Here is a 57,671-nt window from a genome sequence, read left to right as displayed (position 1 = left end):
ACACCCCAGGCGATGGTTGTAAGCAGACCGTTGTTCGACGCAACCGCTTTGTCACCAGTGTTCATCAGCATGAAGCAGCCGGTGCCATACGTGTTCTTGGCCATGCCCGGCTCGAAGCACGCCTGGCCGAACAGCGCCGCCTGCTGGTCGCCAGCGACGCCGGCGATCGGTACTTCGTGGCCGAAGAAATGCTGGCTGAGCGTCGTACCGTAGATTTCGCTACACGAGCGCACTTCGGGCAGCATGGCGCGCGGCACGTCCAGCATCTGCAGCAACTCGTCATCCCAGCGCTTCGCGTGGATGTCGTACATCAGTGTGCGCGAGGCATTGGTGTAATCGGTGACGTGCGCCTTGCCGCCGGTGAGATTCCAGATTAGCCAGGTGTCGATGGTGCCGAACAGCAGCTCACCTCGCTTGGCGCGTTCGCGTGCACCTTCAACGCGATCGAGGATCCACTTCACCTTGGTGCCGGAGAAATACGCATCGATCAGTAGGCCGGTCTTCGCGCGCACCATTTTGTCGTAACCAGCCGCGATGAGTTCATCACAAATCTCGCGCGTCTGCCGCGATTGCCAGACGATGGCGTTGTAGATGGGCTGACCGGTGGCCTTGTCCCACACCACCGCGGTTTCGCGCTGGTTGGTGATGCCGATGCCGGCGATCGCGCGTGCATCCACCTGGGTGTTGTTCATCACCTCGGTGATGGTGGTGAGCACGCTGGTCATGATCTCGCGGGGGTTGTGTTCTACCCAGCCCGGTTGCGGAAAAATCTGCCCGAATTCGCGCTGTGCGATGCCCGCGATAGTGCCGGCGCGATCGAACAGGATCGCGCGGGAGCTGGTCGTGCCCTGGTCGATCGCCAAGATGTATGACTTGTCCATGAAACGACTCCGGTTCAACGAGTTGAGTCAACCACCACGCGCTCCGGCGCATCGGCCGGTTGCAGCGCACGGATGCGTGCAGGCAGGAACGGATACACCAACCATTGATAGGCAGCGGCGCCGATCACGCCGCCGATCAGCGGGCCAACGATGGGTATCCACCAGTAGTTGTCTGGTGCCGGCAACGCGGAAGAACCCCAGCCGGCGAAATAAGCAAACAAGCGTGGCCCGAAATCACGTGCGGGATTGATGGCCCAGGCTTCGAGATAACCCATCGATGCGCCGATGGTCGCCACCAACAAACCAATGATCAGCGCGCCCGAATTGGCGCCTGGCGCCATCTCATTGTGTTGCTCGGTGATGGCGAAGATGCCCAACAGCAGAAACGCGGTGAGCACGATCTGATCGAGCAGCGCATGCATCGGCGTAATCGCCAGTCCGGGATGGGTGAAGAACACGCCCGCCGCACCGCCTGCTTCGCGCGTGAGTTGATGGGTCGCGTTGTAGTGATCGATCACCGGCGAAAACAGCATGTATACGACGGCCGCACCGAGGAACGCACCGATCACTTGCGCGATGCTGTAAGGAATTACTTTCTTCCACGGAAACCCACGAAACAGCGCAAGCGACAACGTCACGGCCGGATTGGCGTGCGTACCGGAAACCGATCCGGTTACGTAGATGGCAAGGGTCACCGCCAGCCCCCAGGCAATACACACGCCCCAATATGCATTCGCGTAAGGACTCGGGTCATACAACACATACATGCATGCGACCGAGTCACCCAAGGCGAGGATGATGAAGGTGGCGAGTGCTTCTGAAATCAGCTCACCGATGCTTTGCCGGTTCATGGCTGCACCTCCTGCGTTCGCCACGAAGCTGACATTGCGATGGCCGGGCTGACTGCGTGGCTCGACATGACTCTCCTCCCACGGTGATGTTGGTTTGCGCCTTCGCTCTCCAAAGGCGCGCGTTTTTTATCAAGCGAATGAAGCGCGGCGTGGCGGAGCGTCGGCAAGATAGGTGGTCAGGCGCGCCACCTGCTCCGCAGTGAGACGCAGGCCGAGCTTGCTGCGCCGCCAGAGCACGTCGGTGGCATCCACAGCCCATTCCAGCGCGCGCAAGTAATCCACTTCGGCCTGATAGAGATCGGCACCGAAGTGTTCACCCAGGTCTTGCAGCGAACGGGCTTGTCCGAGAATGCGCATGGTACGGCCGCCGTAGCTGTGCACCAGGCGCCACGCCATCGACTCCGGCAACCACGGGTGCGCCGACTGCAACTCCCGCTGTAAGGTGCTCACATCCTGCCGCTCGCCACCGGGAAGCGGATGGCCTTTGGACGTCCATGCTTCCGACGCATGTGGAAACAACGGCGTCAGTCGGTCCAGTGCTTCCTCTGCGAGCTTGCGATAGGTGGTGAGCTTGCCGCCGAACACGTTGAGCAGCGGCGCGGCGTGCTGATCGAGTTCGAGCAGGTAATCGCGCGTGACTTCCGACGCGCTACCTGCTTCATCATCCAGCAACGGACGCACGCCGCTATAGCTCCACACTACGTCGGCTGGCGCAATGCTGCGCTTGAAGTAACGATTCGCCGCGTCGCACAGATAGCGCGTTTCTTCGTCGCTGATGTGTGGCGCGGACGGATCATCGTGGTAGTCCATGTCGGTCGTGCCGATCAAGGTGAAGTCGTGTTCGTAGGGAATCGCAAAGACGATGCGGCGATCGGGTTGCTGGAAGATGTACGCGTAGGGATGCTCGAACAGCCGTGGCACCACGATATGGCTGCCTTTGACCAGACGCAGCGCATGATCGTGCCCTACCTTGGCAACGTCATCGAGGAACTGCACTGCCCACGGACCGGTCGCGTTGACCAGCGCCTTGGCGCGGATGGTCGACAACTCGCCACGCGCCGATTCCAGTTGCGCGGTCCAGCCATCGGCATCGCGGCTCGCACTCACGCAGCGCGTGCGCGTGAAGATGGTCGCCCCGCGCTCCATCGCATCCATCGCGTTGAGCACGACCAGCCGCGCATCCTGCACCCAGGCATCGGAATAGACGAAGCCGATATGGAACTCGTCGCGCAGCGGCAAGCCCGATTTATGGCGTTTCAAAGAGACGCGCCGCGATTTCGGCAACGTGCGTCGACCGCGCCCCAGGTTGTCGTAGAGGAGCAGGCCGAGCCGGATCATCCAGGCCGGCCGCAGATGCGATTGATGCGGCAGCACGAAGCGCAGCGGCCAGATGATGTGCGGCGCCGCGCGTAGCAGCACCTCGCGCTCGGCCAGCGCCTTGCCCACCAGGGCGAACTCGTACTGCTCCAGGTAGCGCAGGCCGCCATGGATGAGCTTGGTGCTGGCGCTGGAGGTATGCGCGGCCAGGTCGTCGCGTTCGCACAGGCATACCGACAGGCCCCGCCCTGCTGCGTCCCGCGCGATGCCGACGCCGTTGATGCCGCCGCCGACCACCAGTAGATCGAACTGCTCAATCATCGCTCATCCCGTGAACTGGCTCTGCAACAAAATGTTCGTTTTCGCTCACATGAAGTTCAAAAGCGCGTGAACGAACATTTTTTTGAGATATAAATGTACAAATTTGCTCGATATGCGATCGTATTCGAACATTTCCGAAGGATGCACGCTGCAGCGCAGCGAGGCTCAAGGCGCATCGGCAACGTGCACTTGCGTGCCTGCCTCGGTCAGCACCGCCTCCAGCTCGGGCGGTGGGGCGCGGTCGGTAAACCACGCATGCACCAGGGAAATCGGCCCCAAGCGGACCAGGGCGTTGCGTCCCACCTTGCTGTGGTCTGCCGCCAGAAACACCTGCCGCGAGTGTTCGATGATGGCCTGCGCCACCCGCACCTCGTGCAGATCGAAATCGAGCAGGGTGCCGTCCGGATCGATGCCGGAAATGCCGATCACGCCGAAGTCGACCTTGAACTGGCGGATTAGCTCGATGGCCGGCTGCCCCGTCACGCCGTGGTCGCGCCCGCGCACCACGCCGCCGGCCACGATCACCTCAAAGCTGGGGTTTTCGCTGAGCATGATCGCCACGTTGAGGTTGTTGGTGATCACGCGCAAGCCTTTGTGGTTCATCAGCGCACGCGCGACGTCCTCGTTGGTGGTGCCGAGGTTGATGAACAGCGAGGCGTCGTCGGGGATGTGCTGGGCCAGCAGCGTGGCGATACGCAGCTTTTCTTCCTGCCAGAGGCTTTGCCGCTTGGCATAGGCGAGGTTTTCGACACTGGAGGGCAGGCTGACGCCGCCGTGGTAGCGACGCAAAAAGCCCGCATCACACAGGGCAGTCAGATCGCGGCGGATGGTCTGCTGGGTTACGTCGAAATGCCCGGCCAGATCCTCTACGGTGGCAAAGCCCTGCTCGCGCACGCGTGCCACCAGCTGCTCCTGCCTGCGGTTGAGTACCAGATCGCTCATCGTTGTTCCGTCCGGACAGCTTTCGCCATGGTAGCGTGAGTGCAAGCCGGCCTAAGAGCCTGTTCCCGATGTCTGCGCAGCCCGCGTGGCGCTTGAGCGATGCCAAAAAACCGCCCGGCATGTCTTCTGGACGGCCAACCTTCGGGCAGAATCACACGTAGCGCGGCCGCCGCCTCTATAATCGAGGTTCTATGTCCAGCCCCAGCCGCATGAACACCTCCGTTCTCCAGACCATCGACCCGGCACGCGATTTTGCTGGGGTACGCGCCCTTGCCGAGGGCGATATGCAACGCATCGATGCCCTGGTCCGGCAGCGACTGGCTTCCGACGTAGTGCTGATCAACCAAATCGCCGACCACATTATCGCTGGCGGCGGCAAGCGCCTTCGCCCGATGCTGCACACCCTGGCCGCCCGCGCCGCTGGCTATGCCGGCGACAAGCACATCAAGCTGGCGGCTGTGATCGAGTTCATCCACACCTCCACCCTGCTGCATGACGACGTGGTGGACGAATCGGATCTGCGCCGTGGCCGCAAGACTGCCAACGCCCTGTGGGGCAATGCGGCCAGCGTACTGGTGGGTGACTTCCTGTATTCGCGTTCGTTCCAGCTGATGGTGGAACTGGACGACATGCGCATCATGCGCATCCTGGCCGACACCACCAACACCATCGCCGAGGGCGAGGTGTTGCAACTGCTCAACATCGGCAATGCGGACGTGGACGAGGCGGCCTATCTGGCGGTGATCGAACGCAAGACCGCGGTGCTGTTCGCCGCTGCCACGCAACTCGGCGGCCTGTTAGGCGGCTTACCGGAGGCGCAAGTCGCATCGCTCCGCCGTTACGGTATGCAGCTTGGCTACGCCTTCCAAATCGCCGACGATCTGCTCGACTACATCAGCGATGCCGACACGCTGGGGAAGAACATCGGCGACGACTTGGCCGAGGGCAAGCCGACGCTGCCGCTGATCTACGCACTACAACGCGTCGGCACCGAGCAGGCGCGCGAGATGCGCCACGCCATCGAACACGGCGGCCTGGGTTCGCTCGACCATATCCTCACCGCCATCCGCGAATCCGGTGCGATCGAGCGCACTCGCGAATGCGCTTTACGGCACGCCCGCGCTGCGCGCGAGGCCTTGTCTTCGTTGGCGCCTTCGCCCTATCGAGATGCGCTGGCGACGCTGGCGGATTATTCGGTGCAGCGGACGTTCTGATGTTTACCTCCCGCTCCCCGCAGGGAAGCGGGAGGTAAAAGCTTCACTCAAGGTGTACCGCTGAACGCCGCATGCAACCAATCGTGCATCAGACGATAGCTGCGCGCTGCCGCACGCGGATCGTACTTGCAGCCCGGCGAGTTCTCGTCCACCTCGGTGAAGCAATGCACGGCGTTGCCCAGCACTACGAACTGCCAGTCGGCAGGGCTTGAACGCATCTCGTCCATGAACTTGTCGGCGTCGGGCATGGTGCCTTTGTCATCGGCGCCGTTCATCACTAACACGCGTGCCTTGATGTTCTTGGCCAAGGACGGATCATCGGTAGTCAAGCCGCCATGGAACGACACAATGGCCGCCACGTCCGCGCCGCTGCGCGCCAGATCGAGCACCGCGGTGCCGCCGAAACAGAAGCCGATTGCCGCAAGCTTGCTGGTATCGATCGGCGCGTTCGTGGCTTGCGCTTTCAGTTGTGCGAGCGCCTCGTCGATGCGTTTGCGCATCACTGCACGATCACCGTACAGGGCCGCGGTAGCCGCCTTGGCCTGATCGGCATGCCCCGGCTGCGGCCGGACATTTTCGCCGTACATGTCGGTCAGCAGGATGACGTAATCCTTGCCGGCGATCATGTCCGCCTTCTTGATGGCGCCATCGTTTATGCCATACCAGTTTGGCACCATCACTAGACCTGGACGCTTGGCGTGGCTGGCGTCGTCATAAACCAGCACGCTCTTGAAGTGCGTGCCATCCAGCGTCCATTCCACCGGACGATGCACCATCTTGGCCTGCGCGGCAAAGCTCAGGCCGGCGAGTAAAGCGAGGCTGACTGCTCGAACGAAACGCATGACGAGATTTCCTTTGTGAGTAAGAGTCAAAGTCGCACAACTTTCGAACAACTAGACCGGAGCCTCGAACAAGCCCCTCCCCCTGCTTGCAAGGGGAGGTCGGGAGGGGGTGAACACTTGCGGGAAGTCTCAAGGCAAGTACTCACCCCACCCCACCCTCCCCTGCAAGCAGGGGAGGGTGCCCTGTTTTCGCATGGATGAAAACAAAACGCTAAAGCCCTGCCGCGTGCATCCCAAGGCGTCGCTTCAACGGTAACAAGTGATCGACAACGCGTACGCCGAGGCCGCGCATAGCCACCCACGGCGCGCTCTGCCACGCATAAATACGCGCCAGCGCGTCGAAGCCGTAAGCATCGAGCGTATCGGCACTGCGACGACGGCGCGCATAGCGGCGCAGCACGTTCGACGAAGCGAAGTCACGCCCCGCATCGCGAGCGGCGACCAGGGTGTCGCGCAATTCGGCTACATCGCGCAGGCCAAGATTCACACCTTGCCCGGCCAGCGGGTGCACCACGTGCGCGGCATCGCCGAGCAGCACGAAGCGTTCGGCTTGATAGGTGTCGGCCAGTTGCAGCTTCAGCGGAAATGCCGCGCGCGGCGTGGTGGCCGTGATGCGTCCCAGACGGAAATCGCTGGCAATACCGATTTCTTTCGCGAACGCCTCGTCGTCCAGCGCCAACACGCGTTGCGCTTCGCTTTCCGGCAGCGACCACACGATGGAACTGCGGCCGTCCGCCAGCGGCAGGAAAGCCAGCGGGCCGGAGGGAAGAAAGCGTTGCCAGCAGGCCTGCGCATGCGCGCGCTCAGTGGTCACGTGCGCGACCACGGCGCGTTGCGTGTAATCGCGGCCGCGCGTACTGATGCCGGCGCGCTCACGCAAGGGCGAACTGCCGCCGTCGGCCGCGACCAGCAGGCGCACAGCCACGCTTTCGCCGTCGGCCAATTCGAGCATCACGCGATCGGTGCGCGTTTCGAAATCCTTGACGGTCGCCGGGCACAGGCGCTGCACACCGGCCGCGTCAAGCGCTTGCCAAAGCATCCACTGCACTAGGTTGTTCTCGACGATGTAGCCGAGCTGATCGCGCCCTTCATCGGCGGCGTCGAAATCGATGGCAGCGCCATTCTCCGCATCCCACACGTACATGTGCGCGTAAGGACAGGCGCGCGCGTCACGAATGGACGTCCAGACGTCCAGCTCATCGAGCAGCTTGATCGATGAAGGTGCGAGGCCGACCACGCGCAGATCCACGTCGTCCTGCGGCTGCCATGGCGATGGCGGACGCGCTTCCAGCAAGGCTGTGCTGAAGCCGGCCCGACTCAATGCGAGCGCCGCCGCGGCACCCACCATGCCGCCGCCAACCACGGCGATATCCAGCGCCGGAGCGCGACGCTGCGTTGCGGGAATGGTTCTCATGGCACGCGCTCCAGCACGGCACGCGGCGGCGTGCCGCGAAAACCCATGCCGCGCCGGGCCAAGGCCTGCTGCAGCGGCGGCACGCGATCGTAGGCCAGCAAGGCGAGCGAACGGAACGGCGCCAGCCACGGCTGCGGCATGCAGGCGAAACGCACCAGATCGTGACTCATCGCCATGGTGCCTTCGCGATCGGGAGCGCGGCGCGCAGCGTAACGTTCCAGCAGATCCTGCTCGCCGGGATCGTCAGCCGCAGTGATCAACTCCGACAGCGTCAAGGCATCACGCAGCCCGAGGTTGAAGCCTTGCGCGCCGATCGGATGCACGGTCTGCGCGGCGTTACCCACCAACACGGCACGCGGTGCGATTAGGCTGCGCGCGGCAACACGTCGGATTGCATACGGATGACGTTTGCCTGGTCGGCCCAACCGTCCAAGTCGCCAGCCGAAGCGCCTTTGCGCGAGTGCGATGAAATCCGCGTCATTCAAGGCCACCACGTCGTCGGCCGTATCCGCGTCAACCGTGAGCACCAATCCGCAGCGTCGCTCTGCCAGCGGCAACATGGCGATTGGGCCTTCGTCAGCGAAGCGCTCCCAGGCGCGATTCGCCGGATCGCGTTCCGGCGTCACCGTGCAGACGAAAAGGGTCTGCTGGTAATCATGCACATCGGCTTCAATGCCGAGCTGCGCGCGCACGAAAGATTCGGTACCGTCCGCGCCGACCAACAAGGCGGCGTCGACGTGCTGCGTTCCTTTCGGTGTCTTGACCTCGGCGCGCCAACCATCCTCAAACTTCGTCAGGCCGATGAGACTGGCCGGCGCAAGGCGTATCAGCTGCTTGCAGGTGTCCAATCGGCGCAGCAGCGCAGCGCCCAGTTCACGCGCAGGCAGGGTCCAGCCCAGCGCATCGACGCCATGCTTTGCGGCGTCCAGGCGCGCACTGCCGAATTCGCCCGCTCGACTGACATGGATGTGTCGGATCGGCGTGGCCTGCGCGGCGGCAAGTGGCCACACGCCGATGGCATCCAATCCGTTGACGGTGGCGCGCGCCAGCGCCAGATTGCGCTCGTCATAGCTGGGCTGCGCGTCGGTGCGCGGTGCGGCGGCTTCGACCAGGGTGACGCGGCAACCGGCCGCATCCAGCGCGATCGCCAAGCTGGCACCGACCAGGCCGCCGCCGACGATCAGCACATTGCCTGCGGGAGCAAAGGGGGGAGTAGAGCCTGCCTTCATATTCCAAGCGCTCCGCATTGCGTCTGAGTGGTCGTCAGGTGGTAGTGCGTGGCGCAGCGCCAGACTGGCCGTCTGGTCAAGCCGCGCGCTGCCGCATGGCGGCGACTCAGACGCAATGCGGGGCACTTGGAGTACGAAGGCAGGCTCTTAGTCATGCGCGGATGATACGCGCTGCCAACCCATTCTTTGCATGGGATACACTGGGCGTCTTCTTAAATGCCGTCTGCTTTTCTAGGGAGTTCTTCATGGCTACGACACAGACCCAGCGTCTTGGCATCTTTGCCGCGCTCGCCCTAGTGATGGCGGCGACACGTGTGCATCTGTCGCTGTTTCATCACGACATCTGGGACGCGTCGTGGGGCGTGTTCTTCCTGGCCGGCTTCTGGCTGCGCGGCACCGGCCGCTGGGCATTCCCGCTGCTGATGGCCGAGGCGGTGCTGGTGGACTACCTGGTGATCAGCCGCATGGGGATCAGCTTCTGGGATCACTACTGCGTGTCGCTGGGCTATTGGTTCCTGATTCCCGCCTACGGCTCGCTGTGGATCGGCGGCAGTTGGTTAGCCAAACATCAGCGCGGTCTCACGCTTTCCACCCTGGGCCTGGCGGTTGCCGTGCTGCTGGTGAGCGAAGCTGCGTGCTATACGATTTCCAACGGCAGCTTCTACTGGCTGAGTGCCCATGTGCCGGCACCGAAGAGCTTTGCCGCGTGGTCCGTAAATTTTGGCGACTGGTACCTTCCGTTCCTCGCTACTACGGCGACGTACGTCGGCCTGGGCGCCCTGCTGCATGTGCTTGCCACGCAGCTCGCTCGCCTGTCGCATGGCAGCCAAGTGCAGCATTGAGCCGTGGGCAATCGTCTTTCCAAGATCTATACCCGTACGGGTGACGATGGCAGCACCGGCCTGGGCGACGGTTCGCGTGTGCCGAAGGATTCGGCGCGCGTCAACGCCTACGGTACCGTCGACGAACTCAACAGCACTATCGGCATGGTGCTCGCCTGCGAAGGCATGGATGAGGACATGCGCGAAACGCTTACCCAGGTGCAGCATGAGCTGTTCGATCTGGGCGGCGAGCTGTGCATTCCCGGCATGGCGATGATCGAGGACGCCGACATCGACCGGCTGGAGCAGGTGCTGGATCGCTTCAACGATCCGCTGCCGCCGCTGAAGGATTTCATCCTGCCGGGCGGTGGGATGGCCGCTTCCTGCTGCCACTTGGCACGCACGGTGTGCCGCCGGGCCGAGCGCGAAGTGATCGCGCTGGGACGCATGGAAACGGTGCGACCACAAGCGCAGCGCTATCTCAACCGGCTGTCGGACCTGCTGTTCGTGTTGTGCCGCGTGCTGGCCCGCAGCAGCGGCCATGGCGAGGTGTTGTGGCAGCACGAGCGCCGCCGCAAGCCTGCTGCTCCCTGAGTTCCGCATGCTGCAACTGTTCACCCATAGCGTCTGCCTACAGCACGATCCCGGCCCCGGACATGCCGAATCGCCGGCGCGCCTGCGCGCTGTGCTGGAAGCGTTGGACCAGGATCGCTTTGCCACCGTGGACCGCGTCGAGGCGCCGCGCGCCACTCGCGAACAGCTGCTGCGGGTGCATACGCAGGCCCATGTCGACCGAATCCTGGCCATTACGCCCGAATCGGACACGGTGCGGCTGGACGAGGACACCCTGATGTCGCCCGCTTCGGCCGAAGCCGGCCTACGGGCAGCGGGCGCGGTGGTGGCCGCGGTCGATGCCGTGATGGCGGGCCACGCCACCCGTGCCTTCTGCGCGGTGCGGCCGCCCGGTCATCACGCCACGCCCGATGCAGCGATGGGCTTCTGCCTATTCAACAACATCGCCGTGGGCGCCGCGCATGCGCTGACCGCACATGGCCTGAAACGAGTGGCGATCGCCGATTTCGACGTGCACCACGGCAACGGCACGCAGGACATCTTCCAGCGCGAACCGCGCGTGTTGTTCATCTCCAGCCATCAATGGCCGCTGTATCCCGGCACCGGCAGCGCGGACGAACAGGGCATGGGCAACGTCATCAACGCCCCGCTCTCGCCAGGCGAAGGCTCTTACGAATTCCGCGCACTGTGGAGCGATGCGCTGCTGCCGCGCCTGCACGCGTTTAAGCCGCAGCTGCTGCTGGTGTCGGCCGGCTTCGATGCCCATCAGCGCGATCCGCTGGCGAACCTTGAGCTGCAGTCCGAGGACTACGCCTGGATTACCGAGCGGCTGGTCGACTTGGCCCAGGCGCATGCCGGCGGCAGGCTGGTGTCCACGCTGGAAGGCGGCTACGACCTGTCCGCGTTGGCAGCCAGTGCCAGCGCACATGTCAGTGCGCTGATGGACTGAAGCGCAAGTTCGGCGAGTACGTTATGCCCTCTCTACCCTAGGGCGAGAGGGAGTGCCCATCCGGCTCGAAATCGAGCGCAACGGAATTGATGCAATACCGCAAGCCAGTCGGCTTAGGCCCATCCGGAAACACATGCCCCAGGTGCGATTCGCATGACGCGCAGCGCACTTCCGTGCGATGCATGCCATGGGTTTCATCAGGCGCCAGGGTCACCGCCGTACGCTTGATCGGCTGGAAGAAACTCGGCCAGCCCGAGCCGGAATCGTATTTGGCTTCCGACGCGAACACCGGGCTGCGGCAGGCCACGCACACGTAGGTTCCCGCTTCCTTATGCCGATACCACTTGCCGCTAAACGGCGGCTCGGTGGCCGAGCAGCGGCAGACCGCGTACTGCTCCGAATTCAGGCTTGCGCGCCATTGCTCGTCCGTCTTGTAAGGCTTGTGCTGATTCATGCGCTTCCTCGTTGCCAACGTATGCCGTACGAAGGGCCTTTCTGTTAGCTTAACGCCCCTTCGTCGCCGATTGATCGCCTCCGTGAAGCCCAAGAGCCTGCCGACCTCGCGTCCTCTGCCTCCACGCCGCCTGCTAGCAATCGCTGCTGCCGCTGCCCTGTTAAGCAGTCAGGGCGCGCATGCTTCTTCCCAGACCAAGCACCCCAAGGCCACGCTGAATGGCACCGAGGTGGTCTGCGCGCTGGGCAGCTTCATCTGCCCGCCCCGTCCGGACAACTTCGCGCTGTGCCGGCCCAACGGCATGCTGGAGTTCTACGACCCGTTCCTGAGCAAGGATTCGGCGCTGCGCGCCTCGGCCAGCACTCAGGTGTGGGCCGAGCACGTGGAAAGCCCGGACCAGATCACCTACCACCTGAGCGGCCACGTGAAAACCGTGCGCGCCGACCAGGAGCTGCACGCGGATTTCGCCGACTACAACAGCGACACCACCGATTACGACGCGCGCGGCGGCGTTCACTACCAGGAATCCGCGCACCTGCTGTCGGCCGATCACATCACCGGCAACACCGACAACAGCACGGGCCTGGCCACCGGCAATGTGCGCTACCAAATACTCGACTCGCATGGCAACGGCACCGCCGTGCGCGCGGAAATGCTGGATGCGGATCGCAACCGCTACACCATGGCCACCTATTCCACCTGCGACATCGGGCGGCACATCTGGGAGCTACGCGCCAAGCAGATCGAGACCGACGACACCACCGGCCGTGGCGTGGCGCGCAACGCCACGATGAGCATGTACGGCGTGCCGTTTTTCTATTTCCCGTGGATGACGTTCCCGCTCAACAATGATCGCCAGAGCGGCTTCCTGTATCCGTATTTCGAGCATACCGGCAACGCTGGCTACCAGTTCCGCATTCCGTATTACTTCAATCTGGCGCCCAACTACGACGCCACGCTCACGCCACGCTACTACAGCAAGCGCGGCGCGATGCTGTCCGGCGAAGTACGCTACATGTTCCCGAGGACCAGCGGCATATTCCAGATCGAATTCTTGCCGCACGACAACTATAACGACCAGAAGCTCACGTCGACCTCAATCGACACCCAGAACCAGCAGCGCTACCTGTACCACTTCGTCAACAGCACCAGCCTGTGGCCGGGATGGTCGCTGAGCACGAACCTCAATCGCGCTTCTGACCAGAATTACCTGCGCGACTTCGGCAACGACCTCTTTACCATCTCCACCGCGCTGCTGTATTCGAGCGTCTATCTGAACGGTGCGGGCAACTGGTGGAGCGCCTCGGTCGGCGGCGACGTGTGGCAGAACGTGGATCCGTCGCAAGCAAACAGCGTGGAACCTTACAAGCGGCTGCCGCGTGCCACGTTCAACATGGATATCCCGTTTGCGCGCTGGTACGACGTCGGCTTGACCAGCGAGGCGGTGAAGTTCCACAAGTTCGACGAGGTGGAAGGCTCGCGCATCGATCTGAATCCATATATCGACGCGGACTTCCAGGGGCCGGCCTGGTTCATCCGACCCAAGCTGGCCTACCGTTACACCGGTTATTCACTGGACAGCGGCTATCAGCGCTATAGCTATTACACCCCGCTGACCAGCGGCACCACCCCGTTCACGGAGAGCAACCCGAGCCGCGCGCTGCCCATTGTCAGCCTGGACCAGGGCCTGATCTTCGAACGCAGCACCTCGCTGTTCGACACGCACTACACGCAAACGCTGGAGCCGCGGCTGTATTACCTCTACGTGCCGTATCGCAACCAGAACAACCTGCCGCTGTTCGATACCGCGCCGATGGCGTTCGACGACTGGATGCTGTTCGCGCCGAACCAGTTCTCGGGTGCGGATCGCCAGATGAACGCGAACAACCTCACCGCTGCGGTCACCACGCGCCTGCTCGACGACGGCGGCGTGGAACGTCTGTCGGCCACGTTTGGTCAGATCCGCTACTTCACGCCGCAGCGCGTGCAGACGCCTTGCACCACCACATCCGGCACCACTGTCTCCGGCTGCACCGCCGCCACCAACTGGAGTGGCTCAGATTACGTAGCTGAGCTCAGCACGCAGCTCAACGACCAGTGGTCGGCCAACACCGAGTACCTGTGGAACCCGAACACCCGCCTGACCGATCTCGGCACCTTTACGCTGCAGCGGCGCCTGGGCTTCGACGGCATCCTCAACTTCTCCTACCGGTTCCGGCGGGGTTTGCTGGAACAATATGAAGCCTCGGCGGTCTATCCGATCTCGGAACGCTGGCGCCTGATCGGTGAGTGGACCTACTCGATGATGGACAAGCGCACCGTGGAAGCCCTGGCCGGCGTGCAGTACGAAGGATGCTGCGTGAAGGTCAGTTTGGTGGCCCGCCACTACGTAACCGGCTACTACGGCGTGGTCACCGCCCTGCCGCCGGGACAGACCGCGCCGGGGAGCGACACCGCCGTGATGTTCCAGTTGGAATTCAAGGGCATGGGCACTTTCAGCGGCCAGACGGAGAGCGTGCTGCGGCGTGATATCCTTGGCTATCAATAAGCGCGTCCAGGCTGGCTCGGACGCCCTCGAAAAAACGGCCGCCCCGGTCGTTTTTTGAGCAACACCTGTTACTAATCCTTCGCCACCGGGCGACAGAAGGCTGTTCACTGATGAAGCAGATTTTTGCGTTGTTCCTGCTGACGATCGTCACGGCGATCCCGTCGTTGGCCCAGGCCCAGCTCCTGGCGCCGCAGGATTCGAACTCCGGGCAGCAGCCGATCGACCGCATCGTGGCCGTTGTGGAAGACGAGGTGATCCTGCAGAGCGAGCTCAACGACGCCGTCGCCGCCATCCAGCAGCAGTACGCCAACCAGCCGGGGCAGTTGCCACCCATCGACGTGTTGCGTCGCCAGGTGCTCGACCGCCTGGTGCTGATGAAGCTGCAGTTGCAGCGCGCCGACGACCAGGGCATCCGCGTGTCCGATGCCGACGTCGATCAGGCCGCACAAGCGGTGGCTGCGCAGAACAAGATGAGCCCCGACCAGCTACGCGCCGCGGTGGAGCAGAGCGGCATGAGCTTCGCCGCCTACCGCCAGCAGTTGCACGACCAACTGGTGGTGCAGAAGCTGCACGAGAACGTGGTGCGCAGTTCGGTATCGGTGACCGAGAGCGAAATCAACAACCTGCTCAACAGCCCGAACTACAAGGCCGGTGAGGTGCATCTGGCGCACATCCAGATCAGCATCCCCGGTGGCGCTACCGCCGCCGACATCCAGTCCACGCAGACCAAGGCCGAGCAGGCGTTGGCCGCCGTCAAGGGTGGCATGCCGTTCAAGGCCGCGGCCATCCGCTTCTCCGATGCGCCGGACGCGCTGGACGGCGGCGACCTCGGCTGGCGCCGCGTGGACGAAATTCCGCCGGCCTTCGTCGACACCATCAGCAGCCTCAAGCCCGGCGACATCAGCGGCATCCTGCACGGCCCCACCGGCTTTCATATCATCCAGTTGGTGGACCAGCGCGCGCAGTCCAAGCAGATGGTCACCGAGTACCACGCCCGCCAGATCCTGATCCGTCCCAGCGAGCTGCTGTCGGCGACCCAAGCTCAACAGAAGGCGCAGGATCTCTACAACCGCATCGTCAACAAGCACGAAGACTTCACCAAGCTGGCGAAGGACAACTCCAACGACGACACCACCGCCAACGCCGGTGGCGACATGGGTTGGTTCCAGCAGGGCGATTGGGGCACGCTGATCGGCCAGAAGCTGGCGGACCTGAAGGATGGCGAGATCTCGCAGCCGTTCCAGAGCGAAGCCGGCTGGCACATCCTGCAGCGCTTGGGTACGCGTAACAGCGACATGACCAATCAGATCGCGCGCGAGCAGGCGCGCCAGGCCATCGGCAACCGCAAGGCGGACCAGGCCTACGACGACTTCCTGCGCGACCTGCGCTCCAGCTCGTACGTGAAGATTCTTGCGCCCGAACTGGAAGAGCCCGTTGCCGACAACGGCAAGGCATCGTCGTAATGACGGCGCTGCGCGGGTAAGTCATGACTACGCTCGCGCTCCCGCGGCTCGCCCTCACTGCTGGCGAGCCAGCGGGCATCGGCCCCGAGTTGCTTGTCCGATTGGCCGCCACCTCGTTGGCGGCCAATTTCATTGCGATCACCGATCGAGGCTTACTCGAACGCGCCGCTGCGCGTTGCGGCACCAGGCTTCAACTGATCGACGATGACGGCGAATCCACCGACCACCGCCCGACCGGCACGCTGCGCGTACGGCACATTCCGCTCGGCTCCACTGAAATTCCCGGCCAACCCGATCCCCGCAATGCCCGACATGTGCTGGCGACGCTGAGCGAAGCTGCAGACGGATGCATGGCGAGACGTTACGCGGCCATCGTCACAGCGCCGCTGCAGAAATCCTCGATCAACGACGCGGGCATTCCCTTCAGCGGCCATACCGAATTCTTCGCCGAACACAGCCACGCCGACGTGGTGATGATGCTGGCCAGCCCTGAATTACGCGTAGCACTGGCCACCACGCATCTGCCGCTGCGCGCGGTGTCGGCCGCCATCGATGCGACATCGCTGGAACGCACGCTGCGCATCGTGCACACGGAGCTGCGCAGCAAGTTCGGTTTCGATACGCCACGCATCGCCGTGCTCGGTCTTAATCCGCATGCCGGCGAGAACGGCCACATCGGCCGCGAGGAAATCGACACCATCATCCCGGTGGTGAACAAGCTGCGCCAGGAAGGGATGCGATTGCTCGGCCCCGTGCCTGCCGATACCGCCTTCGTGCCTGCGCAACGCGAACGTTACGACGCAGTGCTCGCGATGTATCACGACCAGGCACTACCCGTGCTCAAGAGCGAAGCCTTCGACCGCACCGTGAACATCACGCTCGGCCTGCCCTTCATCCGCACCTCGGTCGATCACGGCACGGCACTGGATCTTGCCGGCACCGGCAAGGCCGATCCTTCCAGCCTGATCGCTGCGGCGCGCTTAGCGCTGGATCTGGTGGCACGCAGAACAACATGAACATTCCTGCCCGCCCAAAGAAAAGTTTCGGCCAGCACTTCCTGCACGAACGCCGCTACATCGAACGCATCGTCGCCGCCATCGCACCACGCCCGAATGATTTCCTGGTGGAGATCGGCCCCGGCGAAGGCGCGCTGACCTTTCCGCTACTGGCTGTCGCAGGCAAGCTCACGGCAATCGAGCTGGATACCGATTTGATTCCGCGTCTGCAAGCAGAAGCGGCAAGTATCGGCGAGCTGTCGATCGTGCATGCCGATGTGCTGAAAGTGGATTTCACAGCCATGGCGCAACGCGCGGGCGTGGCACGGCTGCGCATCGCAGGCAATCTGCCTTACTACATTTCCAGCCCGATTCTGTTCCACTGCGTCGAACACGCAGCGGCCATCGCCGACATGCACTTCATGCTGCAGAAGGAAGTGGTCGATCGTATGGCAGCGGAGCCGGGTAGCAAAGTGTATGGACGGCTATCCGTCATGCTGCAGCTAGCGTGTCGCGTGGAACCGTTGTTTGACGTGCCGCCAGGTGCATTCCGTCCGCCACCGAAAGTGGATTCCTCCGTCGTACGACTGGTGCCACTGCCTGCCGAAGAGCGTCACGACGCCGATCCGGCGCGAGTGTATGCCATCGTGAAAGCGGCCTTCGCGCAGCGCCGCAAGACGCTCGGCAATGCATTGCGTCAGCTCATGGACGCTCAGGCCATACAGGCTGCGGATGTTGATCCCAAGGCACGTGCCGAGACACTGGCGCCCGGGGATTTTGTAAGGCTCGCCAAGATTTCCTAGGGTCGGGTTCGGCGGCATTCCGCCCTGACCTACGCGGCGTTCCGACTCCCGCTACAATGCGCCCATGAGCAAGAAATCTCCCTACACGATCGACGTGCAGGTGCAAACCCGCTTCGTTCCCGATCAGTCCGCCCCCAACGAAAACCGCTACGTCTTTGCCTACACGATCAAGCTGCACAACAAAGGGATCGTGCCCGCGCGCCTGCTTACCCGTCACTGGGTGATCACGGACGCCAATGGCAAAGTTGAAGAGGTGTTCGGTGAGGGCGTGGTGGGCGAACAACCATGGATGCGCCCGGGCGATGATTACGAATACACCTCCGGCGCGGTGCTGGAAACGGCTGTCGGCACCATGCAGGGTAGTTACCAAATGATGGCCGACGACGGTACGCGTTTCGAAACGCCGATTCCGGCTTTCACGTTGTCTATTCCCCGCACGCTGCATTGACCGAGGATTCGCTCATGACAAGCGCGCGGCAGGTCTTCGAGGTGATTCGCTGATGGCCATCTACGCGATCGGCGACATTCAGGGCTGCTATCCGGAGCTGCAACGCCTGCTGGAGAAACTGCGTTTCGATCCAGCGAGCGACAAGCTGTGGTTCTGCGGCGATCTCGTCAATCGCGGCGGGCAATCGCTGGAGACGCTTCGCCTGGTGCATTCGCTACGGGATAGCTCGGTGGTCACGCTCGGCAATCACGATCTCAGCCTGCTTGCCATCGGGCAGCGCAAGCAGGATGCGCAAGCGCGGGTCAATCCGGAATTACGCGAAGTGCTGTTCGCCGAGGATGCGCCGACATTGCTCGATTGGCTGCGCACTCAGAAGCTGCTGCATCACGACGAATCGATCGGCTGGACCATGGTGCACGCTGGCCTTGCACCGAGCTGGACACTGAAGCAAGCGCAACGCTGCGCGCTGGAGATCGAGCGCGAACTGGACAGCCCGCGTCATCCTCGCTTGCTGAAGAATCTGTTCGGCAACCGGCCGGCGGCATGGACCAGCCGACTGCAAGGCATCGAGCGCATGCGCGCATCGATCAACACGCTTACCCGCATGCGCTTCTGCGACGTCAACGGCCGCATCGATTTCGAAGGCAAGGGCGCGCCCGGTACGCAAAAACCCGGCATGTATCCGTGGTTCGAAGTGCCCGGTGTGCGCAAGCGCGATACACGCATTGTGTGCGGCCACTGGTCGGCGCTAGATCGTTTCGCCGGCATAGGCGTGTACGGCATCGACACCGGCTGCGTGTGGGGTGGAAAGCTCACGGCGCTGCGTCTGGATTGCGAAGAGTCGCAGTACATCACGGTGAATGCGGAGCCGCATCGCAAGCGGTTGCCGGGCGGGGATTGATCGCTACCTGCCCCCTCTCCCCAAAAGGGAGAGGGAACTAGGCGTGCTCAGTTCAATTGCCCGTGGCAGTGCTTGTACTTCTTGCCGGAACCACACGGACATGGATCGTTACGCCCTACCTTCGGCCCCGCCACCACCGGTTCGGTAGCCACGGTTGCCTGTGTGGCAGGCGCAACATCCATACCCAGCGCACCACCGACAGGTGCACCGCCGCCGGTGGCCTGCATCTGGCGCGCCATGCGCTCGGCCAAGCGTTGCTGCTCAGCTTCCATCGCGGCGACTTCTTCTTCGCTGCGAATGCGGATGCGCGCGAGCATCTGGATCACTTCGGTCTTGATACGCGCCAGCATCTGCGAGAACAGCTCGAAGGATTCGCGCTTGAACGCCTGCTTGGGATCCTGCTGCGCATAGCCTCGCAGATAGATGCCCTGGCGCATGTAATCCATGCTGGAAAGATGTTCCTTCCACGCGTTGTCCAGCACGCTCAGCATGATGTGCTTCTCGAGCTGACGCATGGTTTCCGTGCCGATCTGCTTTTCCTTGGCCTGGAACATTTCCTCGACCAACGTGCGCGCGTGTTCCGACACGGTGTTGGCATCAGCTTCGGATTGCTGTTCCAGCCACGGTTTTAGCTGGGCGGAGATGCCGAAATCGCTCTCCAGCTCACGCTCCAGGCCCGCGATGTCCCACTGCTCGTCAATGCTGTCAGCGGGCACGTAGCGGCGTACCAGGTCGGTGGCCACATCTTCGCGGATGTCGGCGATGGTGGCGGAGACTTCTTCTTCCTCCAGCAACTCGTCGCGCTGGCGATAGATCACCTTGCGCTGATCGTTGGCAACGTCGTCGTATTCGAGCAGGTTTTTGCGGATGTCGAAGTTGTGTTGCTCGACCTTGCGCTGCGCCTTTTCGATCTGGCGACTGATCATGCGATCTTCCAGCGCCTCGTCTTCCTTCATGCCGAAGCGCTTCATCCAGCGCACCAGGCCTTCACCGCCGAAGATGCGCAGCAGGTTGTCCTGCAGCGACAGATAGAAACGCGAGGAACCCGGGTCGCCCTGACGACCGGAACGGCCGCGCAGCTGGTTGTCGATACGGCGGGATTCGTGACGCTCGGTGCCTACGATGTGCAGGCCGCCGGCGGCGATCACTTGCTCATGGCGCTTCTGCCAATCCGTCTTCACGCGTGCGCGATCGGCGTCGGTGGCCTCCGGCGGGAGTGCCGCCAGCGCGGCTTCCAGGCTGCCGCCGAGCACGATGTCGGTACCGCGGCCGGCCATGTTGGTGGCGATGGTAACGGCGCCGGGCATGCCGGCATTCGCCACGATGTGCGCTTCGCGTTCGTGCTGCTTGGCGTTGAGCACTTCGTGCGGGATTTTTTCCTTGCTTAGCAGGTTGGACAGGAGCTCGGACACGTCGATCGACGCCGTGCCGACCAGCACCGGCTGGCCGCGCTTGTGGCAGTCCCTGATGTCCTCGATCACCGCCTTGTACTTCACGTCCTGGCCGAGGAACACCATGTCCGCGTTGTCCACGCGAATCATCGGCTTGTGGGTGGGAATCACCACCACTTCCAGGCCGTAGATGGTCTGGAACTCGTACGCTTCGGTGTCGGCCGTACCGGTCATGCCGGCCAGCTTTTTGTACATGCGGAACAGGTTCTGGAAGGTGACCGTGGCCAGGGTCTGGTTCTCGCGCTGGATCGGCACACCTTCCTTCGCTTCCACCGCCTGGTGCAGACCGTCGGACCAGCGACGGCCCTGCAGCGTACGGCCGGTGAATTCGTCGACGATGATCACTTCGCCGTCGCGCACGATGTAATCGACGTCACGCTGGTAGATCGCGTTCGCACGCAGCGCGGCGTTGAGGTGATGCACGATGGCGAGATTGCGCGCGTCGTACAGGCTGCTTTCCGAATCGATCACTTTCGCCTGCTGCAGCAATTCTTCCGCATGCTGCATGCCCTCTTCGGAGAGATGCACCTGCTTCTGCTTTTCGTCGACCCAGTAATCGCCCGGACCGTCTTCTACCGACTGGCGGGTCATGCGCGGCACGAGTTTGTTCACCGCGATGTAGAGCTGCGGCGAATCTTCGGCCGGGCCGGAGATGATCAGCGGCGTGCGCGCTTCGTCGATAAGAATGGAGTCCACTTCGTCGACGATGGCGTAGTGCAGGCCGCGCTGCACGCGCTGCTCCTTGGACAACGCCATGTTGTCGCGCAGGTAGTCGAAGCCGAATTCGTTGTTGGTGCCGTAGGTGATGTCCGCAGCGTAAGCGGAGAACTTGTCGGCGTGATCCATACCCGGATACACCACACCCACGCTCATGCCAAGGAAGTTGTACAGCTTGCCCATCTGGGCGGCATCGCGCCTGGCGAGGTAGTCATTGACGGTGACGACGTGGGTGCCCTTGCCTTCGAGCGCGTTGAGGTACACCGACGCGGTAGCTACCAGGGTCTTGCCTTCACCGGTGCGCATTTCGGCGATCTTGCCCATGTGCAGCACCATGCCGCCGATCAGCTGCACGTCATAGTGGCGCATGCCGAGTACGCGCTTGGCGCCCTCGCGTACCACGGCGAAGGCTTCCGGCAGCAGCTTGTCCAGCGTCTCGCCGCTGGCTAGGCGTTGCTTGAACTCCTCGGTTTTGCCGCGCAGGGCCTCGTCGCTGAGCTTTTCGAACTCAGGCTCCAACGCGTTGATACGCGCGACGTTTTTGGAGAGCTGGCGCAGTACTCGGTCGTTACGGCTGCCAAAGAGGCTCGTCAGGGCACGATTAAGCATCGATCTTCCGGATCTGGAAACTGAGGGAGCCCATCGGAGTCAATCCGGGCGGGCAAAGGTTTGATGATACTAGGGTCCGCCGGGTATCCCAAACGCGGAAGTCACGGCGTATCCACGCCAGGGGTGGCGGTACGGCGGCCCGCTTTCAAGGGTGCCGCCGACGGGTGCGTTGCGTTCGGTCAGCGATGGTTCTTGACGTACGCCAGCGGATTGACCACGCGGCCGTTGTACCAAACCTCGAAATGCACGTGCGCGCCAGTGGAGCGGCCGGTCGAACCAATTTCCGCGATTTCTTCGCCCACGCGGACATGCTGGCCCGGACGCACCAGCAGCTTGCTGGCATGCGCGTAGCGGGTCATGTAGCCGTTGCCGTGATCGATTTCCACCACGTTGCCGTAGCCGCTGCGCACGCCTGTGAAAGTCACCATGCCCTCGGCGACAGTACGTATCGTGCTACCGAACGGCGCCGCGATATCCAGGCCGGTATGACGTGCCGCGAGGCCATCAAAAGGATCCGCGCGTACACCGAAATACGAAGAGATGTAACCGTCTGCCGGCATGCCGGTGGGTTTCAGGTTCGAATCGATGCGCGCATTCAGCAGCAGGCTCTGCATCGCGTTCAATTGGGCCTGTTGCGTCTCGAACTGGGTGGCCAGTTGGCTGATACCGGTATCCAGCGTTTGCGGCAGCGCGTAGGAGCTGCTGCCGTCCGTCACTTCGACGCCGCCGACCGGGGGCGGCTGGTCGAAATTGAATTCGTTGCTGTCTAGCTTGCCCACCTGCACCAGGCGTTCGCCCAGTGCATTGATGCGGGTCGCCTGGGCTTGCAGCTGGCCGAGCTTGATGGCCAGCGCATCGAGCTGCCGGTGCGCGTCTTCGCGCAGGTCGCCCAGCTGCTGGTCCTGGATTTTCACTTGCTGATGCAGCGCATCGATTTCGGCCAGCGCACGATCGCGGGGGCTGGCCACCGCCAGCGCCATGCCGGCTCCCACGCTTGCCAACGCCAGCACGATGACCGCTCCGATACCGCATACACGCCAGCGCAGGCGAGGGTTGGCGAGATCCAAGGTTTTGGGCACCTTCCCTGCGCGTGAGACGAGTATGATTTGCATGTCTTTACCAGTTCTAGGTTTTTTTACTGATGCAGCGCGATGTACCTACTTCCCACCGCACCGGTCAGGGCCCCCGGCCCATCACCGATGTCGGTCCTGTCGCTGCGCTGGCCAAACAAGCCGGCAAGCTGGAAGCATTGGACCGCGCGCTACGCCAGACGTTGCCATCGCCCCTGCGTGAGCAGGTCAGATTCGCCAATTTCCGCGACGACCGTCTTGTATTCCTGGCTTCCTCGCCGGCCTGGGCATCGCGCCTGCGTCTTCAACAGACGCAGATCCTCGCTGCCGCACGCGCCATCGGCGCAAATGCCAGCTCAGTGACCGTGAAAGTGGCCCCCCTTCCTCCGCCTGACCCGCAGCCGGAGCAATCAAAACCGCTTTCGACCGCCGCGGCGCTTCATCTGAAGGCCGCTGCGGGTTCCATCCACGATCCCGAATTACGGGCAATGTTCCTGGAACTGGCGTCCGTCGCCGAAACCGCGGATTCCAAACCTTCCGCAACACCCTGAGCTGCGGGCGTCATACCGTGGAAAGGCGAACAGCCGCCTACCTCGATGCGGAAGACGGTTTTATACCACGGCGTGCACCACCCAGGTCTCTATGCCCCGTGGTCATAACGTGAACGCGGGGACGATAAAAGTGTGATGAAGATCACAAAATTGAACAGACCGGCTCCGGGGGGCCGGTCTGCAGGGTGACGCAGGCAATTTTCAGATCGCCTGGGCGGGATGGGCGTAGGAGATCGGGGCGGTGGCCGGATCGTCCTGATAGCTGACTTCTTCCCACGCCGTGGCGTCGGCCATCAGCGCGCGTAGCAGCTTGTTGTTCAACTCGTGACCAGACTTGTGCGCGTAGTACGCGCCGATCAGGCTGTGGCCGAGCAGATAGAGATCACCGATCGCGTCGAGGATCTTGTGTTTGACGAATTCGTCTTCGTAGCGAAGGCCGTCTTCGTTGAGCACGCGGTAGTCGTCGAGCACCACGGCGTTATCCATCGAACCGCCGAGCGCAAGATTGTGTTCGCGCAACATCTCGATATCGCGCATGAAGCCGAAGGTACGTGCGCGGCTCACTTCCTTGACGAACGAGGTGGTCGAGAAGTCGATTTCTGCGCGCGAGGTGCGCTTGGAGATGATCGGGTGATTGAACTCGATCGAGAAACCGACTTTGAAGCCTTCAAACGGCTCGAAACTGGCCCATTTGTCGCCTTCCTGCACCTTCACCGGCTTCTTGATGCGGATGAAGCGCTTCGCCGCCGACTGCTCTTCAATGCCGGCCGACTGCAGTAGGAAGACGAACGGACCGGCGCTGCCGTCCATGATCGGCACCTCTGGCGCGGAAAGATCGACATACGCATTGTCGATCCCTAAACCTGCCATCGCCGACAACAAGTGTTCCACGGTTGAAACACGCACGTCACCGTTGACCAACGTAGTGGACAAACGCGTGTCACCTACGTGATCGGGACGAGCATGAATCTCTACCGGAGGATTGAGATCGGTGCGACGGAAAATGATGCCGGTATTCGCTGCTGCCGGACGCAATGTCATGTAGACCTTGTCGCCGGTATGCAGACCGACGCCGGTAGCACGGATGATATTTTTGAGCGTACGCTGCTTAATCATTTATTGGGTACCTGTAGGGGCAGCAGCCAATTCGAGCTGGGATGCTAACACAGTCTTAACCTGCGGAAAAACAAACCGTACCGTACCGTCCGGTCAAGCCTTCATTTCCCTTTCATCAAATAATGCGATTCATTCGCATCCCGATGCTGCAAGCACTACAGGTAAATCAAGTACTTGCGATTCGACACAGAATCCCTTGCCGGGGACGGGAAGATCCGGCAACGGGATTCCGGACCGGCGGCGCGAATCCTCCACGCCAGCCAATCGTGCGCCATCCTCAAGATCGCACTGTCTATCGCATTCAACGCACGAACGCGACGCCAGCCGACATCAGTGATGTCCCCTGTCACAGCCAATGACCCGGCGGCGAAAGGTGGCGGAAAGGAAGAATACCCTCCTTGCCCGGCACAGGGAACACTGACAAGTTAATGCGTCGTTAGTTCATGCTCCACCTACTTCTTCACATTTTCTTAGTGCCCTTTAGTCGGCCTGACGGCGCAAGAAGGCCGGAATATCCAGGTAATCGAAGCTCGGATCGGCGCTCTTGGCCGGACCTTCGCCCCCGCGCGGGTTGCTCGCCACGATTTCCGGCTGGGCGTAATCCACCACTTCGTTGCCGGTACCGGTACGCAGGACCATCGGACGCGGACGTGCGCGCATTTCCACCTGCTGGGTCGCCTGGCGAATCGGCTGGCGGGCGGTGGCACGGTTGAGACCAGTGGCCACCACCGTCACGCGTACGTCATCCTGCATTTCCGGATCCAACGAGGTACCGATCACCACCGTGGCGTCTTCGCTGGCGAAGTCGTGGATGATGCGGCCGATCTCGTCGAACTCGCGCATGGTGAGGTTCGGACCGGCGGTGACGTTCACCAGGATGCCGCACGCGCCGTTGAGATTGACGTCTTCCAGCAGCGGATTGTTGATCGCCGCTTCCGCCGCCGCCTGCGCGCGGTCGTCGCCACGGGCGGTACCCGAGCCCATCATCGACAGACCCATTTCACTCATTACCGTGCGCACGTCGGCAAAGTCGACGTTGATCAGGCCCGGGCTGGTGATGAGATCAGCGATGCCCTGCACCGCGCCCTGCAGCACGTCGTTGGCGGCCTTGAACGCATTGAGCAGCGTGACCTCGCGACCCAGCACCGACAGCAACTTCTCGTTCGGCACGGTGATCAGCGAATCGACGTGCTGCGACAGGTCTTCGATGCCCTTGAGCGCAACCTGCATGCGGCGACGGCCTTCGAACGGAAATGGCTTCGTAACCACTGCAACCGTCAGAATGCCTTTTTCTTTGGCGAGCTGAGCAACGACCGGAGCCGCGCCCGTACCCGTGCCACCGCCCATGCCGGCGGTGATGAACACCATGTCCGCACCGTTGAGCATTTCCTCGATGCGCTCGCGATCTTCCAGCGCGGCCTGGCGGCCCACTTCCGGATTAGCGCCCGCGCCCAGGCCCTTGGTGACATTGGCGCCCAGCTGCAGGTGCGTGCGGCCACCGCAGCCTTTCATGGCTTGTGCGTCGGTGTTGCAAACCACGAAATCGACGCCGTCGATGTTGGAGTTGAGCATGTGCGCCACGGCGTTACCGCCGCCGCCGCCCACGCCGATGACTTTGATCACCGCATTCGGTGCCAGTTTTTCGACCAGTTCAAACATTTCCCGTCCTCCGTAGAGCTTTCGTTGTCGTTGTAACCAAGGTTCGACTCCTGTCTTGCCGTGGTGGTGAGCGAACCTCCATTCGCCCTGGCTGCGCCTCCTGCGCCACCTAACTCATTCGTTTCTAAAAATTCTTGGTGATCCACGTGCGCAGCTTGTCGACCAAGCCGCCCACGCTGCCACCGGCCGGACCGCTCGCGCGCATACCGCCGGAACGCGCGCCATGCAGCAACAGGCCCACGCCGGTGGAATGCAGCGGATTGGCGATCACTTCGCCCAAGCCCACTACGTGCTGCGGCACGCCGATGCGCACCATCTTGTGGAAAATCTCTTCCGCCAACTCCAGCGCTCCTTCCATACGCGAAGCGCCGCCAGTGAGCACCACACCAGCAGCGACTAGGCTGTCGTAGCCGGAACGGCGCAGCTCGTCCTGCACCATCTCGAAGATTTCTTCGTAGCGCGCCTGCACGCTCTGCGCGAGCGACTGCCGCGCCAGCCGACGCGGCGGACGATCGCCCACGCTCGGCACTTGAATGGTTTCTTCCGCGTGCGCGAGTTGCGCCAGCGCGCAGGCGTATTTGATCTTGATCTCTTCGGCATGCGCAGTCGGTGTGTGCACGCCGTAGGCGATATCGTTGGTGACCTGGTCGCCGCCCACCGGCAGCGACCTGGTGTAGCGGATAGCTCCTTGCGTGAAGATCGCGATATCCGTGGTACCCGCGCCGATATCGACCAGGCACACGCCCAGCTCACGCTCGTCATCCGTAAGCACCGACTTCGCGCTCGCCACCGCCGACGGCACCAGCTCGTCGACAGAAAGTCCGCAACGCTGGATGCACTTGCTGATGTTCTGCACCGCCGCTGCCGCACCGGTCACCAAGTGCACCGACGCTTCCAGTCGCACGCCGCTCATGCCGACAGGCGAGCGGATGCCGTCCTGGCCGTCGATGCGGTACTCCTGAGACTCCTTATATAAGACCTTCCGATCGGCTGGGATCGCCACCGCGCTCGCCGCTTCCAGCACCTGGTCGAGATCACCGGGCGCCACTTCGCGATCGCGGATCGCCGCCGTGCCGTGCGAGTTGCGTGTTTCCAAGTGGCTGCCGGAAATGGAGGCATACACCGAACGAATATCGCAACCGGCCATCAGCTCGGCTTCTTCCACCGCGCGCTGGATCGAATGCACGGTGGATTCGATATCCACCACCGAACCGCGCTTCATGCCGCGCGACACATGCGAACCGATACCAATCACCTCGATCGGTTCGCCCGGCTCGTACTCGCCCACGATCGCCACCACTTTCGAGGTGCCGATGTCGAGGCCGACGACCAATTGCTTTTCGTTTTTGCCTTTCATGTGCGTGGCGTGCCTCCGGCATCAGGAGCGGTCGGGGCGGCCGTCGCTTGCGGCCATTTCACGGCGAAACCATTGGTGTAACGAAGATCGGCATACTCGAAACCTTGCGAGTGACCCGCGGCCACCTGTGGATACACATCGAGGAAACGGCGCAGACGCCGACCGGCCTGGCCGCGATCGCCGATCACGATCTGCGCGCCGGTATCCGTGGCGACGCTCCAGCTGCCGCGTTCGGTCAACGTGACGCCGGTGATCTTTAGATGCGTACCGACAAACGCCTTCTGCACGTCGGCGAAGAAGCTCACCACTTCGGCCAGGTGATCGTCGGGACCGCGCAAGTCGGGCAGTTGGTTGTAATCGGCCGCATCCGGCACGTTGAATACCTTGCCTTCGCGACTGATCAGCGCATTGGTGTTCCAACGCGCGAACGGCTGACGTTCATACACGCGCAACAGCAAGGTATCGGGCCAGCGCTTGCTCGCTTCCACCGATTCCACCCATGGCAACGCGGCCACCGCTTTCTGCACAGCATCGAGATTCAGCGCAAAGAAGCCTTTGCCCAGGCGCGGTTGCACGGCGGCGCGGATCTGCTCCGCGCTTACGTGCTTGAACTCGGCCTGCACCGTCAACTGGGTGACCGGCCAGCGGTCGGCGGCAAACCAGCCGCTCAACACGCCGACGATCGGCAAGACCACCAAGGCGATGGCCAGGCACCAGGCGACGAGGCGAATGCTTCCCCTCATTGCGTCTCCCTGAAACTGGTTTCGAGTACCCGCCAGCACAGTTCCTGGTAATCGATGCCAGCGACGGCCGCCGCCTTCGGCACCAACGAATGCGAAGTCATGCCCGGCGCGGTGTTCACTTCCAGCAGCCAGTTGCGACCTTCGCGATCGCGCATCACGTCGACGCGGCCCCAGCCGAAGCAGCCCAGCGCATCGAACGCTTCCAGCGAAAGCGCGCGCAGCGAGGCTTCCGCTTCGCCTTCCAGGCCGGGGCAGATGTAGCGCGTGTCTTCGGCGATGTACTTCGCGTTGTAGTCGTAGAACGCGCCCTTCGGCACGATGTGGATGCTCGGCAAAACTTGGCGACCAAGCATGCCGACGGTGAGTTCGTCGCCGACGATCAGCGTTTCCATCAGCAGATCGCCCGGATATTTCTCGGCCAGTGCCACGGCGGCGTCGAGATCCTTCTCCTCGAACACGCGCGTCACACCCACGCTGGAACCTTCGCACGCGGGTTTCACAATCAACGGAAAACCGATTTCCTTCGCCGCAGCGTGCATGTCGGCGCCGCGCGGCAGCGCCACGAATTTCGGCGTCGGCAAACCCAGCGATTGCCACACGCGTTTGGAACGCGTCTTGTCCATCGAGAGCGCGGAACCCAGCACGCCCGAACCGGTGTACGGCACGTGCAACGATTCCAGCGCACCCTGTAGCACGCCGTCTTCACCACCACCGTGCTGACCATGCAGGATATTGAACACGCGCGCGAAATGCCCCGCGCGCAGGGCATCCAGCAGTGCAGGAATGCCGTCGATCGCATGCGCATCCACGCCGCGCGCCTTCAGCGCCGTCAGCACGTTGCGGCCGGAATCGAGCGATACCTCGCGCTCGGCCGAGCTACCGCCCATCACCACGGCGACACGGCCAAACTGGGCGGGATCGGTGATCTTTCTCATGTTTCGCTGGTCCTCAAATGGCCGGTTTGCGCCAACTCCACCGCCGCCGCGCCGATATCACCGGCACCGAGTAGCAGCAGCAAATCACCGTCGCGTAGCAGCGTGGGCAATGTGTCTTTTAGTTCGCGCGGGTGACTGATCAGCACCGGATCGACCTTGCCGCGCGCACGCACCGCACGTGCCAGGGCGCGGCCATCCGCGCCTGCGATCGGCGCTTCACCGGCGGGATAGACCTCAGTGAGCACCAGCACGTCGGCTTCAGCCAGCACGTTGGCGAAATCGTCGAGCAGATCGCGCGTACGGCTGTAGCGATGCGGCTGAAAGCCCACCACCAGGCGGCGTTCCGGCCAACCACCGCGCGCAGCGGCGAACACGGCGGCAAGCTCGCGCGGATGATGGCCATAGTCATCAACCAACATGACGTTGCCATGATCGATTGCGATCTCGCCGCGACGATGGAAACGGCGGCCGACACCCTGGAAATTCGCCAGCGCATGCGCGATCGCTTCGGGTTCCACGCCAAGCTGCCAACCGATGGATGCGGCCGCCAACGCGTTCAGCACGTTGTGCCGCCCTGGCAAATTGAGCACGACCGGGATCGACTTGCCCATACCTGACAACAGCAGATCGAAATGCATTTCGAAACCCTGCTGCCGCACATTGATGGCACGCACGTCCGCCTGCTCGGCGTCGATCCCATACGTCATCACGCGGCGCGTGGTCAGCTTGGCGAGTTCGGTCACTTCCGGATCGTCCATGCACAGCACGGCCAGGCCGTAGAACGGCAGGCGATGCAGGAAATCCGAGAACGCCTTGCGCACCAGCGCGAAATCGCCCTGGTAGTTCTCCAGGTGATCTGCGTCGATATTGGTGACCACTGCAATCACCGGCGATAGCAGCAGGAACGAACCGTCTGATTCGTCCGCTTCCGCGACGATGTACTGCCCGGTACCGAGCCGCGCATTGGCGCCTGCAGCGTTCAACTGACCGCCGATCACGAAGGTGGGGTCGTAATTGGCTTCGGCCAGCACACTGGCGACCAGGCTCGTTGTGGTGGTCTTGCCATGGGTGCCGGCGATGGCGATGCCGCGACGGAAACGCATCAGCTCGCCAAGCATTTCCGCGCGCGGAATTACCGGGATGCGCGCTTCACGGGCGGCGACCAGCTCCGGGTTGTCGGTCTTGATTGCGCTTGACGTGACCACGACATCCGCATCGCCGACATGTGCCGCCGCATGACCGATGCGCACGTCGATGCCGAGCTGGCGCAGGCGCTGCGCGGTCGGTGATTCGCTGCGATCCGAACCAGACACGGCGTAGCCGAGGTTGTGCAGCACTTCGGCGATGCCGCTCATGCCCACGCCGCCGATGCCGATGAAGTGCACACGGCGGAAGGTCACCATCAAGTCTTCGTGCGCAAGCAAGCGACGCGGCGTCATGCGGCCACCTCCACGCAGGCGCGCGCGATGTCCGCGGCGGCATCCGGCTTGGCCAGCGTGCGCGCGGCTTCCGCCATCGCCAGCAGCTTGGCGCGATCGCTCAGCAACGCGGTCAGACGCTGCGCCAAATCCTTCGTATTCAAATCACGTTCCTGGATCAATTCGGCTGCACCGGCGGCGACCAGCGCCTCGGCGTTGCGGGTCTGGTGGTCGTCGACTGCATGCGGGAACGGCACCAGCACTGCGCCCAGACCGCACGCAGTCAGCTCGGCGAGTGTCAGCGCACCGGCGCGGCACACGGCAAGATCGGCCCATGCATACGTGCCGGCCATGTCTTCGATGAACGGCACGATGCGCGCTTCCACACCGGCATCGGCATAGGCTTTGCGCGCTTCGTCGATGCCGCGATTACCGCATTGATGCAGCACCTCCGGCCGTTGCTCACTGGGCAGTTGCGCGAGCGCCTGCGGCACAGACGTGTTCAGTGCGCGAGCACCAAGGCTGCCACCCAATATCAACAGACGCGGTTTGCCGCTGCGCTCGGCCATGCGCTGTGCCGGCGCCGGCAGCGATGCAATCGCGCCGCGTACCGGGTTACCCACCCACTGCGCATTCGGCAGGCTGTCCGCAAAACCAGCCATCACGCGACGCGCGTGCTGCGCTAGTTTGCGATTGGTGAAGCCGGCCACGCGATTTTGTTCGTGCACCAGCAGCGGCCGATGCAACAGCCGCGCGGCGACCCCGCCGGGGCCGGCCACGTAACCGCCCATCGACAGCACGCTGCGCGGCTTGAGCCGATGCAGCACCGCCAGCGACGAAAGCAGCGCGCGCAGCAACATCCACGGCGCGAGCACGCGTGTCTTCAGTCCCTTGCCGCGCAAACCGCCCACGGCAATCGTGTGCAGCTCGATGCCGTGCGCCGGCACCACCTTGGTTTCCATGCCGCCCTGCGCACCCAGCCATACCACCGGCACGCCCTGCGCGCGCAGCGTTTCCGCCACGGCAAGGCCGGGGAAGATGTGACCGCCGGTGCCGCCAGCCATGATCAGCACGGGTGCCTGCGCGCTCATGCCGCCACCGCCTCGCGCTCACGCGCATTATTCGGATTGGCGTCCGGCACTGCGGCGGCTGGCACGCGCGTGGCCATCTGCCGTGCATCGAGTGCGCGATAGATTTCGAACGTCGCGCGCAGCAGCACGCCCGCCATCGCACAGGTAAGCACGATCGACGAACCGCCGTAGCTGATCAGCGGCAAGGTGAGGCCCTTAGTCGGCAACGCGCCGAGATTCACGCCAATCGACACCATCGTCTGCAGACCGATCATCAGCGAGATGCCGAACGCGATGTAGCCGGCGAAGCGCTGACCGACTTCCACGCCCTTCAGCCCCACGTGCAGGCCGCGCCACACGGTCAGCGCAAACAGTCCTATCACCGCGATAATGCCGAACAAGCCAAGCTCTTCGCCGATCACCGCGAAGATGAAGTCGGTGTGCGCCTCGGGCAGATACGACAGCTTCAGCACGCTCGAACCGAGGCCCACGCCCATCCACTCGCCGCGGCCGATCGCCATTAGCGACTGCGTGAGCTGGAAGCCGTCGTTGAACGGATCCTTCCACGGATCCATAAACGAAGTGAGGCGCTTCATGCGATAGCTTTCGCTGGTCGCCGCGATCGCCAACAGCGGCATCAGCGGCAAGCCCATGATGAAAAGAAAAATCGGCCGCGCGCCGCCCAACCACACCAATGCGATCGTTACCGCAATCACCAGCGTGGCTGAACCGAAGTCCGGCTGCGCGAGCAGCAGCAGCACGATCACACCCGACACCGCGATCGGCTTGATCAGCCCAAGGAAACGCGTCTCGATGCTCTCGCGATGGCGCACCAGATAGCTGGCCAAATACACCACCAGAATCAGCTTCACCGCTTCCACTGGCTGGAACGAGGTGACGACAAGATTCAGCCAGCGCCGCGCGCCGTTGAGCCGCATACCAAGGTGCGGCACGAACACTGCCAGCAGCATGATGAAGGCCACCAGCATCAGGAAGAAGGCGTGCTTCTCCACCACCTTGAGCTCGGTGCGCATGGCGACGCCTGCCGCAACCATGCCGAGCGCGAGGTATATAAGGTGGCGCTTCAAGTAGTAGAACTCACCCATGTGCGTACTGTCGGCCACGGCGATCGAGCTGGACGTCACCATCACGACACCCACACAAGCAAGGCCGACCAAGGCCACCAGCAGCGGCAAGTCGAACTTGCCGCGCGGGCCCTGCCGGCGTTTTGCCTGAGTTGTGTCGAAGCCGAACATCGATCAACGCACCTTCAAGGTTGCCAAGCCAATGAGCACCAGCACCACGCTGATGATCCAGAACCGCACGATGACCCGAGGCTCGGGCCAGCCTTTCAATTCGAAGTGGTGATGGATCGGCGCCATCCGGAAGATGCGCTTGCCGGTCATCTTGAAGCTCGCGACCTGCATCATCACCGACACCGTTTCCATCACGAACACGCCACCCATGATCAGCAGCACGATCTCCTGCCGCACGATCACCGCGATCGCCGCCAGTGCCGCACCAATGGCCAGCGCACCGACGTCGCCCATGAACACCTGAGCGGGATAAGTGTTGAACCACAGGAAACCCAAGCCCGCACCCGACAATGCACCGCAGAAGATCGCCAGCTCGCCCGCGCCGGGAATCGAGGGAATGCCTAAGTATTCGGAGAACACGCGATTGCCGGCCAGGTACGCGAACACGCCGAGCGCGCCCGACACCAGCACGGTCGGCATGATCGCCAGGCCATCCAGGCCATCGGTGAGGTTCACCGCGTTGGAGAACCCCACGATCATGAAATAAGCGAGCACGATGAAGAGCGCGCCCAGCGGCACCGCCACATGCTTGAATACCGGCACATACAGCGCCGTTTCCGCCGGAAGCGACGCCGTGTGAAAGAGGAACCACGCCGCGCCGACGCCGAACACCGACTGCCAAAAATACTTCCAGCGCGATGCAAGCCCGCGGCTGTCTTTCAGCACCAGCTTGCGGTAATCGTCGTAGAAACCGATCGCGCCGTAGCAGAGCAGCACCAGCAGCACCAGCCACACGTAGCGGTTGTTGAGGTCCACCCACAACAGCGTAGCGATGGCGACCGAAAGCAAAATCATCACGCCGCCCATGGTCGGCGTGCCGGCCTTGGACAAATGCGACTGCGGGCCTTCCTTGCGCACTACCTGGCCGGCCTTGAGGGCGGCGAGCTTGCGAATGAGCGCGGGACCGAACAGCAGCGACATCGCCATCGCAGTCAGCGCTGCCATGATCGTGCGGAAGGTGATGTACTGGAACAGATGTGGCGTGGCGAAATGCCGGGAGAACCATTCGGCCAATTCAAGCAGCATGAGGTGCTCCCTCCTCTGGCCGGCGCTTGAGCGCAGCCACCACGTGTTCCATGCCCGCCGAGTGCGAGCCCTTCACCAGGCAGGTGACGCCGGCATGCAGTTCCGCGCGCAAGGCGTCGATCAACGCCGCCTTGTCGGCGAAATGTGTAGCGCCCGCACCGAATGTCTCGACCGCGGCTGCGTTCAACGGCCCCACCGCAAACAAGCGGTCGATGCCTTTTTCGCGAGCATGACGGCCGACGCCTGCATGCAGCGCACGTGCATCCGCGCCCAACTCGGCCATGTCGCCCAGCACCAGCCAGCGCTCGCCGTCAGCTAGCGCCAGCGTGTCGATCGCTGCGTACATGGAGCTGGGATTAGCGTTGTAGCTGTCGTCGATCAGCGTCCAGCCGTCCGGCATCGCGATGCGCTTCAGGCGCCCTTCTACCGCAGTGGCCTGTTCCAGACCTGCGACGATGGTGTCGATCGGCACGTCCAGCGCCAACGCGATGCTGCTCGCCGCCAATGCGTTGGCGATGTTGTGGCGACCGGGCAACGGCAATTGCACTTCGGCGTCGCCATGTGGCGTGCTCAACACGAAGCGTGAACCGTCCAAGCGCTGCTCCAGAATTTCTGCGCCCACATCAGCCTTGTGATCCAGCCCGAAGCGCAGCACGCGACGTCCGCCCGCCAAGCCAGCAAAGAAGCTGGCGAAGGCATCGTCGGCGTTAATCACCGCCACGCCGTCTGCAGGCAGTGCGCGATATAGCGCGCCCTTGGTTTCAGCCACCATTTCAATCGTACCCATCCGCTCAAGATGCGCTGGCGCGATGAGATTCACGAGGCCGATATCGGGCCGCGCGATGGCAGCGAGATATTCGATATCGCCGGGCTTGCCCGCACCCATTTCGAGCACGGCGTATTCGGTGTCTTCAGGCATCCACAGCAAGGTCAGCGGCAGGCCGATTTCGTTGTTGTAGCTGCCGGTGTTGACGTGCGTGCGGCCGTGCCGCGACAAGATCGACGCGGTGAGCATCTTCACGGTGGTCTTGCCATTCGAACCGGTGATGCCGATCACTCGCGCATTGCGCTGCGCGCGCACGGCACTAGCCAGATCACCCAGCGCCAGCTCGGAACTCTCCACTTCCACCTGTGGTAGATCGCTTTCCACGCGATGCTCGACCAAGGCGGCTACTGCGCCGCGCGCTTTCGCGTCGGCGAGATAGGTGTGGCCATCCACGCGCTCGCCCTTGAACGCGACGAATAGATCGCCCGATTGCACTTTGCGCGAATCGATCGCGACGCCGGTGACGCTGGCATCGACGCCGTGCAGATGTCCGTGCGTCCACATGGCGATGGCGCTGAGCCGCATCATGCGCGGTTCTCCAGGGCGATGCGTGCCACCGACATATCGTCAAATGCGCGCTTGCCGCCCGCGCTTTCCTGGTAGGTTTCGTGCCCTTTGCCCGCAATCAACACGACATCTCCAGTGTGAGCCATCTTCAACGCAGCGCGAATTGCGGCTTCGCGATCGCGAAGTACAGTGGCGGCTTGTGGCCGCGCCATGCCGGCCAGGATCTGCGCGACGATCGCGTCGCCGTCTTCACCGCGCGGGTTATCGTCGGTGACGATGGCGACGTCAGCCAGCCGCTCGGCGATCTCGCCCATCTGCGGCCGCTTGCCTGCATCGCGCTCGCCGCCGCAGCCGAACACGCAGATCAGCCGCGCCTCGCAATGCGCGCGCAGCGCGGTAAGCGCCTGCTCCAGCGCATCCGGCGTATGTGCGTAATCAACCACCACCAGCGGCAGACCATGCAGACCGCCGATACGATTCATGCGCCCGTTCACCGGCTCCAGCGCTTCGACCGCATCGACGATGCGCTCGAACGATTCACCCAACGCACCGAGGCAGCCGATGACGGTGAGCAGATTCGCCACGTTGAAACGGCCAAGCAGGCGGCTGCGGATCAACCGCTCGCCCCACGGTGTGCGCAATTTGAACGCAACGCCTTCGGCAGACGTGACGATGTGGGTGGCGACAATATCGGCGTGAACATCGCCGCTGCTCAGCCGCCATGCGCGCACGTTCGCCGGCAGTTTGCTGCTCAGCTGGCGGCCGAACGCGTCATCGATATTGATCACCGCCGCCTTCAGTCCACTCCATGCGAACAGCCTGGCCTTGGCTGCGCCATAGGCTTCCATGCTGCCGTGGTAGTCGAGATGATCACGTGTGAGATTGGTGAAGGCCGCTACTTCGAACGCCGTGGCGGCAACACGGCCTTGCTCCAACGCATGCGAAGACACTTCCATGGCCACGTGCGTGGCGCCGTCGCGGCGGAACTCGGCGAACAGGCGCTGCACGGCGATCGCATCGGGCGTGGTGCGTTCGCCCTCGCGCAGTTGGCCGTGCAGGCCAGCGCCGAGTGTGCCGATGGTGGCGGCGCGATGACCAAGTTTTTCCAGCGCCTGCGCCAGCAGTTGCACTGTGGAGGTCTTACCGTTGGTGCCGGTGATGCCGGTCACGCGCATCGCTTCGGATGGACGGCCAAAGAAGCGCGCGGCGATTTCACCCACGAAGGTGTGCAAACCATCAATCCACAACACCGGCACGCCAGGATCTTCCAGCTCGGCCGGGGCCGGCGTTTCGGCCAACACCACGCTGGCGCCGCGCTGCACCGCACCGCGCACGAATTCAATGCCGTGTCCGCGTGTGCCGCGCAGGGCGAAGAACGCGTCGCCGCGCTGCACCTGTCGCGAATCGAGCGAAAGCCCAGAAACGACAACAGGCCCTGCGGCCTTCGTTTCGGCGATGCCCTGCAACAGATGATCCAGGCGCTGGCCGCTCATGGCTCTACGGCCTCCGCGGCAGATTGATCATCCTGCTGTCCGTTCTGCGGCGGCGCGGTCCCGGCCAGACCGCCGCCGGCCTGCAGCGGACCACCCACGTACCAGCGGCCGATGTTGTCGGGCGGCACGTCGAGCAGGCGGAGCGCACCGGTCATCACGCTCTGGAACACCGGCGCAGACACGACGCCGCCGTAGTACACGTTCTTCTTGGGATTGTTGATCACCACCACGCCGACCAGACGCGGATCGGTGGCGGGCACGATGCCGGCAAACAGCGAGTTGTAGCTGTTCTTGGCATAGCCGCCGACCGAAGCCAGGTGCGCGGTGCCGGTCTTGCCCGCCACGATGTAGTTGGCGATCTGCGCGCGCGTGGCCGAGCCGCCTGGCGCGGTCACCGTCTCCAACATGTCGACCAGTTGCCGCGCGATGGTCGGCGAAATGATCTGCTTGCCCGGATCGCCATCGCCCTTGATGAAAGTGGGCGTGTGCACCATGCCGTTGTTCGCCAGCGTGGCGTAGGCCGTCGCCAGTTGCAGCGGTGTCACGTTGAGGCCGTAGCCATAGGCCATGGTGGCCTTTTCGATCGGCCGCCAGCTACGGCCCGGCTTGAGGAAACCCGCCGATTCGCCAGGAAAACCGCTGCCGGTGCTTTCGCCGAAGCCGAACGCGCGATACGTGTCGTAGACGAACTTGGTATCCAGCGACAACGCGATCTTGGCCGCGCCGATGTTGCTGGACTTGGTGAGCACGCCGGTAGGCGTGAGCATGCCGTTACCGCCCGATTCCACGTCGCGGATGTCCTTGCCCATGAACATCCAGTGGCCGTTGCCGGTGTCGACTAGCGGCGCGGTGGGCGTGTACTTGCCGCTGGAAAGACCGGCGGCCATGGTGAACGGCTTCATGGTGGAACCCGGTTCCACCACGTCGGTAACGGTACGATTGCGGCGCTGCGCGGGCTGACTGCTCGTGACCGCATTGGGGTTGTAGGTGGGCAGGCTCACCATGGCGAGAATCTCGCCGGTGCGCACGTCCATGATCACTATCTCGCCGGAATCGGCATCGAGATCCTGCAACTGCTTCTTCAGCTCGCTATAAGCGAGGAACTGGATGCGGCGATCGATGCTGAGCGTAATGTTCTGCCCCGGTTGCGGCGCATGCACCTGCTCCACGTCTTCCACGACGCGGCCCATGCGATCGCGGATCACGCGCTTCGCACCCGGCTTGCCGGCCAGCCAATTATCGAAAGCGAGTTCCAGGCCTTCTTGGCCGTGGTCGTCGATATTGGTGAAGCCGAGCACGTGCGCAGTCACTTCGCCGGACGGGTAGTAACGCTTGTACTCGCGCTGCCCGTTCACGCCGGGGACGCCCAGCGCAATTACCGCCTGCGCTGCTTCCGGGCTCATCTGCCGGCGCAGATAGGCGAAGTCGCGATCGGCGCGCTGTTCCAGGTATGACTTCAGATCGTCGGCCGTGGTGCCCAGCGTCTGTGCGAGCGCAGGAATGCGGTCGGGGTTGTCCAGCACCTCGGACGGCACACAGGTGATGGACACCATCGGCGTGGACACCGCCAGCGGTTCGCCGTTGCGATCGAAGATGGTGCCGCGCGACACCGGAATCGGCACCACGCGCAGGAAGCGCGCGTCGCCCTGATCCTGATAGAACTGCTTGCGCACCACCTGCAGATCGAAGGCGCGCGCCACCAATCCCAACGACGCAACGCCAAGCACGCTGATCACCAGCAGCATGCGCTGGCGCGTACTGGGGCCGGCGCCCTTGCGGCGGGAACTGGGCTTGGGTGCCATGGCTTGCTGCAGTCGGTTCATGGCCGCACCAACTGCACGTCCTGCGGACGCGGCGCGAACATGCCGAGCTTGGTGCGCGCCTCAGAGTCGATGCGGCGCGGCTCAGCCCAGGTGGCCTGCTCCAGCTCGAGCCGGCCATATTCGATATTCAGTTCGTCGCGCTGACTTTGTAGTTGGGAAAGCTGCACGAACAACGCGCGACTCTGGTGACGCGTCCACACGACTGCGATCGCGCTGATCAGCACAGCGGCGAGCAGAATCAGCAGGCTGAAGATGCCTACGATCCTCATGCGCTGCTCCCCACGGCGACCTTTTCGGCTACGCGCAGCACAGCTGAGCGCGCACGCGGATTCGCGGCCTGCTCGGCGTCGGAGGGAAACTGCGCCTTGCCGACAGCCACCAGCTTGGCGGGCGCGGCGGCCACGGGCGGACCGCGACGACTACCCTGCACGCGACCGGAGTGATCGCGGATGAACTGCTTCACCATGCGATCTTCCAGCGAGTGGAAGCTGATCACCGACAGGCGACCGCCGGGTGTGAGCCGTTCGAGCGCCGCCTCGAGTCCATGCTCAAGCGCCTCCAGTTCACCGTTCACACGGATGCGCAATGCCTGAAACGTGCGCGTGGCCGGATGCTTGCCGGGTTCACGGCGACCGATCACGCGTTCGACGAGTGCCGCCAGTTCACCGGTGCGGGTGATCGGCGACTCTTTGCGGTGCTCGACGATGACGCGGGCGATCTTGCGGCTGAAGCGCTCCTCGCCGTAGATCCACAACACGTCGGCGATTTCGCGCTCGTCAGCATGGGCGAGGAAATCCGCCGCGCTTTCGCCCTGCGTGGGATCCATGCGCATGTCTAGCGGCGCATCGGCCATGAAGCTGAAGCCGCGGGCGGCTTCATCCAACTGCGGCGAAGAAACGCCGATGTCGAGCAGGACCCCGTCGAGACCGGCAGCGGTTTCGTCCCATTCGGCGAGCGTGCAGAAATTGGCGTGGCGGATCGTCACGCGCGGATCGGCGGCGAATTCTTTCTGCGCGGCAGCGATGGCTTGCGGGTCGCGATCCATCAGCAGCAGGCGACCGTCGGGGCCTAGGCGCGACAGCACGGCGCGGGCGTGACCGCCGCGTCCGAACGTACCATCGAGATAACGCCCGCCTTCCCGCACGGCGAGACCCTCCACCGCTTCATTCAGCATCACCGGGATGTGCTGACGCTCGTCAGTCATGTCGCACTCCCGCTCTGGTTCTTTGTCATCCCGCGCCTTAAGACCGTCACCGGCCTAAAGACGCAGGTCCGCCATGTCGTCGCTGATTTCGTCTTCGCCGATGGTCTGGCGGATCTTGGCCAGGTGGGCTTGCTCGCTCCACAACTCGAACTTGTTGCCCATGCCCAGCAAAACCGCCTTTTTTTCGATACCTGCGGCCGTGCGCTGGCTGCCCGGTAGCAGGATGCGCATGGCGCTATCCGGCTCCACCATCGCCGCCGCGCCGACCAGCTTCATCTGCAAGGCGCGGTGCACAGCCTTCACGCTCGGCAAGGCGTTCACCTGGTCACGCACCTGCTCCCATTCGGCGTGCGGGAACAGCCAGAGGCAGCCCGACTCGAAGGGGTTGTAGGTAATCACCAGCCGATTGGCGCAGGCGTCCGTGACCAGCTCCCGATATGCGGTCGGGATGGCCAGTCGGCCTTTGTCATCGACGGTGATGGCGGTTTCGCCCTGGAACACGACCTAGGGAACTCCCACGAAATCCCACGATTTCACACAGGGCCCCACGATAGTCTCGCCCCTTGAGACTGTCAAGAATTTTTTGCTTGTGAATCAAGGAGAAAGGCAACAGTGTGGCCAAAATTCCAGCGATTTCTAGGAAGCACTCCGAGGTGCTTGATCGTGGTGGATTTTTTGTTCCAAACAGCCATTTCCTGACGAGCCATTCCGATGACAGTCTCGCCCTCGGCATGAACCGGCCATTCATACGGGCCATGCCACGCCGACGCCGCGCCCCTGACAACTACGGGGCGGCGGCGCTTACGGTGGAAGAAGGTGGAGTCGGCCTGTAAGCCGGGTTCTGTACGCCTTGCGACGCGACAGTCATTCCTCTCGGCCAGGCGTCGCCGCCTGGCTCCAGCAACCTACCCGGGAACAACGCGGGCCGCGTTATCGTTCCCCTATTCGGTCTTGCTCCGGGTGGGGTTTACCGTGCCACGCGGCGTTAGCCCCGCGCGCGGTGCGCTCTTACCGCACCATTTCACCCTTACCTGTGCCCTTTTGAGGCCATCGGCGGTTTGCTTTCTGTTGCACTGGCCGTCAGCTCACGCTGCCCAGGCGTTACCTGGCACCCTGCCCTGTGGAGCCCGGACTTTCCTCGACGCGCTCGCGCGCGACGCGACTGTCCGGCCGACTCCGATACGCAGTATAGCTGCGACGCACACGCGCATGAGCAAAAACGAATGGAAAAATCCGGGCGAAAACACCTTTCGCGCGAAGCCTCAACCTTCGCCCTTGTCACCATACAACATTTTCCGCGGCGCTCCCGTAATCGCAGCCGCCAACTTCGCCGCCTTCGTCGGCGGCAGCTCCTCGCGCAGAATCGCAAACACGCGCTGCCCCTCGGCGAGCTTCGCGTCCATATCATCGCCGCGGCCGGCGACCAACACCACGGATTCGCCGCGCTGCTGATTGGGATCGTTCGCCACGCGCTCCGCCAATTGCGACAAGGGTTCACCGATCACGGTCTCGAACACCTTGGTCAGTTCGCGCGCTAGCACCGCTTCGCGCTCCGCACCGAATACGTCGCGCATGTCCACCAGGCTCTCGGCGATGCGATGCGAAGACTCGTAAAAGATCAGCGTACGCGGATCACCCGCAAGTTCTTCCAGCCGGCTACGACGTGCGGCGGATTTGGCGGGAAGAAATCCTTCGAACACGAAACGATCGCTGGGCAACCCCGCAACGGAAAGCCCCGCGATGGCTGCGCATGCGCCCGGCACAGGTATGCAACGAATGCCCGCTTCACGCGCCGCGCGCACGAGGCGAAAACCCGGATCGCTGATCAGCGGCGTTCCGGCATCTGAAATCAGCGCGACGGATTCACCCTGCTCCAGCCGACGCACGATGGACGCCACCGCTTCGCGCTCATTGTGTTCGTGCAACGCCACCAGCGGCGTGCCTATATTGTGTTGAAGCAGCATGGGACGGCTATGCCGGGTGTCTTCGGCGGCGATCAGCGTGACGCTGCGCAAGGTCTCGATGGCGCGCGCGGAGATGTCATCGCGATGACCGATCGGCGTCGCCACCACCCACAGGCAACCCCTCTGATTGGATGTCATTTCCCGAGTACCTTTTCGCGGCGAGGCGACGATGCGATCGGCTATGATCGCGCAATTGCCCCAAGGGATGCGAGGAAACCCCATGCGCTTGTGCCGTCTCGCAGCGTCAGGACTGCTGATTTCGCTGGTGTTGAGCGCCTGCGTGCCATCCGTGGTGCCGCGTTCGCCCGCCGAGATCGCCGCCGCGCAGAATGCCGCCGAGCTGGCCAATCAAGGACAATTCGACCGCGCCGCGCAAGCGTATCTGGCGCTTGCCGTGCAAACGCCGAGCCGCGCCGATCATTACAAATTGCTGGCCGCCGAGGCGTATCGCGAAGAAAACGCACTGGATCGCGCCGCGCCCACCGTTGTTGACATTCAGCGCGATCGCCTTACCGATGACGAACCCGTGCGCCTGGATCTGCTGCGCGCGGAAATCGCGTTGCATCAGCGCGATCCAGCCACTGCGCTGCGCCTGACTACGCAACCGAATCTCAACGTGCCGCCAAATCTGCGTCCGCGACTGCTGATCCTGCGCGCGGATGCGCTTGCCGGCACGGGCGATCTGTGGGGCGCGGCACGCACACGCGTGGAAATGGATGACGTACTGCAAGGTGCCGATCGCGCGCAGAACCGCGATCAGGCGCTGACGCTGCTCACCAAACTGGGCGTCGATCCGCTCAAGCAACGCGCCGCCGCCATGCAGCAGGGCGACCGCATGCTGCCATGGGTGAATGAAGCGCTTGGCCGCCTCGGCGTGACCGTAGCGCAGACGCAACCGAATCTCGAACAAGCCGTAGGCACGTTGGTGCCGGGCAGCGGCGCCAGCGTGCGAGAGGGCTACAAGATGCCTGCGCACGTTGCGCTGCTGCTGCCCAACAGCGATGGCTTGGTGGCGGCGGGCGCAGCTATTCGCGAAGGCTTTTTCGCCGCGTATTTCCAGTCGTCCAACACGCACGCGCCGCGCGCCACCGTGCGCGTATACGACAGCGGCGGCAGTGCCGCCAGCGCCATCAAGGCCTACAACCAGGCCGTGGCCGACGGCGCGCAGATGGTGATAGGCCCGCTGGCGCGCTCGGAAGTACAAGGCGTGCTCAATCAACAATCGCTGCCGGTACCGGTGCTGGCGCTCAATCATCTGGACAGCAAGAAACTACCCACCGGCACGGCAAGCGAGTTCGCGCTGATGCCGGAGGACGAAGGTGCGCAAGCTGCCGATCACATGGTCGAACGCGGCCTGCATAACGCCTACGTGCTGATTTCCGGCGACGATTTCGCTAAGCGCGCCGCCGTGGCGTTCAAGGCGGAACTGGAAGCCAAAGGCGGGCAGATTGCCGGTACCGCGCAACTTCCGTCGAGTGGCGTCAATTACGGTGATGCCGTCAATGCGCTGAATGCCGGCAGCGCCGCGGGCGACGCCGGCATCTTCATCAGCATGCGCACGGAACAGGCGCGCTTGCTGCTGCCGCAGCTGCGCGTCGCGCGCATCAATCTGCCCGTGTTCGCCACCTCGCACATCTACAGCGGCAGCGACAATGCCTCCGCCGATCGCGATCTGGAAGGCGTGGAATTCTGCGCCGCACCGTGGCTGTTCGATGCCCAGACCGGTCTGCCCAGCTACCACGACCTCGCCTCCCAGTTGCCTGCCGCACGCGGCGCCGCAGCCCAGTTGTTCGCCTTCGGCATGGACGCATGGAACCTCGTGCCCTACCTCGACTGGCTGCGCAACCATCCGGGCAGTTATCTGCCGGGAGCAACCGGCCAGCTTGCGGTGGATACGTTCGGCCACGTGAAGCGCGTGCTTACCTGGCTGAAGTACCAGGATGGTGTGGCGCGCCCGATCAACGGCACGCTGGAAATGGACAACGCACCCGGCGCCCCCGCTCCCGCAAGCAGCGCGCCCATGCCTGCCACACAACCGAACGGTGGTTGATGCGCGCGGCGGGAAGCGCGTTCGAGCAACGCGCCTGCACTGAACTGGAGCGCGCCGGGCTGAAGTTGCTCGCGCGCAACTACACCACGCGCTATGGCGAGCTGGATCTGGTGATGCGCCACGGCGATACCGTTGTGTTCGTGGAAGTACGTCACCGAATTCGTTCGGGCTACGGCAGCGCGGCCATGTCCATTACCGCTGCGAAGCAAGCGAAGTTGGTGCAGACCGCGCAGCTTTGGCTTGCTGCACACCCGCAGCATGCGCAGCGGGCTTGCCGGTTCGATGTGGTGACTTATGACGGGCCGGGTGAGAGCGCGAAGATGGAGTGGTTGCGGAGCGCGTTCGAGGCTGGATGAGAAAGTTGCCGGAACCCCTCACGCTCGTCATTCCGGCGCAGGCCGGAATCCAGTCTAATATGACGTCCGAAGGACTCAAATTCGATTTTGAGTGCTTCGCACGGTTTACTAAACTGGATTCCGGCCTGCGCCGGAATGACGATCAAGCAAAGTCCTCGCTTCACGAAAACTGTGGCATCTCCGTATTAAGAGGAAGGGAGTAGAAGCACCCCATGAACCTTCCTGCCTCCCTGCTCGAAATCCTGCACACCATCTTCGGCCCCGGTGCCTGCTCCACCCACGACGCCGAACGCCTCGCCTACGCCTACGACAACTCCCGCCGCAACGCGTTGCCCGACGCCGTTGTATTCGCGCAAGAACACGCGCAAGTCGAAGCACTGGTCCGCGCCTGCCGCGAACATCGCGTGCCGGTGATCGCACGCGGCCGCGGTACCAATACCACCGGCGCCACCGTGCCGGTGCAAGGCGGCGTGGTGGTGAGCTTCGAGCGGATGAATCGCATTCTGCGTATCGATCCCGACAATCGCCTTGCCGTGGTCGAGCCCGGTGTCTTGAACGGCGATCTGCAACGCGCACTCGCGCCGCACGGCTTCTTCTGGCCACCCGATCCCACTTCGTCGCCCTGGTGCAGCATCGGAGGCAACCTCGCCTGCAACTCGGCCGGACCGCGCACGGTGAAGTACGGCAGTCCGCGCGAAAACACCCTGGGTTTGCGCGCTGTGGCGGGCACGGGTGAAAGCTTTCGCTGTGGCACATATACCAGTAAGGGCGCGACGGGTTACGACCTCACGCGCCTGTTGATCGGTTCGGAAGGCACGCTCGCGCTGATCACCGAGGCCACACTCAAACTGACACCGAAGCCTTCGGGCTTGCGCACACTGCGCGCAACTTATCGTGACGTGAGCAGCGCCGCGCATGCGGTGGCGCGCATCATGGCGCAACCGGTCACGCCGTGCGCGCTGGAATTCATCGACGATGTCGCCCTGAAGCTTGCGCACGATCACGGCGGCGGCGACGTGCCGCTGGCCGGTGCGATGCTGATGATCGAAGTCGACGGCGAACCTGACACGCTGCCATCCGCTGTCGATGCGGTATCGCACGCGGCGCGTGGCGAAGGGTTAGAAGAACTGCGCGTTGCGCAGACCTCGGAGGAAACGCAGGCGCTATGGTCGGCGCGCAAGGCGTTGTCGCCCGCGCAACGCACCATTTCGCCGAACAAGATCAACGAAGACGTGGTGGTGCCCGTCAGTCGGCTGCCGGAACTGGTGAATGGCATTCGTGAACTTTCGCGCAAGCACAACGTGCTGATCGTCACCTTCGGTCATGCTGGCAACGGCAATCTGCACGTGAACCTGCTACCGCGCGACGACGCCGAGCGCGAACGCGCGAACGCCTGTCTCGCCGAAGTGTTCGCGCTGGTGATTGCCTTGCAAGGCACGCTGTCCGGCGAACACGGGATCGGCCTAGTGAAGCGTGAATTCATGCCGCTGGCAGTGGAACCCAGCGCGCTCGATCTAATGCGAAGCGTGAAGGCGGCCTTCGATCCGGACGGCATCATGAATCCAGGCAAGCTGTTGCCGTGAAAAAAACCGACTCGCTCGATGTGCTGCTCACCGAGATCCGTGCCTGCCGCCTGTGCGCCGCGCAATTGCAGGATGGGCCGCGACCGGTGTTGCAAGCCAGCGCATCGTCGCGCCTGCTGATCGTGAGCCAGGCGCCTGGGCGCAAGGTGCACGCTACCGGCATTCCTTTCAACGACGTCAGTGGCGATCGCCTGCGCGACTGGCTGGGTGTAAATCGCGATACGTTCTACGATGCGCAACGCATCGCCATTGTGCCGATGGGTTTCTGCTTCCCAGGCAGTGGCCGCAACGGCGACTTACCGCCCCGGCCCGAATGTGCACCCACCTGGCATCCGCGCGTGCTGCCGCTGTTGAAGCGCGTGCAATTGACATTGGCGATCGGGCAATACGCACAGGCCGGCATCCTTGGCGATCGATGCGGCCCTTCGCTTACCGACACGATGCAGGCGTGGCGCGAACACCTCGCAAGCGGCATCTTGCCGCTGCCGCATCCGAGTCCGCGCAACCGGGCGTGGCTGAAGCGCAATCCGTGGTTTGAAACGGAGCTATTGCCAGTGTTGCGGAGCGAAGTGGCGCACGTGCTGCGTACCGACGCCAAACCGTAGGATCGTAGGTTGGGGTGAGACGCAGCCGAGCCCCAACACCGCAGCAACTGTCAGGTCGAACGCGGCGAAAAAATCAGATGCAAGCCGAACAGCATGAACACGGCACCCGCACAGCCGTCTATCCAGCGACTGATGCGCAGATAGCCGCGACGCATCACCGGTAGAGCAAAACATCCAGCCACAAACGAGAACCACAGGAAGGTCTCGGCCACCACCAGTGCCCACAGGCCCCAGCGCGCGGCCGGCGAGACGCCGGTTCCCACGAAGGCAGAAAAAATGCTGCCGAAATAGATCACCACTTTCGGATTGGCGAGATTGGTGAACAGACCGTTGCGCAGGGAGCGCCAAGCGCCAACGAAAACCTGTACGGGTTCGACCGCCTGCGGCTGCGATGGTTTGGTCAGCGCGCCGCGCAGCATTTTCGCACCCATCCAGCACAGATAAAGGCCGCCGCAGACCGCGATCAGGCGCTCTAGCCAGATCAGCCGATGCAGCAGCAACTGCAAGCCCAGCAGCGCCAGCGCCGCCCACATCGCCACGCCGAGAGTGATGCCGGCCACGCCCGCCATCGCCTCGTGCCGCGAACGACTTACTGCCGTCTGCGAGACGAAAAAGAAATCTGGCCCCGGACTCATCAGGGCGATGATCTGGACGATCGCGATGGTGATGAACAAGCTCATGGGACTGCTCCAGCAAACTCGGCGCAGTTTAACGGCAGCTCGCGCTCGCGGCACCTGTGGCGGCGAGCCTTGCCGGCCGGCCCGGGCTTCCTCTACGCTGCCAAAGCATTCGGACGGGGACTATCCCGGCCTTTACAACATAGGCGATGCTGCCAGTCTCACCGGAACGGTCAATCCGGCCAAGGCCGGAATCCAGTTGAATACATTGTGCGGAGCACTCGAAAAAATTCGGTGTGCTTCGCGCGGCGTACTTGACCGGATTCCGGCCTTCGCCGGAATGACGGTGAGGCAACAGCGGACATCCCTGCACAACTATCCATGCATCACCAGGGGAAAGAACACCATGCAGGAAACCACTCCATGAGCCTGAAGTTGCGACTCATCGCGATGAATTTCCTGCAGTACTTCGTCTGGGGTGCCTGGCTGATCACTATCGGCGCGTACTGGTTCCAGAACCGACATTGGTCGGGTTCGCAGTTCGGCGCGATCTTCTCGACCATGGGTCTGGCATCGCTCTTCATGCCATCGATCCTTGGTGTGGTCGCGGACAAATGGATTCGCGCCGAGCGCCTGTACGGCTGCCTGCACATTGCCGGCGCGCTCGTGCTGTGCATCGTGCCGACCATCGACAATCCCGGCACGCTGTTCTGGGTGATGCTGGTGAACATGATGTGCTACATGCCCACCATCTCGCTGGCGATCACGGTGGCCTATAACGCGTTGAAGTGCGACGGTGTGGACGTGGTGCGCGTCTATCCGCCGATCCGTGTGTGGGGAACGGTGGGTTTCATCGCAGCGATGTGGATGGTGAGCCTGCTGCATCTGGAGACCACTACCGGCCAGTTCTACGTAGCCGCGGGTGCAGCGCTGCTGCTGGGTATTTATGCGTTTACCTTGCCGCCGTGTCCTCCGCGTCTGCGCGGCAAGGATCATCGCTCGTGGCTGGATGCGCTCGGCCTCACCTCGTTCGCCTTGTTCAAACAGACCAAGATGGCGGTGTTTTTCATCTTCGCGATGTTGCTTGGCGCTGCGCTGCAGTTGACCAACGCCTATGGCGACACCTTCCTGCATGACTTCGCGCGCATCGATGCGGACAAGGACCTGATCGCGGTCCGCTACCCCGCCATCATTATGTCGATTTCGCAGGTGTCGGAAACGCTGTTCATCCTGGCGATTCCGTTCTTCCTGAAACGCTTCGGCATCAAGACGGTGATGCTGATCAGTATGCTGGCGTGGACGCTGCGCTTTGGCCTGTTCGCGTTCGGCGATCCCGGCAACGGGCTATGGATGATCGTGCTGTCGTGCATCGTTTACGGCATGGCGTTCGACTTCTTCAATATCTCCGGCTCGCTGTTCGTGGAAGGCCAGAGCGACCCGGCCATACGCGCCAGCGCGCAGGGCCTGTTCATGCTGATGACCAACGGCATCGGCGCCGTGCTGGGCAGCTCGATCAGCGGCGTGGTGATCGATATGTATTTCACCCGGCCCGACCACACGCTGGACTGGCACGGCATCTGGCTCAGCTTCGCCGCGTATGCGCTGGTGGTGGCCGTACTGTTCGTGTTCTTGTTCAGGCACAAGCATGTGCCTGAATCTCTGCACAGCGTTCCTGTGCACTGAGCGCAGCCTCTTGCGAGATTGCCCCTCACCCCAACCCTCTCCCCAGAGGGGAGAGGGAGATAGATCGCGGCTACAATACCCGGATGCAGATCGGCCCCTACCGCATCGACCCGCCCGTGGTGCTCGCGCCCATGGCCGGGGTCACCGACAAGCCTTTCCGCCTGCTGTGCAAACGGCTGGGCGCGGGGCTTGCCGTGTCCGAGATGACTACCGCCGATCCGCGCCTGTGGCGGACGCGCAAGTCGCTCAAGCGCATGGACCACGAGGGCGAGCCCGAACCGGTCAGCGTGCAGATCGCCGGCTACGACCCGGCCATGCTCGCCGAAGCCGCGCGCTTCAACGTGGCGAACGGCGCGCAGATCGTCGACATCAACATGGGCTGCCCGGCGAAGAAAGTGTGCAACGTGTGGGCCGGCTCCGCACTGCTGCAGGACGAACCGCTGGTCGCGCGCATCGTAAAAGCCGTGGTGGATGCGGTGGATGTGCCCGTCACGTTGAAGATCCGCACCGGCTGGGATCGCCAGCACAAGAACGCACTCACCATTGCGCGCATCGCCGAAGACAACGGCATCGCCGCGCTAGCCGTGCACGGCCGCACGCGCGCCGATAAATACGAAGGCGAAGCCGAATACGAAACCATCACCGCGGTCAAAGCGGCGGTGCGCATTCCAGTGCTCGCCAATGGCGACATCACCACGCCGCAGCAGGCCCGGCACATACTCGACGTCACTCGCGCGGATGCGGTGATGATCGGCCGTGGCGCGCAGGGCCGGCCATGGATTTTCCGCGAGATCGCGCATTACCTCGCCACCGGCGAACGGCTACCGGAACCTTCGCCCTCAGACGTATCAGCCATCTTGCTCGGCCATCTCGAACATCTCTACGCTTTCTATGGCGAGCAGGCCGGCGTGCGAATCGCTCGCAAGCATCTGGGCTGGTACGCGAAAGATCGCCCAGAAAATATAGCCTTTCGCGACGTGGTCAATCGCGCCGAGCATGCACACGATCAATTGTGCTTGACCCGCGAATACTTCGAGACGTTACAGAACAGCTGGCGTATCGCCGCCTGAACGTTGATCGCCGCAAACCCTTACGGCACTTGAACGGGCATCATCGGCAAATCGTCTCTGGTTTGCATGCCATGCTCCGCCTACCCCTTTCGCTTCGCCTGTTTCTTTTGCTCAGCTCGGTACTGCTGCTTAGCGGTTGCGAGGCGAGCTTGTTTGCCGGCTTGAACGCCACCGACCGGCGGGCAGGCATCGAAGCGCAGCGCGGTATCGTGTTCGATGAAGCACACGGCTTGAAGTTGGATGTTTATCGTCCCGTCGGTGTGGTGCATGCACCGATCGTGGTGTTCTTCTATGGCGGCAGTTGGGTGCACGGTGAACGTGCGTGGTATCGCTTCGTTGGCACTGCGCTGGCATCGCATGGCGTGGTGGCGGTTATCCCCGACTATCGCAAATATCCGCAGGTGAAGATGGATGGCTTCATGCAGGATGCGTCGCGAGCGGTTGCGTGGGTACACGAACATGCCCGAGCACTGGGTGGCAGTCCGGATGATCTGTTCGTGATGGGTCATTCGGCAGGCGGGCAGATCGGCGCGCTGCTGGCGACCGATCCATCCTGGCTGGCGCCTTACGATTTGCGTCCGAACGAACTGGCTGGCTTCATCGGCATGGCTGGCTGCTATGACTTCATACCGATTCCCGCGAACGAAAAGGACATGCTGGGCATGTTCGGTCGCGATGAAGCTTCGCAAGCCCGCGCCCAGCCGGTGCGCTTCGTGCACGGTGACGAGCCGCCCATGCTGCTGTTGCAGGGCAGCGCCGATCGCGAGGTCGATCTTTCCAATGCCCGGTCTCTCGCTCGTGCACTGCAAGCTCATCACGAAGATGTAACGCTGCGGATGTATCCAGGCGTAGGCCACAACGCATTGGTCTTTGCATTCTCTCGACCCTTCCACGCCGATGACCCTGCGCTGGAAGATGTACTGAGCTTTGTTCATGCGCATCCGGTAGCCGCCGTGCACTGATCGCCGTGCACTCCCCGATGACGATGCGTCGGAGTAACGTAGAAACCTGCTCCATCGCCCCTGATCCGCTGCGGACGTTTCGGCATGAACAGCATCGCTACCGGAGACTTCCCCTATATCCACGGGTTTTCCGGCGAGGAACAGACGCGCCTGGTGCGTCAGGCACGCATGTTCGAAAGCACCCTGTTCAGTCACATCGATTACAGCGGCGCGAGGCGACTGCTGGAAGTGGGTTGTGGCGTGGGCGCGCAAACAGAGATCCTGCTGCGGCGCTTTCCCGATCTGCACGTTACCGGCGTCGACCGTTCCCCGGCCCAGTTGGCCGCGGCCGAACGCCATCTCTCAGCTAAAGCCTGGTGCGAATCGCGCTTTGCGCTCCGGCAAGCCGATGCCGCCGATCTGCCATTCGCCGACCGCAGTTTCGACGCGGCTTATCTGTGCTGGGTGCTGGAACACGTGCCAAGTCCGGCGCGCGTGCTCAGCGAAGTGCGCCGCGTGCTGGCGCCTGGTGCGGTGGTGTACATCACGGAGGTACTGAACTCCTCGTTCTTCCTCGATCCGTATTCGCCCAATCTGCTGCGCTATTGGATGGCCTTCAACGACCATCAGTATGACAGCGGCGGCGATCCCTTCATCGGCGCCAAACTTGGCAACTTGCTGCTGGCTGGGGGATACCGCGACGTGCAGACGGAAGTAAAGAACGTGCACCTGGACAACCGCCAGCCTGGGCGGCGCAAGCAGATGATCGAGTTCTGGGAAGAACTGCTGCTCTCCGCCGCCGAACAGCTCATCACCACCGGCAAGACGGATGCAGGCACGGTGGAAGGCATGCGCAACGAGTTGCAGGCGGTGCGCAACGATCCGAACGCCGTGTTCTTCTTTGCGTTCGTGCAGGCACGGGCGATGGTGTATTGAGCTCACCCTTAGACGAGCCCCATCCCACGATTTGACCTAGGCTATCCATACGGCTATCGTTCGCCGCGTCGAGGCTTTCATCTCTCTATAAAGATAGAGAGATGAAATTAAAAGGGAAGCCGGTTTGAATCCGGCGCTGCCCCGCAGCGGTATGTGGAAACGACCTTCGCCATCAGCACTGGGCAGATGCCCGGGAAGCGGCGAACAGTAGGTGGCGTCATGCCTCGTCCACGAGCCCGAAGACCTGCCCCGACCGAAGCTGGCCGTTCGCAACGGTGCGCTTCGTACGACCTGGACTCCGCGGGGAGACCTGGCACGCGTCGCTCGCCGACGCGGCGTCGACCTGCCCGCGCTGCACCCAGTTCGCCCGCGGGGGCGAAGGTCGACGGTGCGCATCTCGGGCCACGCTCGCGGTCGCGCCTGCCTTCGTTCCTCTTTGCCATGCATCGCAATGAGGAATACACATGACACACACAACTTATCTCGGCTTTCCACGTATCGGCCGTCGCCGCGAACTGAAACGTGCACTGGAAAATTACTGGCGCGACGGCAACGCCACAGCACTCCTCGATACCGCGCGGGAGCTGCGGCAGCGACATTGGCAACTCGCCAGCGCGTGGGCGCAGACCGTCGCCGTCAACGACTTCTCGCTGTATGACCACGTGCTCGATACCGCGGTGCTGTTCGACGCCGTACCCGATCGCTACCGTCCGTTGCTGCGCGACGATCCGCTGGCCGGCTACTTTGCTATGGCACGCGGCAATCGCGAACTGCACGCGTTGGAGATGACCAAATGGTTCGATACCAACTACCACTATCTCGTGCCGGAACTGCACGCCGGTCAACGCTTTCGCCTTACCGTCAACAAGCCGTTGAATGAGTGGCTCGAAGCGCGTGCGCTGGGGCTGGATGCGCGCCCGGTGCTGCTGGGTCCGGTTTCGTTTCTGCGCTTATCCAAAACCGTGGATGGCAGCGATGCACTGAACCTGCTCGACGCGTTGCTTCCCGTTTACGCCGAACTGCTGAAGCAGTTGGCGCAAGCCGGCGTTCCTTGGATCCAATTGGACGAACCTTGCCTTGTGCAAGATCTGGATGCGGCCACCCGACACGCCTACGTCGCTGCTTACAACACCCTGGCGATCGGCCCGTCGCCCAAGCGGTTGCTGGCGACTTATTTCGGTGGACTTGGTGACAATCTGGAGCTTGCCGCCAAGCTGCCCGTCGATGGACTGCATGTCGATCTGGTGCGTGCGCCGGAACAACTCGACGACGTCCTGTTCGCGCTGCCCGAACATTGCGTTCTGAGCGCCGGCATCGTCGACGGGCGCAACATCTGGCGCAGCGATCCGCGACGCGTATTGCCGCTGCTGGAAAAAATAGCCGCATCGCGTGGAACCGAGCGCTTGTGGCTAGCACCATCCTGTTCGCTGCTGCACGTACCTTTCGATGCCGCGCAGGAAACCTCCTTGCCCGCCCCACTACGAAGCTGGTTGGCCTTTGCTCAGCAGAAGCTGGAAGAGCTTCGCCTGTATGCCGGCGCGCTGGACGACGATGACCGCGCCAAGGAGGCCCTGGTTGAACAAGGCTTCGTATTGGCCGCGCGCAAGCACGCGCCAGGCGTGCATCGAAGCGAAGTGCAGGCACGGGTGCATGCATTGAGCCCGCAAGCCACTCATCGGCGCTCGAATCTTCTCCATCGCCGCCGCGTACAGGCCGATACGCTGCAACTGCCGCCCTTGCCCACTACGACTATCGGCTCGTTCCCGCAGACCGATGCACTTCGCCAGGCGCGTGCCGATCACCGCGCCGGACGCATCGACAACGCCGCTTACGAAACCGTGCTGCGCGAGGAGATCGAACGCGTCATCCGCTTTCAGGAACGCATCGGCCTCGATGTGCTGGTGCATGGCGAACCTGAGCGCAACGACATGGTGGAATATTTCGGCGAACAGCTCGACGGCTTTGCCTTCACCCGAGGCGGCTGGGTGCAAAGCTACGGCTCGCGCTGCGTGAAGCCGCCGATCATCTGGGGTGACATATCGCGACCACAACCGATGACGGTGCGCTGGTCACGCTATGCGCAATCCCTTACCGACAAACCCGTCAAAGGCATGCTGACCGGCCCGGTGACGGTGTTGCAGTGGTCGTTCGTGCGCGACGATGTGTCGCGCGAGCAGGTCTGCCTGCAACTCGCCCTGGCTTTGCGCGACGAAGTGTGCGACCTAGAAAACGCCGACATCCGCGTGATCCAGATCGACGAACCGGCACTGCGCGAGGGTCTGCCGATCCGCCACGCCGAACACGCCGCCTATCTGGACTGGGCCGTGCGTTGCTTCCGCATTGCCGCTGGTGGTATTCGGGATGCCACCCAGATCCATACGCATATGTGCTACGCCGAATTCAACGACATCATCGAAGCAGTCGCCGCACTGGACGCCGATGTCATTTCCATCGAGAGCAGCCGCTCACGCATGGAACTGCTGCAGGCCTTCGAGGATTTCCGCTATCCGGGCAGCATCGGCCCCGGCGTGTACGACATCCATTCGCCGCGCGTGCCGTCGCAGGCGGAAATGACCGACCTGCTCGAACGCGCACTTACCGTGCTCGAACCAGGACAGCTGTGGGTCAATCCGGATTGCGGACTCAAGACGCGTGGCTGGAAGGAAACCGAGCCGGCCCTCGTCGCGATGGTGAATGCGGCGCAAGCCGTGCGCGCCGCGTTGACCGAGACCTGATCTCTTAGGCTTGAATGCCAATCCCAGCATCACCGCAAATCGTATTGCTGGGGTTGTCACCCCAGCCTACGCTGGCACGGCCCCTCCCCGCTTTGGGGAGGGGTTGCCTGAACCCTAGATTGCACCGTCACATTGATATGCCAGACTGACCAGTGAAACCCGGAGCAGGGGCGTGTATCATCCGCAATTCCCCTTTCCATCTCTTTATCCGTAAAGAAGGATATAAGCCACGATGAGCAACTACCTCTTCACCTCCGAATCGGTCTCCGAAGGCCATCCGGACAAGGTCGCTGACCAGATCTCCGACGCCGTGCTAGACGCGATCCTCGCCCAGGATCAGCGCGCCCGCGTGGCCTGCGAAACCATGGTGAAGACCGGCGTGGCGATTGTCGCCGGCGAAATCACCACCAGCGCCTGGATCGACCTGGAAGCGCTCACCCGCAAAGTGATCGTGGACATCGGCTACGACTCCAGCGAGGTCGGCTTCGACGGCGAGACCTGCGGCGTGCTGAACCTGATCGGCAAGCAGTCGCCGGACATCAACCAGGGCGTGGACCGCAAGAAGCCCGAAGAACAGGGCGCCGGCGACCAGGGCCTGATGTTCGGCTACGCCACCAACGAAACCAAAGATTTCATGCCGGCGGCGATCTACTACTCGCACCGCCTGGTGGAACAGCAGGCCAAGGTCCGCAAGAAGAAGAACTCGCCGCTGCCGTGGCTGCGTCCGGACGCCAAGAGCCAGGTCACCCTGCGCTATGAAAACGGCGAGGCCACCGCGATCGACGCCGTGGTGCTGTCCACCCAGCACGATCCGAGCGTGAAGCAGAAGGACCTGGTCGAAGCCGTACGCGAGCACATCCTGAAGCCCGTGCTGCCGACCAAGCTGCTGCACAAGGGCACCAAGTTCCACATCAACCCGACCGGCAAGTTCGTGATCGGCGGCCCGGTGGGCGACTGCGGCCTGACTGGCCGTAAGATCATCGTCGACACCTACGGTGGCTGGGCCCGTCACGGCGGTGGCGCGTTCTCGGGCAAGGATCCGTCCAAGGTGGATCGTTCGGCCGCTTACGCCGCACGTTACGTGGCTAAGAACATCGTGGCCGCCGGCATTGCCGACCGCTGCGAAGTGCAGGTGAGCTACGCCATCGGCGTGGCCGAGCCCACCTCGATCTCGGTCACCACCTTCGGTACCGGCAAGCTCAGCGACGACAAGATCGAGAAGCTGATCCGCAAGCACTTCGATCTGCGTCCGTACGGCATCATCAAGATGCTGGACCTGATCCATCCGATGTACCAGCAGACCGCCAGCTATGGCCACTTCGGTCGCACGCCTTACGAAGTGAAGGACGCGGACGGCAAGACCTACACGGCATTCTCCTGGGAGAAAACCGACAAGGCCGAGGCCCTGCGCGCGGATGCCAAGCTCAAGTAAGCCTGGGCGTATCCCGCTTCAAATCAAAAACCCCGCGGCTCGCCGCGGGGTTTTTATTTGGTCACGCCATTTGGTAGCACACGCCCCAAGCGTAGATAGCTGGAAGATCGCTACGCTTGGGGTATGTGGAGAACGCCGTCATCACTTAAATGGTTAATTACAAAGCGCTCCCGGTTATCGGGAGCGCTTCTTCGCTTAAAGTCTGACCATGCAAAATGCTTAGCTCGGCTGGAAGCTATCAACGCCAAGCTTTCTATTGTTGAAAGAGACCTGATGGCAATTGATCTAACGTTGCCGCAACATGAAATTCGAGTCGAACCAACGGAAATCCGCCCAGTCAAACCGCATCAAAGGAAGGCACCGGTGGGTTACGGTCAACTCGGGCGGTTGTTACTAAAGGTTCTCAGAAGCCACAACGATTGGCTTACGGCTATGGCAAAGAGTTACGTGGCCTTTTTGGGCGCCGGCGGGGTTCCAAATATCCTGGCATGCCATCAATAACGTCCCGCTGCGGCATGACCTCTCGCATGCTTTGGAACGGTAGTTACAGATTAACTAGCCTCCTTCCTTAAAGAGCTTGACGCCTCTTCGCATTATTGTTCTCATCAGCACGACGCACCCGCCATGTCAATGCGGGTATTGGACAGGGGACAACGGATGGTTATCAGTCGAGCAGCGTTTTGCGTTTGTTGCATGCTGGCACTCCTAACGAGCGGGTTGCTCCACGCGCAACAAAACGGCACGGTTACTTATGTATATACCGACCCCCAAGGTACCCCCCTGGCGGAAACGGATGCCAATGGCAACATTACCGCTACGTATGACTACACACCATACGGAACGATTGCGTTAGGCACGCCACCCAATGGACCTGGATACACCGGACATGTGGATGACCCCGAGACCAATCTCGTCTACATGCAGCACAGGTATTACGACCCAGCAACCGGGCATTTTCTCAGTATTGATCCTGTCGGGCCTACGGCAGGTAACACCTTCAGCTTCAACCGCTACGATTACGTCAACAACAACCCAGTTGATCACATCGATCCCGATGGACGTACCTGTACGGAAGCCAATAAGACATACACGTGTCAAATCGACACAGTAGTCACACAAGAGAACGGCAAGACTGTAACTAGGAATGCGACCGCGGCGGATCACAAAACGTATGCAGGTTTGGAAAAGTCTCTGACAAAGGCGGTCAACGCGGCGGCTAGTTCGGGAAAGACCGCGGATATATCGTTTAAGAGTGGTGGCACGACCTACTCATTTTCTATTTCGGGTACTTCGGTTGCCGAAAACTTGGGAGGACGCATAATAAGTGTCGATCCCCTTGAATCTGGGGCTATGGATACGAAGCGCAATACGACTACTGTCGATCAGGCTGGGATCCAGCCGGGTCGCACGGTCGTCGGAGATGCGGAGAGGACGCAAGAGGTTTATTTTTTACATGAGGGAATCCATCGAAGTCACGAAGAAAGGAAAGCCCTTGGAATAACCGGATTATGGCAGATGGACAAAGATCAAGATTCTCATCAAGGCCCTTATAACGCTGCAGCGAATTCCTTTTTGGAACCTAACCAATGAATGTCGTGACGATAACCCTGGCTGTTGCTAGCACTTCTCTGAAGTAAGTATTTGGCAGCTGTGGACATCAGATGAACATTCGAGTTCTGACGTGTATTTGGGCCGTTATAGATCCGAAGCGGGCCTTGTCGATCGGCGGGGTCTGATCGCCTTACGGTAGGAAGGAAGACGTGGCGTCGCTGTCTGGAGTGGTTCACTTAGGAGCCCGGCACAAAGACAGGAAACAATCAATGCGCTCAATACTTTCCAACA

At 62.6% G+C, this 57,671-nt stretch carries 50 protein-coding genes, 1 other RNA gene and 1 riboswitch (1 of these 52 only partly in view); of the genes, 23 read left to right on the top strand and 28 right to left on the bottom strand.

The features are described from left to right. The 4 genes from glpK to ISP18_RS21195 form a co-directional block, all read right to left on the bottom strand. Positions 1-881: the 5' portion of a glycerol kinase GlpK gene (gene glpK, locus ISP18_RS21210; RefSeq protein ID WP_380007160.1), read on the bottom strand. The gene continues 616 nt to the left of window position 1, outside the view; only the first 881 of its 1,497 coding nucleotides appear in the window; its start codon is at positions 879-881; its stop codon lies off the left edge, out of view. A gap of 14 nt (positions 882-895) precedes the next feature. After that, the gene (locus ISP18_RS21205; protein ID WP_380007157.1) at positions 896-1,732 is read right to left on the bottom strand and encodes an MIP/aquaporin family protein; all 837 of its coding nucleotides are present in this window, start codon (positions 1,730-1,732) and stop codon (positions 896-898) included. Between the two features lie 129 nt (positions 1,733-1,861). After that, entirely contained in the window at positions 1,862-3,370 is a 1,509-nt protein-coding gene (gene glpD, locus ISP18_RS21200) for a glycerol-3-phosphate dehydrogenase (RefSeq protein ID WP_380007154.1), read from the bottom strand. A 165-nt stretch (positions 3,371-3,535) separates the two neighbouring features. Next, the gene (locus ISP18_RS21195) at positions 3,536-4,312 is read right to left on the bottom strand and encodes a DeoR/GlpR family DNA-binding transcription regulator (RefSeq protein ID WP_380007151.1); all 777 of its coding nucleotides are present in this window, start codon (positions 4,310-4,312) and stop codon (positions 3,536-3,538) included. A 209-nt stretch (positions 4,313-4,521) separates the two neighbouring features. Here ISP18_RS21195 and ISP18_RS21190 point away from each other — a divergent pair, with 209 nt between their 5' ends. Continuing rightward, complete coding sequence (locus tag ISP18_RS21190; protein ID WP_380010889.1) at positions 4,522-5,526, top strand: polyprenyl synthetase family protein; 1,005 nt, start codon at positions 4,522-4,524, stop codon at positions 5,524-5,526. Between the two features lie 47 nt (positions 5,527-5,573). On the opposite strand, the gene ISP18_RS21185 is transcribed toward ISP18_RS21190, so the two are convergent. From ISP18_RS21185 to ubiH, 3 genes are all read right to left on the bottom strand, one after another. Continuing rightward, on the bottom strand, positions 5,574-6,368 hold the full coding sequence (locus ISP18_RS21185; protein ID WP_380007148.1) for a dienelactone hydrolase family protein: 795 nt from the start codon (positions 6,366-6,368) through the stop codon (positions 5,574-5,576). 211 nt (positions 6,369-6,579) lie between these two features. Further along, positions 6,580-7,782, bottom strand: a complete 1,203-nt coding sequence (locus tag ISP18_RS21180) for a UbiH/UbiF/VisC/COQ6 family ubiquinone biosynthesis hydroxylase (RefSeq protein WP_380007145.1) — start codon at positions 7,780-7,782, stop codon at positions 6,580-6,582. After that, the gene (ubiH, locus tag ISP18_RS21175) at positions 7,779-9,011 is read right to left on the bottom strand and encodes a 2-octaprenyl-6-methoxyphenyl hydroxylase (RefSeq protein WP_380007142.1); all 1,233 of its coding nucleotides are present in this window, start codon (positions 9,009-9,011) and stop codon (positions 7,779-7,781) included. The genes ISP18_RS21180 and ubiH overlap by 4 nt, the downstream gene beginning before the upstream one ends. A gap of 245 nt (positions 9,012-9,256) precedes the next feature. Between ubiH and ISP18_RS21170 the strand changes: the two genes are divergently transcribed. The 3 genes from ISP18_RS21170 to ISP18_RS21160 are packed head-to-tail and all read left to right on the top strand — an operon-like array spanning position 9,257 to position 11,354. Beyond that, entirely contained in the window at positions 9,257-9,853 is a 597-nt protein-coding gene (locus ISP18_RS21170; protein WP_380007139.1) for a hypothetical protein, read from the top strand. 3 nt (positions 9,854-9,856) lie between these two features. Next, positions 9,857-10,426 (top strand): cob(I)yrinic acid a,c-diamide adenosyltransferase, encoded by a 570-nt coding sequence (locus ISP18_RS21165; protein WP_380007136.1) that lies wholly within the window; start codon positions 9,857-9,859, stop codon positions 10,424-10,426. Positions 10,427-10,433: 7 nt separating this feature from the next. Next, positions 10,434-11,354, top strand: coding sequence for a histone deacetylase family protein (locus ISP18_RS21160; RefSeq protein WP_380007133.1), 921 nt, complete (start codon positions 10,434-10,436; stop codon positions 11,352-11,354). A 37-nt stretch (positions 11,355-11,391) separates the two neighbouring features. On the opposite strand, the gene msrB is transcribed toward ISP18_RS21160, so the two are convergent. After that, complete coding sequence (gene msrB, locus ISP18_RS21155; protein WP_380007130.1) at positions 11,392-11,808, bottom strand: peptide-methionine (R)-S-oxide reductase MsrB; 417 nt, start codon at positions 11,806-11,808, stop codon at positions 11,392-11,394. Positions 11,809-11,890: 82 nt separating this feature from the next. Between msrB and ISP18_RS21150 the strand changes: the two genes are divergently transcribed. From ISP18_RS21150 to ISP18_RS21125, 6 genes are all read left to right on the top strand, one after another. After that, on the top strand, positions 11,891-14,356 hold the full coding sequence (locus ISP18_RS21150; RefSeq protein WP_380007127.1) for an LPS-assembly protein LptD: 2,466 nt from the start codon (positions 11,891-11,893) through the stop codon (positions 14,354-14,356). Positions 14,357-14,466: 110 nt separating this feature from the next. Continuing rightward, on the top strand, positions 14,467-15,819 hold the full coding sequence (locus tag ISP18_RS21145; RefSeq protein ID WP_380007124.1) for a peptidylprolyl isomerase: 1,353 nt from the start codon (positions 14,467-14,469) through the stop codon (positions 15,817-15,819). 23 nt (positions 15,820-15,842) lie between these two features. Continuing rightward, positions 15,843-16,835 (top strand): 4-hydroxythreonine-4-phosphate dehydrogenase PdxA, encoded by a 993-nt coding sequence (gene pdxA / locus ISP18_RS21140; protein WP_380007121.1) that lies wholly within the window; start codon positions 15,843-15,845, stop codon positions 16,833-16,835. 2 nt (positions 16,836-16,837) lie between these two features. Beyond that, positions 16,838-17,617 (top strand): 16S rRNA (adenine(1518)-N(6)/adenine(1519)-N(6))-dimethyltransferase RsmA, encoded by a 780-nt coding sequence (gene rsmA, locus ISP18_RS21135; RefSeq protein WP_380010886.1) that lies wholly within the window; start codon positions 16,838-16,840, stop codon positions 17,615-17,617. A 64-nt stretch (positions 17,618-17,681) separates the two neighbouring features. Then, positions 17,682-18,065, top strand: coding sequence for a Co2+/Mg2+ efflux protein ApaG (gene apaG / locus ISP18_RS21130; protein WP_380007118.1), 384 nt, complete (start codon positions 17,682-17,684; stop codon positions 18,063-18,065). A 52-nt stretch (positions 18,066-18,117) separates the two neighbouring features. Further along, positions 18,118-18,966 carry a symmetrical bis(5'-nucleosyl)-tetraphosphatase gene (locus ISP18_RS21125; protein WP_380007115.1) on the top strand — a complete coding sequence of 283 codons (849 nt, stop codon included), beginning with the start codon at positions 18,118-18,120 and terminating at the stop codon, positions 18,964-18,966. A 47-nt stretch (positions 18,967-19,013) separates the two neighbouring features. Here ISP18_RS21125 and secA read toward each other — a convergent pair whose 3' ends face one another. Both secA and ISP18_RS21115 read right to left on the bottom strand, forming a co-directional pair. Further along, the gene (gene secA / locus ISP18_RS21120) at positions 19,014-21,743 is read right to left on the bottom strand and encodes a preprotein translocase subunit SecA (RefSeq protein ID WP_380007112.1); all 2,730 of its coding nucleotides are present in this window, start codon (positions 21,741-21,743) and stop codon (positions 19,014-19,016) included. Between the two features lie 179 nt (positions 21,744-21,922). Continuing rightward, positions 21,923-22,855, bottom strand: coding sequence for a peptidoglycan DD-metalloendopeptidase family protein (locus tag ISP18_RS21115; protein ID WP_380007109.1), 933 nt, complete (start codon positions 22,853-22,855; stop codon positions 21,923-21,925). A 29-nt stretch (positions 22,856-22,884) separates the two neighbouring features. Here ISP18_RS21115 and ISP18_RS21110 point away from each other — a divergent pair, with 29 nt between their 5' ends. Further along, the gene (locus tag ISP18_RS21110; RefSeq protein WP_380007106.1) at positions 22,885-23,364 is read left to right on the top strand and encodes a DciA family protein; all 480 of its coding nucleotides are present in this window, start codon (positions 22,885-22,887) and stop codon (positions 23,362-23,364) included. Positions 23,365-23,565: 201 nt separating this feature from the next. Here ISP18_RS21110 and lpxC read toward each other — a convergent pair whose 3' ends face one another. The 17 genes from lpxC to rsmI form a co-directional block, all read right to left on the bottom strand. Next, positions 23,566-24,480: a UDP-3-O-acyl-N-acetylglucosamine deacetylase gene (gene lpxC, locus ISP18_RS21105; RefSeq protein ID WP_380007103.1), complete on the bottom strand. Its 915-nt coding sequence runs from the start codon at positions 24,478-24,480 to the stop codon at positions 23,566-23,568. 480 nt (positions 24,481-24,960) lie between these two features. After that, positions 24,961-26,139, bottom strand: a complete 1,179-nt coding sequence (gene ftsZ / locus ISP18_RS21100; protein ID WP_380007100.1) for a cell division protein FtsZ — start codon at positions 26,137-26,139, stop codon at positions 24,961-24,963. A gap of 124 nt (positions 26,140-26,263) precedes the next feature. Further along, positions 26,264-27,496, bottom strand: coding sequence for a cell division protein FtsA (gene ftsA / locus ISP18_RS21095; RefSeq protein WP_380007097.1), 1,233 nt, complete (start codon positions 27,494-27,496; stop codon positions 26,264-26,266). After that, the gene (locus ISP18_RS21090; protein ID WP_380007094.1) at positions 27,493-28,239 is read right to left on the bottom strand and encodes a cell division protein FtsQ/DivIB; all 747 of its coding nucleotides are present in this window, start codon (positions 28,237-28,239) and stop codon (positions 27,493-27,495) included. Before ISP18_RS21090 ends, ftsA begins: the two co-directional genes overlap by 4 nt. Then, positions 28,236-29,174, bottom strand: a complete 939-nt coding sequence (locus tag ISP18_RS21085) for a D-alanine--D-alanine ligase (RefSeq protein ID WP_380007091.1) — start codon at positions 29,172-29,174, stop codon at positions 28,236-28,238. The genes ISP18_RS21090 and ISP18_RS21085 overlap by 4 nt, the downstream gene beginning before the upstream one ends. Further along, positions 29,171-30,613 (bottom strand): UDP-N-acetylmuramate--L-alanine ligase, encoded by a 1,443-nt coding sequence (murC, locus tag ISP18_RS21080; RefSeq protein ID WP_380007088.1) that lies wholly within the window; start codon positions 30,611-30,613, stop codon positions 29,171-29,173. The genes ISP18_RS21085 and murC overlap by 4 nt, the downstream gene beginning before the upstream one ends. Further along, positions 30,610-31,683, bottom strand: a complete 1,074-nt coding sequence (murG, locus tag ISP18_RS21075) for an undecaprenyldiphospho-muramoylpentapeptide beta-N-acetylglucosaminyltransferase (RefSeq protein WP_380007085.1) — start codon at positions 31,681-31,683, stop codon at positions 30,610-30,612. Before murG ends, murC begins: the two co-directional genes overlap by 4 nt. Beyond that, the gene (gene ftsW / locus ISP18_RS21070) at positions 31,680-32,918 is read right to left on the bottom strand and encodes a putative lipid II flippase FtsW (RefSeq protein WP_380007082.1); all 1,239 of its coding nucleotides are present in this window, start codon (positions 32,916-32,918) and stop codon (positions 31,680-31,682) included. Before ftsW ends, murG begins: the two co-directional genes overlap by 4 nt. Before the next feature lie 3 nt (positions 32,919-32,921). After that, a complete protein-coding gene (mraY, locus tag ISP18_RS21065) occupies positions 32,922-34,004 on the bottom strand; it encodes a phospho-N-acetylmuramoyl-pentapeptide-transferase (RefSeq protein WP_380007079.1) in 1,083 nt (360 codons plus the stop codon). After that, the gene (locus tag ISP18_RS21060) at positions 33,994-35,358 is read right to left on the bottom strand and encodes a UDP-N-acetylmuramoyl-tripeptide--D-alanyl-D-alanine ligase (RefSeq protein ID WP_380007076.1); all 1,365 of its coding nucleotides are present in this window, start codon (positions 35,356-35,358) and stop codon (positions 33,994-33,996) included. The genes mraY and ISP18_RS21060 overlap by 11 nt, the downstream gene beginning before the upstream one ends. After that, positions 35,355-36,830: a UDP-N-acetylmuramoyl-L-alanyl-D-glutamate--2,6-diaminopimelate ligase gene (locus tag ISP18_RS21055; protein WP_380007073.1), complete on the bottom strand. Its 1,476-nt coding sequence runs from the start codon at positions 36,828-36,830 to the stop codon at positions 35,355-35,357. The genes ISP18_RS21060 and ISP18_RS21055 overlap by 4 nt, the downstream gene beginning before the upstream one ends. Then, a complete protein-coding gene (locus ISP18_RS21050) occupies positions 36,827-38,653 on the bottom strand; it encodes a peptidoglycan D,D-transpeptidase FtsI family protein (protein ID WP_380007070.1) in 1,827 nt (608 codons plus the stop codon). The genes ISP18_RS21055 and ISP18_RS21050 overlap by 4 nt, the downstream gene beginning before the upstream one ends. Further along, positions 38,650-38,922 (bottom strand): cell division protein FtsL, encoded by a 273-nt coding sequence (ftsL, locus tag ISP18_RS21045; RefSeq protein ID WP_380007067.1) that lies wholly within the window; start codon positions 38,920-38,922, stop codon positions 38,650-38,652. Before ftsL ends, ISP18_RS21050 begins: the two co-directional genes overlap by 4 nt. Then, a complete protein-coding gene (gene rsmH, locus ISP18_RS21040; protein WP_380007064.1) occupies positions 38,919-39,857 on the bottom strand; it encodes a 16S rRNA (cytosine(1402)-N(4))-methyltransferase RsmH in 939 nt (312 codons plus the stop codon). Before rsmH ends, ftsL begins: the two co-directional genes overlap by 4 nt. A gap of 54 nt (positions 39,858-39,911) precedes the next feature. Next, positions 39,912-40,358 carry a division/cell wall cluster transcriptional repressor MraZ gene (gene mraZ / locus ISP18_RS21035; protein WP_380007061.1) on the bottom strand — a complete coding sequence of 149 codons (447 nt, stop codon included), beginning with the start codon at positions 40,356-40,358 and terminating at the stop codon, positions 39,912-39,914. 313 nt (positions 40,359-40,671) lie between these two features. Then, positions 40,672-41,035, bottom strand: an RNA gene (gene rnpB, locus ISP18_RS21030) — RNase P RNA component class A. 84 nt (positions 41,036-41,119) lie between these two features. After that, positions 41,120-41,959 (bottom strand): 16S rRNA (cytidine(1402)-2'-O)-methyltransferase, encoded by an 840-nt coding sequence (rsmI, locus tag ISP18_RS21025; RefSeq protein WP_380007058.1) that lies wholly within the window; start codon positions 41,957-41,959, stop codon positions 41,120-41,122. An 82-nt stretch (positions 41,960-42,041) separates the two neighbouring features. Between rsmI and ISP18_RS21020 the strand changes: the two genes are divergently transcribed. The 4 genes from ISP18_RS21020 to ISP18_RS21005 all read left to right on the top strand — a co-directional run bounded on the left by ISP18_RS21020 (position 42,042) and on the right by ISP18_RS21005 (position 46,415). Further along, positions 42,042-43,871, top strand: a complete 1,830-nt coding sequence (locus ISP18_RS21020; protein ID WP_380007055.1) for a penicillin-binding protein activator — start codon at positions 42,042-42,044, stop codon at positions 43,869-43,871. After that, positions 43,871-44,227: a YraN family protein gene (locus tag ISP18_RS21015; protein ID WP_380007052.1), complete on the top strand. Its 357-nt coding sequence runs from the start codon at positions 43,871-43,873 to the stop codon at positions 44,225-44,227. The genes ISP18_RS21020 and ISP18_RS21015 overlap by 1 nt, the downstream gene beginning before the upstream one ends. Positions 44,228-44,439: 212 nt before the next feature. After that, positions 44,440-45,810, top strand: coding sequence for an FAD-binding oxidoreductase (locus ISP18_RS21010; RefSeq protein ID WP_380007049.1), 1,371 nt, complete (start codon positions 44,440-44,442; stop codon positions 45,808-45,810). Then, entirely contained in the window at positions 45,807-46,415 is a 609-nt protein-coding gene (locus ISP18_RS21005) for a uracil-DNA glycosylase family protein (RefSeq protein WP_380007046.1), read from the top strand. The genes ISP18_RS21010 and ISP18_RS21005 overlap by 4 nt, the downstream gene beginning before the upstream one ends. Before the next feature lie 50 nt (positions 46,416-46,465). Here ISP18_RS21005 and rhtC read toward each other — a convergent pair whose 3' ends face one another. Continuing rightward, positions 46,466-47,095, bottom strand: a complete 630-nt coding sequence (gene rhtC / locus ISP18_RS21000; protein WP_380007043.1) for a threonine export protein RhtC — start codon at positions 47,093-47,095, stop codon at positions 46,466-46,468. On the opposite strand from rhtC, the gene ISP18_RS20995 reads away from it, so the two are divergent. The 8 genes from ISP18_RS20995 (at position 47,082) to ISP18_RS20960 (ending at position 57,419) form a co-directional block, all read left to right on the top strand. Then, complete coding sequence (locus ISP18_RS20995) at positions 47,082-47,459, top strand: hypothetical protein (protein WP_404559587.1); 378 nt, start codon at positions 47,082-47,084, stop codon at positions 47,457-47,459. The genes rhtC and ISP18_RS20995 overlap by 14 nt on opposite strands. After that, positions 47,456-48,715, top strand: coding sequence for a nucleoside permease (locus ISP18_RS20990; RefSeq protein WP_380007038.1), 1,260 nt, complete (start codon positions 47,456-47,458; stop codon positions 48,713-48,715). Before ISP18_RS20995 ends, ISP18_RS20990 begins: the two co-directional genes overlap by 4 nt. Positions 48,716-48,798: 83 nt before the next feature. Next, positions 48,799-49,785, top strand: coding sequence for a tRNA dihydrouridine synthase DusB (gene dusB / locus ISP18_RS20985; RefSeq protein WP_380007035.1), 987 nt, complete (start codon positions 48,799-48,801; stop codon positions 49,783-49,785). 71 nt (positions 49,786-49,856) lie between these two features. Continuing rightward, entirely contained in the window at positions 49,857-50,747 is an 891-nt protein-coding gene (locus ISP18_RS20980) for an alpha/beta hydrolase (protein ID WP_380007032.1), read from the top strand. A gap of 84 nt (positions 50,748-50,831) precedes the next feature. Next, a complete protein-coding gene (locus tag ISP18_RS20975; RefSeq protein WP_380007030.1) occupies positions 50,832-51,662 on the top strand; it encodes a class I SAM-dependent methyltransferase in 831 nt (276 codons plus the stop codon). Between the two features lie 54 nt (positions 51,663-51,716). Then, positions 51,717-51,928, top strand: a riboswitch (cobalamin riboswitch). 198 nt (positions 51,929-52,126) lie between these two features. Then, positions 52,127-54,397, top strand: coding sequence for a 5-methyltetrahydropteroyltriglutamate--homocysteine S-methyltransferase (gene metE, locus ISP18_RS20970; protein ID WP_380007028.1), 2,271 nt, complete (start codon positions 52,127-52,129; stop codon positions 54,395-54,397). A gap of 232 nt (positions 54,398-54,629) precedes the next feature. Then, positions 54,630-55,829: a methionine adenosyltransferase gene (gene metK, locus ISP18_RS20965; RefSeq protein ID WP_380007025.1), complete on the top strand. Its 1,200-nt coding sequence runs from the start codon at positions 54,630-54,632 to the stop codon at positions 55,827-55,829. A 693-nt stretch (positions 55,830-56,522) separates the two neighbouring features. Next, on the top strand, positions 56,523-57,419 hold the full coding sequence (locus ISP18_RS20960) for an RHS repeat-associated core domain-containing protein (RefSeq protein ID WP_380007022.1): 897 nt from the start codon (positions 56,523-56,525) through the stop codon (positions 57,417-57,419). The last annotated feature ends 252 nt before the right edge of the window (positions 57,420-57,671 follow it).

This window comes from Dyella humi (genome assembly GCF_044904605.1).
GTDB classification, from domain to species: domain Bacteria; phylum Pseudomonadota; class Gammaproteobacteria; order Xanthomonadales; family Rhodanobacteraceae; genus Dyella_B; species Dyella_B humi.
The sequence above is the reverse complement of the archived record's forward strand: the minus strand, read 5'-3'. Positions and strand labels throughout refer to the sequence as shown.

What these genes read in the sequence shown, in the direction of transcription:
- ISP18_RS21205 (WP_380007157.1), bottom strand. Translation starts at nt 1,732, where the DNA reads ATGAACCGGCAAAGCATCGGTGAGCTGATTTCAGAAGCACTCGCCACC.
- glpD (WP_380007154.1), bottom strand. Translation starts at nt 3,370, where the DNA reads ATGATTGAGCAGTTCGATCTACTGGTGGTCGGCGGCGGCATCAACGGC.
- ISP18_RS21195 (WP_380007151.1), bottom strand. Translation starts at nt 4,312, where the DNA reads ATGAGCGATCTGGTACTCAACCGCAGGCAGGAGCAGCTGGTGGCACGC.
- ISP18_RS21190 (WP_380010889.1), top strand. Translation starts at nt 4,522, where the DNA reads ATGAACACCTCCGTTCTCCAGACCATCGACCCGGCACGCGATTTTGCT.
- ISP18_RS21185 (WP_380007148.1), bottom strand. Translation starts at nt 6,368, where the DNA reads ATGCGTTTCGTTCGAGCAGTCAGCCTCGCTTTACTCGCCGGCCTGAGC.
- ISP18_RS21180 (WP_380007145.1), bottom strand. Translation starts at nt 7,782, where the DNA reads ATGAGAACCATTCCCGCAACGCAGCGTCGCGCTCCGGCGCTGGATATC.
- ubiH (WP_380007142.1), bottom strand. Translation starts at nt 9,011, where the DNA reads ATGAAGGCAGGCTCTACTCCCCCCTTTGCTCCCGCAGGCAATGTGCTG.
- ISP18_RS21170 (WP_380007139.1), top strand. Translation starts at nt 9,257, where the DNA reads ATGGCTACGACACAGACCCAGCGTCTTGGCATCTTTGCCGCGCTCGCC.
- ISP18_RS21160 (WP_380007133.1), top strand. Translation starts at nt 10,434, where the DNA reads ATGCTGCAACTGTTCACCCATAGCGTCTGCCTACAGCACGATCCCGGC.
- msrB (WP_380007130.1), bottom strand. Translation starts at nt 11,808, where the DNA reads ATGAATCAGCACAAGCCTTACAAGACGGACGAGCAATGGCGCGCAAGC.
- ISP18_RS21145 (WP_380007124.1), top strand. Translation starts at nt 14,467, where the DNA reads ATGAAGCAGATTTTTGCGTTGTTCCTGCTGACGATCGTCACGGCGATC.
- pdxA (WP_380007121.1), top strand. Translation starts at nt 15,843, where the DNA reads ATGACTACGCTCGCGCTCCCGCGGCTCGCCCTCACTGCTGGCGAGCCA.
- apaG (WP_380007118.1), top strand. Translation starts at nt 17,682, where the DNA reads ATGAGCAAGAAATCTCCCTACACGATCGACGTGCAGGTGCAAACCCGC.
- ISP18_RS21125 (WP_380007115.1), top strand. Translation starts at nt 18,118, where the DNA reads ATGGCCATCTACGCGATCGGCGACATTCAGGGCTGCTATCCGGAGCTG.
- secA (WP_380007112.1), bottom strand. Translation starts at nt 21,743, where the DNA reads ATGCTTAATCGTGCCCTGACGAGCCTCTTTGGCAGCCGTAACGACCGA.
- ISP18_RS21115 (WP_380007109.1), bottom strand. Translation starts at nt 22,855, where the DNA reads ATGCAAATCATACTCGTCTCACGCGCAGGGAAGGTGCCCAAAACCTTG.
- ISP18_RS21110 (WP_380007106.1), top strand. Translation starts at nt 22,885, where the DNA reads ATGCAGCGCGATGTACCTACTTCCCACCGCACCGGTCAGGGCCCCCGG.
- lpxC (WP_380007103.1), bottom strand. Translation starts at nt 24,480, where the DNA reads ATGATTAAGCAGCGTACGCTCAAAAATATCATCCGTGCTACCGGCGTC.
- ftsZ (WP_380007100.1), bottom strand. Translation starts at nt 26,139, where the DNA reads ATGTTTGAACTGGTCGAAAAACTGGCACCGAATGCGGTGATCAAAGTC.
- ftsA (WP_380007097.1), bottom strand. Translation starts at nt 27,496, where the DNA reads ATGAAAGGCAAAAACGAAAAGCAATTGGTCGTCGGCCTCGACATCGGC.
- ISP18_RS21090 (WP_380007094.1), bottom strand. Translation starts at nt 28,239, where the DNA reads ATGAGGGGAAGCATTCGCCTCGTCGCCTGGTGCCTGGCCATCGCCTTG.
- ISP18_RS21085 (WP_380007091.1), bottom strand. Translation starts at nt 29,174, where the DNA reads ATGAGAAAGATCACCGATCCCGCCCAGTTTGGCCGTGTCGCCGTGGTG.
- murC (WP_380007088.1), bottom strand. Translation starts at nt 30,613, where the DNA reads ATGACGCCGCGTCGCTTGCTTGCGCACGAAGACTTGATGGTGACCTTC.
- murG (WP_380007085.1), bottom strand. Translation starts at nt 31,683, where the DNA reads ATGAGCGCGCAGGCACCCGTGCTGATCATGGCTGGCGGCACCGGCGGT.
- ftsW (WP_380007082.1), bottom strand. Translation starts at nt 32,918, where the DNA reads ATGTTCGGCTTCGACACAACTCAGGCAAAACGCCGGCAGGGCCCGCGC.
- mraY (WP_380007079.1), bottom strand. Translation starts at nt 34,004, where the DNA reads ATGCTGCTTGAATTGGCCGAATGGTTCTCCCGGCATTTCGCCACGCCA.
- ISP18_RS21060 (WP_380007076.1), bottom strand. Translation starts at nt 35,358, where the DNA reads ATGATGCGGCTCAGCGCCATCGCCATGTGGACGCACGGACATCTGCAC.
- ISP18_RS21055 (WP_380007073.1), bottom strand. Translation starts at nt 36,830, where the DNA reads ATGAGCGGCCAGCGCCTGGATCATCTGTTGCAGGGCATCGCCGAAACG.
- ISP18_RS21050 (WP_380007070.1), bottom strand. Translation starts at nt 38,653, where the DNA reads ATGAACCGACTGCAGCAAGCCATGGCACCCAAGCCCAGTTCCCGCCGC.
- ftsL (WP_380007067.1), bottom strand. Translation starts at nt 38,922, where the DNA reads ATGAGGATCGTAGGCATCTTCAGCCTGCTGATTCTGCTCGCCGCTGTG.
- rsmH (WP_380007064.1), bottom strand. Translation starts at nt 39,857, where the DNA reads ATGACTGACGAGCGTCAGCACATCCCGGTGATGCTGAATGAAGCGGTG.
- rsmI (WP_380007058.1), bottom strand. Translation starts at nt 41,959, where the DNA reads ATGACATCCAATCAGAGGGGTTGCCTGTGGGTGGTGGCGACGCCGATC.
- ISP18_RS21020 (WP_380007055.1), top strand. Translation starts at nt 42,042, where the DNA reads ATGCGCTTGTGCCGTCTCGCAGCGTCAGGACTGCTGATTTCGCTGGTG.
- ISP18_RS21015 (WP_380007052.1), top strand. Translation starts at nt 43,871, where the DNA reads ATGCGCGCGGCGGGAAGCGCGTTCGAGCAACGCGCCTGCACTGAACTG.
- ISP18_RS21010 (WP_380007049.1), top strand. Translation starts at nt 44,440, where the DNA reads ATGAACCTTCCTGCCTCCCTGCTCGAAATCCTGCACACCATCTTCGGC.
- ISP18_RS20995 (WP_404559587.1), top strand. Translation starts at nt 47,082, where the DNA reads ATGAACAAGCTCATGGGACTGCTCCAGCAAACTCGGCGCAGTTTAACG.
- rhtC (WP_380007043.1), bottom strand. Translation starts at nt 47,095, where the DNA reads ATGAGCTTGTTCATCACCATCGCGATCGTCCAGATCATCGCCCTGATG.
- ISP18_RS20990 (WP_380007038.1), top strand. Translation starts at nt 47,456, where the DNA reads ATGAGCCTGAAGTTGCGACTCATCGCGATGAATTTCCTGCAGTACTTC.
- dusB (WP_380007035.1), top strand. Translation starts at nt 48,799, where the DNA reads ATGCAGATCGGCCCCTACCGCATCGACCCGCCCGTGGTGCTCGCGCCC.
- ISP18_RS20980 (WP_380007032.1), top strand. Translation starts at nt 49,857, where the DNA reads ATGCTCCGCCTACCCCTTTCGCTTCGCCTGTTTCTTTTGCTCAGCTCG.
- ISP18_RS20975 (WP_380007030.1), top strand. Translation starts at nt 50,832, where the DNA reads ATGAACAGCATCGCTACCGGAGACTTCCCCTATATCCACGGGTTTTCC.
- metE (WP_380007028.1), top strand. Translation starts at nt 52,127, where the DNA reads ATGACACACACAACTTATCTCGGCTTTCCACGTATCGGCCGTCGCCGC.
- metK (WP_380007025.1), top strand. Translation starts at nt 54,630, where the DNA reads ATGAGCAACTACCTCTTCACCTCCGAATCGGTCTCCGAAGGCCATCCG.
- ISP18_RS20960 (WP_380007022.1), top strand. Translation starts at nt 56,523, where the DNA reads ATGCTGGCACTCCTAACGAGCGGGTTGCTCCACGCGCAACAAAACGGC.